The organism is Actinomadura madurae, assembly GCF_047130825.1.
GTDB classification, from domain to species: domain Bacteria; phylum Actinomycetota; class Actinomycetes; order Streptosporangiales; family Streptosporangiaceae; genus Spirillospora; species Spirillospora madurae.
This window is the reverse complement of the sequence record NZ_CP083237.1, coordinates 2376990-2434290: the sequence shown is the minus strand read 5'-3', so window position 1 is coordinate 2434290 and position 57301 is coordinate 2376990. Positions and strand designations below refer to the sequence as shown.

The following is a 57301-nucleotide window of genomic DNA, read 5'->3' as shown; positions in this document are numbered from 1 at the left end:
GCCGCCGCGTTCCACGCGTTGTGCGGGCCGCCGTGCACGTCGAGAAGCACCGGCCGCGGGCCGCGGCGCGTGGGATCGTGCATCAGCCATGCCTGCACCGCGGTTCCGTCGGAGACGGTGAACCAGCGCTCCTCGCGGGGGTACAGGTCGACGTCGGCGAGTGCGGCACCATGGTCGGTCAGCACGGTCTCGCTACCGGTCGCCAGGTCCACGACCGCGATCTCACCGAATGACGTGGGGGTGGTGAGTGCGAACGCCGCGCGGCCGCCACCGGTCGACAGTCCCGAGACGACCCGGCCGGCCCCGGCGACGACCGGGCGTGCGTCATCGCCCCAGGTCGTGACCGACCACAGGTGGGCGCAGCCGTGGTCGCGCAGGCAGAACACGACCCGGCCCTCGTGTTCCTGCGGCAGACCGCCGGGATAGGCGGGAGCGCCGGGCATCACGTTGCGGTCGAGCGCGCCCGACAGGTCGGTCGCCTCGCCGCCGACCGCGTCGACGCGGTACAGGCGGGCGTGCCCGGCCGGGTCGCCGGGCCAGCCGACCACGAGCAGTGCCGAGCCGTCGGCGACCCAGCCGACGGTGGCGGCGACCCCGTCGGCGAAGGCGAGCACGCGTGGCCGTGCGTGCGGTGCGTCCACTTCCAGCAGGTGGACCGGCGTGCGGTGGCGCAGGTCGCTGTCGGCGCCGGCCCCGCGGGTGAAGGCGAGGACGGCGCCGTCCGGCGACCAGGCCAGGGCGCCGGCGCTCTCCGGTCCGTCGGTGACCTGACGGATCTCGCCGCCGTCCAGGTCCAGGACGTGCAGTTGCCGGCGTACCGGGCCGCGCATCCCCTCCCCGTCGGCCTGGTAGTCGAGGCCGTCGGAGACCATCGGCGTCCGCGCGCCGCCGGTCGGGTCGACCGGCGCGGTGAAGGCGAGCCGGCGGCCGTCCGGGCTCCAGTGCGGAGCCCCGGCTCCGAGCGGCAGGCCGGTCAGCCGTTCGGGCTCGCCTCCTCCGGCGTCGAGCACGGCCACCTGACCGTCGCGGAGGAACGCGATCCGGCTTCCGTCCGGCGACCAGGCCGGCGCGGTGTCGGCCGGACCGGAGGTGAGGCGCCGGGGTGCGGCGCCGTCCGTGCCGGCCAGCCACAGCCGATCGATGGCGCGGTCGGCGGCCGCGTCCAGCGTCCGGAGCACGTACGCGATCCGGCTCCCGTCCGGCGACAGCACCGGATGCGATGGGACGGCCAGGTCGGTGAGGTCCTCGACGCGCAGCCGGCGGCTCATGGGTCCTCCTTCGTCGGTGGAGTGACCAGGGGCACTGTGTTCATCGATGCGCTCGCTTCGCTCGCTCATGGCCTGTTCCTTCGTGTCGTTCGCCCGGGTACCGCGGCGAGCAGTTCGCGGGTGAAGTCGTGGTCGGGATCGGTGAGCACGCGGCTCGTCGGCCCCTGTTCGACGAGCCGGCCGTGCCGCATGACCGCGACGTGCGAGGCGACATAGCGGACGACCGCGAGGTTGTGGGAGATGAACAGCATCGCCAGGCCGAGCTCGCGCTGGAGCTCGCGGACGAGATTGAGCACGGCCCCCTGGACCGAGACGTCCAGGGCGGAGGTGATCTCGTCAGCGATGATCACGCGGGGGCGTGCCGCGAGCGCCCGCGCCAGCGCGACACGCTGCCGCTGGCCGCCGGACAGCCGCGACGGGACGGCGCCGGCGCAGTCCGGGTTCAGATGGACCAGATCGAGCAGCCGCTCGACCTCGGCTCTCCGCTCGGCGCGTGAGCCGCCCGGCGGGATCGCCTCGGCCACGCCTCGGCCGACCGTCATCCGCGGGTCGAGTGACGAGTAGGGGTCCTGGAAGACCATCTGCAGCGGACGCGGCCTGCCTCGGGTGGGGACCGGGTCGCCGCCGAGAGTGATCCGGCCGCCGGTGAGCGGGGCCAGGCCGACGGCGGCCCGCGCCAGCGTGGTCTTGCCGGAGCCGGACTCGCCGACGAGCCCGACCACCTCACCCTCTGGCACGGTCAGGCTGACCCCGTCGACGGCGGTCGTCCGGCCGTAGCGGACCGTGACATCCTCGAAGCGAAGTTCGGTTCGCTCGGCTCGCTCGCTCATGGCGACTCCACCAGGTGGTCGATGGTCTGGTCGTCCGGTAGGGCCGGCGGATCCGGCAGCGGCTCACCCGCGTGCCAGCACGCCACCCGGTGGCCGGGCGAGTCGGCCTGGTCGGCCTCCAGCGGCGGGTCCTCGGCCCGGCAGCGGGCGTCGGCGAGCGGGCACCGGTCGGCGTAGGCACAGCCGGACGGCACGTCGGCCGGGTCGACCGGGCGGCCCGGGATGGTCGCGAGCGGCTCGGCCGGATCGGTGGTCATGTCGGGCACCGCGTCGACCAGCGCCCGGGTGTAGGGGTGCCGGGCGGCGGTGGCCAGGCCGCCGGCCGGCAGGTCCTCGACGATCCTGCCGGCGTACATCACCAGGATCCGGTCGCAGACCTCGCGGACCACGGTGACGTCGTGGCTGATCAGGATCAGCGCGACGCCGTCCGCCTCGCGGATCGCGGCGAGCAGGTCCAGTACCTGCTGCTGCACGGTGACGTCGAGCGCGGTCGTCGGTTCGTCCGCGACGATCAGCGCCGGGCTGCCCATCAGCCCCATGCCGATCATCGCCCGCTGGCGCATTCCGCCGGAGAACTCGTGGGGGTACTGGCGGACACGCGTGTCCGCGCCCGAGATCCGGACCGAGGTCAGCCGGTCGACGGCGCGGGCCATCGCGTCCCGGCGGCTCATGCCCTGGTGATGCGTCGCCACCTCCGCCAGCTGGGCGCCGATCCGGCGGGTGGGGTTGAACGCGGTCATCGGGTCCTGGAAGACCATGGCCAGCGTGGTGCCCAGCATCCGCCGCCGCACCGCGGTGTCCGGCGCCAGGAGGTCCTTCCCGAGGAATTCGAGCCGGGACGCGTCGACGTGTCCCTGGTCGGCGAGCAGCCGGGTGACCGCCAGGGCGGTCATGGACTTGCCGGAGCCCGACTCGCCGACGATGCCGACCGCCTCGCCGCGGCGTACGTCGAAGGACACCCCACGGACCGGCCGTACGGGACCCGACGGCCCCGAGACGGTGACCTTGAGGTCGCGGACGTCGAGCACCATGTCGGAGGACCGGTCTCCGGCGTCGCCGCCGCGGTCCGCGGGCTCCGGCCTGCTCGCCGACCCGGCACGTGCGGGTACCTCCGCACGCAGGCCGATGCCGATGGGGATGCCGAGCCCCTTGGCGACCGACTCGCCGAAGAGATTGAACGCCAGCCCGGCCAGCAGCACCGCCGCACCGGGTGCGAGTGCCGCGGCGGCGTTCACGTAGAGGTTGCCGATGCCCTCGTAAAGCAGACGGCCCCAGTCGTAGGAGGGGGACTGGACGCCGAGGCCGAGGAACGACAGCCCGGCGAAGGACAGCAGCGCGTTACCGGCGCCGATGGCGGAGTTGACGACCAGCGGTTCGGCGATGTTGGGCAGCACATGACGGACCAGGATGCGGAACCGGCCGACCCCCATCGTGCGGGCGGCCGCGACGTAGTCTCGTGCCGCCACCCCGGCGACGAGTGTCTGGGTGAGACGCGCGAACGCGGGGGCACCCGCGAGCCCGATGGCCAGGACCGCACCGGTCGCGCCGACGCCGAACACGACCGCGAAGAACAGCGCCAGCAGCAGTCCGGGGAACGCGACGGCGATGTTCACCCCCGCCGCCACCAGCCGGCCGGACCGGCCACCGAACACGAACGGCGCCGAGCCGAGCAGCAGCCCGGCGACGACCGCGATGACGATGGCGAGCAGGGCGAGCGTGATCGACAACCGGGCGGCGACGAGGACCCGCAGGAGGATGTCCCGGCCGAGGTTGTCCGTTCCCGCCCAGTGTTCGGCGGACGGCCGGGCCAGGATGGCGTCGGTGTCGACGGCGTCGGCGCCGGATCCCCACAGGACCGGCCCGAGGACGGCCAGGGCGGCCATGGCGACCACCAGCACGGTCGCCGTGAGGCCCAGCGGCGTACGGACGACCCGCCTCCAGCGTCCTTGCATCGGTCAGTCCTCCCGGATCTTCGAGCGGGGATCGAGCACGGCCAGGGCGGCGTCGACGACGAGGTTGCTGATCAGCACGCCCACGCCGTACACGAGGACGATCGCCTGCACCACCGGATAGTCCTTGGTGAGGATGGACCTGACGATCGTGCTGCCGAGGCCCGGCCAGGCGAAGACGTTCTCGACCAGCACGGTGCCGGCGACCAGCGCGCTCAGCAGGAGCCCGCCCACCGTCAGCGCGGACGTGACGGCGTTGGGCAGGGCATGGCCCATGTAGATCGTCCGGGCGGGAAGGCGCTTGGCCCGCGCGGTGCGGACGAAGTCCGCCTCCAGCACCGCGACCATCTCGACGCGGACGATGCGGGCCAGGATCGCGGCCGGCCCGATCGCCAGCGAGAACACCGGCAGGACGTACGCCGACGCGGTGTCGTCACCGGCGACCGGCAGCCACCCGAGCCGGATCCCGAAGACGTAGACCAGCGCGACGCCGATCAGGAAGTCCGGGATGGTCGCCATGATGATGCCGGTCGTGGTGAAGGCGAGCTCGGTCCGCCGCCCGTGGCCGCGCCGGGTCAGCACACCCATGGCGACGCCCAGCGGGATCGCCAGGACCACGGCCGTCAGGAAGGCGAGCACGGCCAGGGCGAGCGTGGCGGGCAGCCGCTGGGCGACCACGTCGGTGACCGGCAGCTGCGAGGCGAGCGAGGTGCCGAGGTCCCCGGTGACCAGCCCCTTCAGGTAGTGGAGGTACTGGACGATGAGCGGATCGTCCAAGCCCAGGGCGTGCCGGCGTGCCTCGACCAGCTCCGCCGGCGCGGTGGGGCCGAGCGCTCCCCGGACCGGGTCCCCCGGGATGAGGTGGATCATCGCGAAGGACGCCGTCACCAGGACCCACAGCGAGACCAGCAGCCGCCTCAGGCGCCGGACGCCGAACCGTACCCACGGACGCTCCCGGAGCCGTGGTCGCGTGCTGCCCGGGACGGTCAACGCCACCGGCATGTCCGCTGCCATCCTTCGCTACCTGGCCAGCATGCGGATGCTGGTCGGAACGAGCTGCCCGGGTGTCTGGAATTCGGCGCCCTTGCCGAAGGTGTGCACGACCTTGCTGGCGAACGGCACGATGTCCGCCTTGGAGATCAGGCCGGACTCCGCGGAGAGCCAGGCGCGGCACCCGGCTTCGCCCGGGATCGCCATCGCCGACTTCACCGCGCTGTCGTACGCCGGGTCGGAGATCGCGGCGAAGTTGTTCCCCTCCGGCGCCGCCGGCCCCGAGAGGAAGGGCACGAGCTGGTCCGGCGTGTTGAGGTTGACCGAGACCCAGGCGACGTCCCAGTTCCCGGCACTGAAAATCGTGTTGGTCAACGTCGTCTCGTTCTGGCTGTGCGCGGTGGCCTCCACGCCGATCGCCTTCCACTGCTTCACCGCGAGCTCGGCGGCGGCGTCACCGCTGCTGCCGTTGTTGTTCTGGTAGAGGAAGGTCAGCTTCAGCGGCTTGCCGCCCTTGGTGCGCCTGCCGTCGCCGCCCCTGGTCCAGCCCGCCTGGTCGAGCAGGGTGGCCGCCGCCTGCGGGTCGAAGGCCGGCAAGGCGCGGGAGACCGAGTCGCCGCGGCAGGCGACCGGCTCGTTCGTGGCCAGCGTGGTGGCCGCGGCGCCGCGGCCGGACGTGAGCACCTTCCGCAACTGGCCGAGGTCGAGCGCCTGCGTCAGCGCCTTCCGTACCTTGGGGTCGGCGGTGGCCCGGCCGGCGTGCTGGTTGTACCACTGTTCCCCGACGAGAACCGGGGTCTTGGCCGCGTACAGGCCCGCCTTCTCCAGCCGCACGGCATCGGGCCCGTTGATCTGAGCTCCGTTCAGCCCGCCCGAGAGCAGCAGGTTCGCCGCCGTGGTCTCGTTCTCGACGCTCTTGAACACGATCGTCTTCGGCAGCCCCTTGGTCGCGGTCGTCGCACCGTTCGGGCCCCACGTGTAGCCGTCCCGGATCGCGTACGTGTAGTGGTCGCCCGGAGCGGCCTCGATCAGCTTGTAGGGCCCGGTGCCGGCCGTCCCCGTCTTCAGCGAGGACCGGTCGGCCATTCCACCGGGGCAGACGATCGGCAGCCCGGCCAGTCCGTTGAGCACGAACGGGGCCGGCCCGGCCAGCGTGAGCGTCACGACCCGGGTGGCGTCATCGCCCTTCGCCTTGGCGCCGGCGGGGAGGAAGGCCCCCAGGAAGGGACTCTTGCTCTTCGGGTCGGCCACGAAGTTGAGGTTCTCGGCCACGTGGGAGGCGGTGAGGCGAGTGCCGTCGGAACAGGTGATGCCGTCGGCCAGCGTCAGCGTGACCGTCTCGCCCCGGACCTGCCAGCTCCTGGCCAGCGCCGACTGGATCTTGCCGGTGCGGCCGTCGACGCTGACCAGCGGATCGTAGGCGAACTGGGTGACGGTGAACAGAGAGGTGCCCGCGCCCATCTGCGGGTCCAGGTTGCCCGGATCCGAGGAGAGCCCGAAGGAGAAGGTGCCGCCGTCGACGACGGCGTTCCCGCTGCTCTTCGAGTTGCCCCCGCAGCCGGCGAGCGCGGCTGCTGACAGGGCGAGGCAGAGGCCCAGAGCGGTTGGCTTCATCACGGTTCCTCGTGTTCGGTGATCAGGCGTCGGCGCGGCGGACCGCACGACCGAGGTGCAGATACAGCGCGTGGCCGCTGCCGTCGTCCCCCACGAACGCGTGCGGCATGTACATGCCCTGCTCGGCTTCGACCGGGATGAGCATGTCGTCGCGGTAGTGGACGAGTTCGGTCCGCTCGGGCCGCCCGCCCATCTCCTCGAAGACCCCCTTGGGCGTCTGCTCTAGCCAGATCCGCTGATCCTCGTCCTGGCTGACGGTGAGGTCGAAGACCTGAGCCGAGTAGGTGCCGACGTACCGCCCGGCGTCGATCCGCCGAGGCTCCGCGGGCGGTGCGGGCAGGGCGGGCAGCCGGACCTCGCTGAGCTCGGCGAGCACGTGGCCGACGATCTCCCGGTAGAGCGGGACGGCGTCGCCGCCGTTGGTCAGCAGCGCGACGGCCAGCCCGGCCTCGGGGACCATCCGCAGGAAGGCGTTCTGCCCGATGGTGCTGCCGTCGTGCCCGATGATGACGCCGTCCGGCGTGTCGAACCGTTCGAAACCGAGGCCCCATGACGTTCCCATGAGCCCCAGATCGGGCAGGCCGACCTCCCGGGCCTGCATCCATGCGGCGGTCCCCGGCGCCAGCACCCGGGTGCCGTCGGCCGCCACGCCGTCCTCCAGATGCATCCGCGCGAAGGCGACCAGATCCCGCGGCCGCATCGAGAGCATCGACCCGGCCGGGGCGTTCGACCTCGCCATGGCCCACATCGGCGCCGGCACGTACCCGGCGCCCGGTTCCGGCTCGACGTGCCCCACCGCGGCGCGGAACATGATCGCCTCATAGGGACCTGTGGCGGTGTGGGTGAGCCCCAGCGGCGCGATCAGGTGATCACGCAGGCACTGGTCGTACGGCTTCTTCCGCAGCACCTCGACGAGCCGGCCGAGCACGCAGTAGCCGGCGTTGTTGTATGAGAACTGCTCGCCGGGCGGGAACAGCTGCGGCACCGTGTCCAGTGTCGCGACGTACTTCTCCAGGCAGTCGTCGCCCACCCCGGTGTCGGTGAAGATGTCACCCTCGAACCCGGCGGTGTGGTTGAGCAACTGCCGTACGGTGATTCGTTCGGTCGCCAAGTCGTCGGCGATGCGGAACTCCGGCAGGTAGCCGCGTACCGGCCGGTCGAGGTCGACCGTGCCCTCATCGACCAGTTGCATGACCAGAGTGCTGGTCCAGAGCTTGGTCACCGACCCGATCTGAAAGACCGAATCCGCGGTCGCCTCGACCCCGGTCGCCTTGCTGATCAACCCGGCTGCTCCGTCGGCCACCTGGTCGCCCTGGAGAACAGCCCACCCCGCGCCCGGAACACCGTGCTCCTCAAGCAGCCGGGGAAGCCGCTCATCGAGCCACGCCTGAATGTCGTCTAGGTCACCCATGGCTGGTGATGCTAGGCACAACGCCACGGGAAAAGTTCGTCGTCGCCGACGATATGCCGGGCACCAAATGGTCCGATCCGACCAGCTTTGTAGCCTCCCCGAACCGGACACCCGCGACCACGCAAGACCCGCCTCGCAGCCTGCGAAAAGCGGCGAGGCCACCGTCGGATCATGACGCAGCCGGAGCACCTCCGCGGGCTCTCGGGTTCGTCGCTGACCTGATCTCAGGCTTCATCGGAGGGCGGGACGGTGGCGACCGCCGTCATGGCTTGGTTCGGCCCAGGGCCAGGTCGAGATTGCGGCCCTCCCACCGGCCCTCGGCGCGCCAGATGACGGACATGCCGAACGCCTCATTGAGGACCTCGGGTGCCCACGTCTCCGCGGGCGCCTCGGGAAGAACCAGGAACCGGTGCTCCGCTGGTTCGCCTTCGGCGTGCTGGACCTCCAGGATGCGCAGAACGGCGTCCCGCATCCGCCGGTAGGTGTTGCCTCCCTCGCCCAGAACCTCGTAGAGAATCCTGCCGCCGTTTCCATCGCAGATCACGTCCGCGGTGGGGGAGTTCACGGTGGGGACGAGCCCCGCCGTGTACAGCTCGGAGATCAGAGCGTGCCTGACGCCTTCGTGCACGGTGCTCCGGCGCTCTTCCCGGACGGTCGACTCGAGGTCCGCGATGAACGCCTCGAAGCCGGTCCCGGATCCGGTCTCCTGGAGTGCGGCTGCGGGCGTGGGTGCGTCGATCACGTAGTCGCCTTCCTCTGCGTTGACGGTGGCCGGAAGCAGAACACGTGGAACCGGAGCAGCGTGCACGATCACCAGTGACCTTGTGCACCGGGTGATCGCCACGTAGAGCCGGCCGAGACCGCCGGGTGCCCCGGCGGCGATCTCGGCCGGCTCGATCAGGACCACATGGTCGAACTCCAGGCCCTTGACCTCCGCCGCGGTCAGCACGGTCGCGCGGCCATCGTCCGGGAGTTCTGCGCGGATCGCCGCGATGTCCTCCCGCCGGGCCGCAGGGACGATCACCGCGATGGAGCGGTCGTCGTCCGGTGAGAGGAGGGACCGGGCTCGCTCGACGGCCTCGCACCGGAGGGCGGACGCGTCCGCCGGAACCACCGTGATCGCGTCCGGGCCGACCGGCCGGATCGAGCGGGGGAACGCCGCACCGGGGGAGACGGTGCGGCCGAGAACCTCCGCGAACTCCATGACCTCCCGCGGCACCCGGTAGCCGATGGCCAGCTCCTCCAGATACCAGCCGTCCCCGGTCGCGAGGGCCTCGCCGAGCACGGACCAGTCCTGGTAAGCGTGCTCTCCGGTCGCCTGCGCGAGGTCGCCGAGCACGGTCATGGACCCGCTCGGGCAGCGCCGTGCCAGCGACCGGGCCTGCATGGGGGTCAGGTCCTGCGCCTCGTCGACCATGATGTGCCGGTAGCGGGGCGGGCCCTCGCCGCTCAGCAGGACGCGCAGCTCCTCCAAGCAGACGCGGTCCTCGCGCGACCAGGGCTCCTCGCCGACGCGCGCGGCCGGCGGGCGCCCGATCGCCGCCTGCTCCTCCGAGGTGAGCACACCGTCGGCCGCGGCCCGGAGCACTGCCGGGTCGCCGAGCAGCCCGCGCAGGACGCTCTCGGCGGTGACGTTGGGCCAGACGGTGTTCACCAGCCCGACGACCCGCGGATCCCGGGCGATCCTGCGGCGGACGTCCGCGTCGGTGCGGCCCGGCACCGCCTCCGCGTACGACCGCATCAGGTGATCGATCAGGTGATTCGCGAAGCCGCGCTTGCGGACCGCGAAGGGCGCGGCTTCGTTCCCTTCGGTGAACTCGCGCAGAACCGCGCCGTCCACGGCAAGCCGGACACCGTCCACCTGGACGTCGAATACGCCGTCGCGCAGTCGGCCGAGCGCGTCGGCGCGCGGGATCCCCACCACGGCACGCCGCAACACCTCGGCCATCCGGGCGTCCGACTTGACCATCCGCGCGGCGTGCGGGTCGGTGCCGCGCGGGGAGTCCCAGAGCTTGTTCAGCTCGACCGCCGTCACGTCGCGCGTCCCGAGGCGCGGCAGGACGCCGCGCACGTAACGCAGGAAGCCGGGGTGCGGCCCGACCACCAGTACCTCGCCGGTCTTGAAATGCCGGTTGTAGAGGAGCCACGAGATTCGGTGCAGCCCCACGGCCGTCTTACCGGTGCCCGGCCCGCCCTGCACGATGAGGACGCCCTTGCGCTCGTCCGCCACCAGCAGGAGCTGCTCGCGTTGGATCGTCTCGACGATGTCGCGCATGTGCCCGTCGCGGGCCCGCTCCAGGTCTTGGAGAAGGAAGTCCTTCAGCCCTTCGGCGGGTGGGACCGCGTGTTCCGGGGCGGGCGCGGTCTCCTCGCCCGGCTCGGCGGGCGAGGAGACCTGGGCCTGATCAAGGGGCAGGGTCCGCGGAGGGGCCGCGGCGGTCACCCTGATCTCGTCCCGGAAGTCCTTGACCGTGTCGCGTTCGCAGCGAAGCTGGCGACGCAGCCGTATCCCGCCGGGGGCGTCCGGCCGCCGCAGCATCCACTCGGTCGCCTTTCGCGTCTGCCAGTTGACGACGAACGTGTCGCCGGTCTCGTCGCGGACGTTGCGGCGCCCGATGTACCAGGTCCCTGACTCCCCGTCCTCGCTGACGTCCACCCGAGCGATGACCAGGGCCTCACCGTGGAGGTCGCCCTCGAAGCGCACCTCGGGTGCCACGTCCGGAATGAACGCCGTACCCGCATGGGAGTCGGTGACCTCCGAAGGGCGGAACGTCTCGCGATTGGTCCGGAACCTTTGCTCGTAGCACGCGTATGCGCGATCGACGGCGCGCTGCTCCTCCGCGACGGTGGAATTGCGATCAGTCAAGCCGTGACTCCTGTCATCCCGCCCGCCGATGACGGTGAATTTGCCTGATGTGATGGGAGAAGCCCTTGTGTCTGGTGGGACGCTCAGGCCGGGTGACCGGTTGCCGTGGTGCGCCCCGTCATTTTCCGCCGAGGGGGACGGTGACGCCGCCGGAGAACATCGAGTCGTGCAGGTCGATGGCCTTGAGCCTCGTGCCGCGCGGGACGTCGTAGATGAGGATGCCCTTGACCGAGTTTCCCGGGTTGATCTGCTGAAGGAACGACTTGGAGTCCTTGTCGGTCCACAGCGACGCCTCTGGGTCGGCCTCGAATTTGCGGCTCTTCGTGTCGATGAGGGTTTGGTTGTGATGGGTGAAGGTCCGGGCCTTGTTCCCGATGTTCTTCACGGTCACGTAGATGAAGACGAACTGGCCCTGCGCGGTGTCGCCGACGTATTCGTCACCGACCTTCTTCACGCCCTTCTTGACCTTGGTGACGGTGAAGGCGAACTTGCCGTCCCGGTACTCGCGGCCGATCCCGTTGGTGACCGGCTTCGTCGACGCCTTCTTCTCCCCGCCCTTCGTCTGCGCGGCCGGTGTGGAGGACGACGAGGACGTCGTGGACGGCGAGCCGGACGAGGAGGCCACGACCGCGACGCAGGATCCCATCAGGACCAGTCCCGCGATGCCGCCGAAGACCGCATAGAGGCAGCCCTTTCCGCGCTTCCTGGGCGGAGGCCCGTAGCCCGGCATGGCCGGCGGAACGGGGCGCTGTCCGTAAGTCATGTTCTTCTCCGTTGTCTTCAGGCGGCGATATCGCCGCGGTCGCTGTCGTGCCAGGCGCGGAGGAACGCCTCGACGAGGCCCTCCGCGCGGGAACGGGAATCGAAGTTCTCGGTGACGCGGCGCCGGGCGATGGACGCCAGGGAGTCCGCGGTCTCGTTGAGCGGGTGGCCGGAATGGCCGCGGACGTGTTCCAGGCGCAGGCCGGGACGGCCCGCGACCCCCTTCGCCAGCCGGACGAGGGCGGGTGGGCCGGAGCGGCGGGGACGCAGGTCGTAGCCGTCCGGCATCCGGGCGGTCTCGCCGCGCCGCCACGCCCGCAGGAGGCGCAGCGCGGACAGGCTGTCGACGAGCAGCGTCAGCTCGGGACCGTCCCCGACGCGGTCGAGCAGGAGGGCCACCGCGCGCAGCTCGCTGACCAGGACCTTCCGGGGCCCGGTCGGGTCCTGCGGCCCGAACGTCCAGCCGCGCATGCCCCACCGGCCGTCGCTGACGACATAGCCGAGCCCGCAGGTGCCGCGCTTCCAGCTCGCGTCGGTCGCGGCGACGAGGGCGCCCGGGTACCCGTCCCAGCCGGATACCCGCCCCTGTACCGGCGTCCGGACGCCGCGCGCGGCGGGTCGCGGCACCTGCGGGCAGTTCGGGTGGTGCGCCCCGGTGTCGATGTAGTGCTCGGCCTCGGTGAGGAGCATCTCCGCGATGGCGGCGTCGCCGTGCCGGACGGCGGCGAAGCACAGCCGCAGCAGCCGGCGCGCGACTCCGCAGCAGGCGCACATCCCGGCCCGGGTCGCGCACGCCCGCAAGCGCTGGATCCGCGGGCCGAGGCCGTTGGGGGGCATCGCGTCTCGGGCGTCGTCGAACTCGTGCAGCGCCATCGTCGGGACATGCATGGCCATCGACCCGCTCTCATCCGGGGGAGGTTCGATACACAGGGAACCACAGAGAATACTGTGAACGCAATCAACCTACAAATCTCGGATCATAGTGAGTTGTGCGGTGGTCTGGGCGTGGCGTAGCGTGAATCAGATCAACCGGCACTGCAGGCGCTAGGGTGTGGTCAGCGTGCTCGTCGGCTGATGGGAGTGAAGGGTGCCGAACGATGCGACGGTGACCGCGGCGGACATCGCCCGCCTGGCCGCGGTGGGACGTGCCGCCGTGAGCAACTGGCGCCGCCGTCACGACGACTTCCCCCAGCCGGTCGGCGGGACGGCCGCCAGCCCGACGTTCTCCCTCGCCGAGGTGGAGGACTGGCTGCGCGGCCAGGGGAAACTGGCCGACTCGCCCGTCCGCGAGCGCGTCTGGCAGACCCTCCGGTCGGCGGCCGGCGAGGACGCCGACCTCGCCGACGTGCTCACCTTCGCCGGCGCCTGCCTCGTCCGGCTGCGCGACGAACCTGGACGTGACCTGAGCGACGCCGCGGACGGCGAACTGCCCGACGGCCCGAAGGGCCTACCCCGCGCCTCGATCGCGCGCGCCCTTTCCCAGCTGGTGGACGAACTGGGCGTCGCGGAGACGTTCGAGTTCCTCCGCACCCGCTACCTGGAGCACCACAGCCGCCGCGTGTACCTGACACCGGAGCCGGTCGCGCGGCTGATGCTCGAACTCGGCGGCCCTGCCCGGACCGTCCTCGACCCTGCCTGCGGGACGGGCACCTACCTGAACCTGGCCGCCGAGCTGTTCGGTGACGCCGAGCAGCTCCTCGGACAGGAGATCGACGAGACAACCGCGCGCATGTCCGGCATCCAGTTGGCGCTGCGCGGCGCCCCTGCGGAGGTCTCCGCGGGCGATTCACTGCTCGCGGACGCCTTCCCCGGCCGGACGGTCGATCTGGTCGTCTGCAATCCGCCCTTCAACGACCGTGGCTGGGGCTACGAGGAACTGACCGGCGACCCCCGCTGGGAGTACGGGCTTCCACCGCGCATGGAATCGGAGCTGGCGTGGCTGCAACACGGTCTCGCCCATGTCCGTCCTGGGGGGCACGTCGTCCTGCTCATGCCCCCGGCCGTCGCCAACCGCCGTTCTGGACGGCGCGTCCGTGCGGAACTCCTTCGCCGGGGAGCGCTGCGCGCCGTTATAGGGCTGCCCTCCGGTGCCGTGCCGAACATGGCCGTCGCACTGACCGTGTGGGTTCTTCGCCGTCCCTCCCATGGGGACCAGCCCGCGGACGATGTGCTGATGGTCGACACGTCGTCCGACCCGGAGAACTACCGGAAAACGGCGCTGGACGCTTGGCGCCGCTACACGAAGGGCAAGTCCGACCGGACGGAATCAAGCGTCGTCGTGCGCATCATCGATCTGCTGGACGACGAGGTCGATCTCATCCCTGCCCGCTACCTCCCCCAGCGGAGCACGCCCACATCGGAAGATTCGTTCGCAGCAGTCCGCGAGCAACTAGAGCAGAAAGCCGCGGACCTGCCTCGGACGGTCGCGTCCCTATCGGCCCTGAGGAACGTTCAGGCACCGGGGGAAATCCCCATGACGACGGTGGGGGAGCTGGCCAAAGGCGGAGTACTGCAGATCTTCCGCCCGCCGTCCAAGGCACGCGTGGGTGAAGGCACCGAACCGATCCTGACGCTAGAGGACGTCGCCGAAGGCAGGTCCGCCACGGGAAGGACCGCTCCCGACCCTGAGCACGTCCGGACATCGCCCGGCGACATCGTCGTCTCCCTCGCCGCGCGCCATCCGGTCGCCCGGGTCCTGGAGGAAGGGGGCGCCGCCCTCGGCCCCGGCCTGGCCCTGGTAAAGGTCGACACCACGCGCGCCGATCCCCATTTCGTCGGCGGCTGGCTGCTGCTCGGCGCACAGGGCGCCCGGCTCCGCAGCTCCACCTCCTCGGCCCGCTTCGACGTCCGCCGCGCCCGGCTGCCCCGCCTCACCCTGGACGAACAGGCCGAACTCGGACAGGCGTTCCGCACGCTCACCGACCTGGAGGACGCCCTCCGCACGACCCGCGACCTGGGCGCCGAGGTGCTGCGCCTCGGCCTCGAAGGGCTCGGCGCGGGGACGCTCCGGCCGTTCGGCTGACGGCGGTACGCTGCGGTCACACCGGGCAGCGGAGGTGGGAGTTGCGGCGCGGCGATCTCCTCGGGGAGCGCGATCGGTACGAGCTCGATCAAGCGATCGGGCGCGGCGGCATGGGAGAAGTGTGGCGCGCCTACGACCGGTTCCTGGACCGGCGCCTCGCGGTGAAGTTCACCCGCGTCACGGACGAGTCGCTCGTCGGGCGGTTCGAGCAGGAGGCCCGTAGCACGGCCTGGTTCGAGCACCCCGGCGTCCCGACCGTCTACGACTTCGGAAGCCACAACGGCTGCTTCTACCTGGTGATGCAGTACGTCGAGGGCACGACGATCGACCACGTCCTCGACGCGGAGGACAACCTGTCCATCTCGTGGGCCGCGCTGATAGCCGCCCAGGTGTGCGCAGTACTGAACGTCGCGCATCGCCGCCCGCTGGTGCACCGCGACCTCAAGCCCAGCAACCTGATGCTGTGCCCAGACGGAGCGGTCAAGGTCCTCGATTTCGGCGCCGCGGTGGGTCTCGGGCCCGGTGACGTACGGCGAACCACAACCGGCCTCGGCGCGCCCTACACGCCGGGCTACACGGCCATGGAGCAGGTGTACGGCAGTCCAGGCCCCCAGAGCGACCTGTACTCGCTCGGTTGTGTGCTCTACGAGATGCTCACCGGCTGCCTAGTATTCCCAGGTGCCACGCCCTACGAGGTACTGCGCCGCCATGAGGACGAGCCCCCGACCCCGCCACGCGTGCTGCGTCCAGACATCCCGCTCGGTTTGGACGCGCTCGTCCTGCAGCTTCTCGCCAAGCAGCCCGGGGAACGTCCCGCAAACGCAGACGAGGTGTACCAACGTCTGCTGCAGTTCGTATCCTCCCTCGCACCTCTGCCAGGAATCGTCGACACCATCGCCCCGCAGCACCACTACGCAGCGGCCATCAGCCGAATCCGCCTAACGGGCAAGGCCTCCTCGGCCCGCGTAGAGGCCCATGGGGAGCTGCCTACACCGGACGAGGTCGTCCAAGCGCGCGCGGAAGCCGCCGACCTGGCCGGCGAAGGCCGGTACACCCAGGCGGCGGAAATCCTCTCCGACCTGACCGAACCGACCCGCCTCGCCCTGGGGGAGGAGGACGCCGAGTACATGGGGCTGCGCCTCGACCTGGCCGATGTGCTTTTCAAAGGCGGCGACTACCGGCGAGCCGTCCACGCCTACCGCGCCGCCGCCGTGACCCTGGCCGAGTGGTACGGCCCGGACGACAAGCACGTCCTCGACTGCCGCGAACAGGAGGCCGCCTCCCTCGCCCACCTCGGCGACACCGCCACGGCCCTCGCCCACCTGCGGGAACTCCTCGAGGAACTCCACACCGACAACCCCTATGACGCGCTCACCCTGCGCATCCGCGAACGAATAGGCCGCCTCGACCTGGCCGCGGGCGAAACGGATCAGGCCCGCAAAGAACTCACCGAACTCCTGGCCGACCTAACAGGCCTCTACGGCGACGACCATCCGCAGATCCCCGGCCTCCGCACACTGCTCGACGACCTCAATCAGGCAGGAACGGGCTAGGCGCACCCGCATAAGACACGTACAGGTGGTCGCGCGCCCGCGTGCACGCGACGAACAACAGGCACCGCTCCTTCTGGACGTCCTGCGCATGTGCCTTGGCGTCCTCGCCCTCCGGAGTGATGGCCTTCGCCGACGGCAGCGACTTCTCATCGGCCCCGATGACGGCGATGCAACGGAATTCCAGCCCCTTCATCTTGTGCATCGTCCCGACCTGGACGCCCGCGGACTTGTTGGGCACCTGGAACGCCGAAATGCCCTCCTCCTTCAGCCGCCGCGCGGCCTTCCGCATCACCCACACGTACCGAGTCGCGACCCCGATCGCGCCGGGCTCCACACCGGCGTCGACCCACATCCGCACCTGCGCGACGAGACCGTCCAATTCGGCGTCCGAATCCGGATAGTCCTTGACGACCGGCCGCCGCCCATGCATCGGCGACCGATATCCGTCCAACGTGTCGGCCGAGTCATCGAGGCCTTGAGCCGGCGTGAGCCCAAGCAACGGCACCGCCCAGGCCAGGATCTCCTGCGTGGTCCGGTAATTGACCTTCAGCTTCGTGCTGCGCCCCCGCACATTGATGCCCAAGCTCGCCAGCGAAACATGACTGTCGTAAATCCGCTGATGCGGGTCCCCGACGATGAACAGATCATCCGGCCCTTCCGCGACGAGCCGCCGCAGAAGCCGCCACTGCGCCGTGTAAATGTCCTGCGCCTCGTCGATGATCACATGGTCGTACTCCGGACCGTCCACCAGATCGGCGGCCTCGTTGGCGAGTTGATGGAACGTCGACTTCCCCTCGGCCGCCAGCCCGTCCACCACATGCCGGATGGCACGCCACACCACCGACCGCTGCGCCTTCCCGAGCGGAACCCCGCGCCCCCTCCGCGTACACGCGAGATAGTCCTCCTCACTCTCCAGCCCTTGAGCGAGGATAATCTGCTCCCATTCCCGCTCCAGGAACGCCGGCGAGAACGGCGTCCCCTCCGCCGCCTCCTCCCACAGCGGATTGAGAACGTCTGCCCCCGCGATCCCCGGCCGGTGGTGCCGCCCCACGATTCCATACGAGACCGAATCGACGTTCTTCACCTGAATCCTGCCGCGGATCTCGGCATCGTCCACGAGCAATGCGAGTTGCTTCTCCAACGCCTCCGCCAGATTCCGGGTGAACGTCGTCAGCAGAACCCGCCCGCCCTTGGCCGCGAGGACCTTCGCCCGATGCAGCGCCGTGACGGTCTTCCCCGTCCCGGCCCCGCCCGTCACCTGGGCAGGCCCGCTGTAGGACGGCCGCAGCGCCACCCGGCTCTGCGCCGGATGCAGGAAGATCCGCCAGGTGTCGAAGGGATGCGCCAGAATATCCCGCAACTCCTCCGGCCCATTGACGAAGACGACCTGACCAGGCGTCCGCCGCATCGCCGTCACCAGGTCATCAGGATCGACGGTCGCGGGCTTCTCCTCCACAACCGAGTATTTCGCGACCTCCTCCCACGCCTGCTGCACGCTCATCCCGTCCGAGAGCGCGAGCAACGCGGTGTACTGCGGCTCCGGGAGGAACTTCTCCAGGGCCTGCAGATGCGCGTCCTCGGTCAGCAGCCGGACAAGCGGAATGATGTCCTTGTCGATTCCGAGCCGCACCAAATCCTTCTCGAAGACATGCCCGAGCAGCCGAAAGACCGTCCCCTCCGCAGCCTTCTCCAACGCGGGCGAGATTTCGTCCAACGCCGCCTGGTCCCGGACCTCCAGCACACCGATCGCCTGGTTGACCGAGAACTTCCTGCTCCGCGCCCACGCAATGGCATCATCGTGTGCCATCACAGCGAGCAAGCAGTACACATCGCCTTTCTCCGGTGCCAGCACCACCCCACGCCAGAACTGGTCGATTCGAACCGTCCGGATCCGAGAGTCCTTGGCATTGTTCAGCTTCTCCAGATGCAACCCGGCATGCGTATGCTCGCCGAACTTCGCGATCGCCGCCTCGACACCCTTGCGCACCTTCGGCTCCAGCTTGGCGTACTGCGGCATGAACGAGTTCGCAATAGCCAGCTGAGCCACCCCGCACCACCCTTTCACCGAGCCTGACACCCCGTCAGGCTCGAACATCATAAGAGCGTCCCGCCCCCAAGAATGATTGAACACCCCCAAACCGGCGTCCGCCTCCGGACAACCACGGGATCAGCACGGGATCCGCTCTACCTCTCTCGCGAAATGCTGGTTACCCAGCGCCTCCGGAACGCGTCAACTGAGGGGACGGAGGATGGACGTCTTCGGCGCGACGCGGGTCCTGCACTGAGCCTTTTTCAGCGGCAGTTCCGTGTGTGCTGATCACAGCATGATCGCGGACGGCGTGGGCGGTGCCGAACGTCAAGAAGCCCCTGGTAGGACGGTTGATCTCTCACAACCCCCGTCCCCACCAGAGGCTCTACATGCTTTTGTACCGTGCTTCGCTGCCGTTGTCGCGCCGGACCCTGGCCTACGCCACCGGAGTGGTCCGCCGCCACCGCCAGGCCATCGGCAGCAAAGGCCGCGTCCTGCCACCGGGCATGCAGGCCTTGATGACCTTGGTCTACCTGCGCAAAGGCGAGACCTACGCCGAACTGGGCGCCGGATTCGCCGTCTCCACCACTACCGCGTGGCGCTACGTCAACGAGACCGTCGACATGTTGGCCGCCCGCGCGCCCAAACTCGGCCCTGCGCTGGCCGGAGCGGTTAATACCGGCCTGCCGTACCTGGTGCTGGATGGAACCTTGATCTCGATCGACCGGGTCGCCGCCGACCGGCCGTATTACTCGGGAAAGCATCGCCGCCATGGCATGAACCTCCAGGTCATTGCCGCACCGGACGGGGCTCTGGTGTGGGTGTCGGGACCGCTGCGCGGCTCGGTCCACGACTTGGCGGCGGCCCGGATCTGGGGTGTCATCCGGGCGCTGGCGGCCACCGGGCTGCTGGTGCTGGCCGATAAGGCGTACCAGGGCGCCGGCGCGCACATCCTCACGCCCTACAAGGGACGCGACAAGCCCGAGCCGCAAAAGGACGCCAACCGCGCACACGCCAAGCTCCGCGGGCCCGGCGAACGCGCGAACGCCCAGCTCAAGTCATGGAGAATCTTGCGGCAGCTGCGCTGCTGCCCCCACCGCGCCGGGCGCCTCGCCAAAGCCATCCACACTCTGCAACTCCGCGAGACCACATCACGCTGAAAAGGGTTCACTGCCTCGTACTGGACGAACCGCACACCCACCGGAACCGGCAGGGTGCGTGGCGATGTCCCTCCGCCGCCTCAAGGACACCTGCGCCGCCACGACCTCAAGTGCGTCTGGACGCCAATGACGACCTCGACCAGCGCGACCATCGCGGAGGCCCAGGAGAAGATGGCCAAGATGGCGACCCACCTACTGGGCACGAAGGTGAAGCCGGAGCGGCTGATCGGCGAGACAACCTCCACCGTGCTGCGCGCGACGGCGATCCGAGCCCGGAGGTCCTCCGCGAGGGCACCAAGGCCGCGCTCACCAGGACGCCCTGCGGCTGTGCGGCCCTGTCCGGCGACCCTCTGGTCCGGCTGGATCGAAACGGCCTTCGGCCTCGCCCGGGTGAACGCGGAGACCGCCTAATCTGCCGCCGGCCCCGCACGCTAACAAGCGCCGCCGAGGAACGCGCCGCGCTCACCGGCGAGTCGAGCGCCCGCTGCGAGAAGGCAACCTCCCACGCCCTCCAGCAGGCATCGCGTGAACGAGACCCCAAGACCGGCTGGCCGCTGTTCGCGTTCCGCCTGCACCAGCTCCTCACCAGTGACGACACCGTCTACGTCGTCGGGAGAACGAGGCCGAGCGCCGTCTCACCAGCCAGTACCAGGTGAGCGTGCCCGGCCGCCGGGACAAGCCTGCTCCCACTCACGTTCTGCCGCGAGTGCGGGCAGGAGACCCTAGTCGTCACCCGCACTAGGAGGTCGACGCCGCGCCAGGATCAGGATGCCGCCGATGGCGACAACGCCAACGGCTACTTCTACGTCAGCGCCACCCACCCCCTGGCCCGTCGAGGACCCCATGGAAGCGGGCCGCTTCCCCAACGCCTGGTTCGACACCGACGAGGGCGGCGCCCCTACGTCTTGCCGCGGCTGCGCGACCCGTCCCCAGTGAGGTCTGGCTCGGCGCGGACGGCGGCGAACGCGCGCCCGGCGAAGCACTCCGCGCCGCCCACATCGGCAGCCCGTTCCGCTTCTACCTGCGCTGCCGCGCGTCCTACGCGCAGACGCGCGGCAGCGACTTCGCCAAGCCTGCCTCCTACGCCTTCCAGGGACGCAGTGCCACCGTTTCCGTGATCAGCCCCAGCATCGTCCGGAGCCCGAAGAGAGTCGGCAGGCTGGAGCCAATCGCTTCCTGGATCGTGTAGGTACCCCATTGACGGGCGCAGACCGGGTAAATACCTATCCGGTGTTCGCTGAAGCGACGAGAACCGATTTGGATGCCGCGTACTTCCACCTGTACGGCGTCGGCCGAAATAGTGTCGGCTACGTCATGGACAGCTTCGGAGCGTTCCAGCGCAACGATCCCGAACGGCTTGCCCGGCCGAGGGTACTGATCCTGGACGTCTACGACGCGATGGCGGGGGCCGTGGAGACAGGGGAGCCGTACAGGACGATCCTCGATTCGCCTCCAAGAGAAGGATCGCGTCACCCGGAATGAGTGTGGACGCTCTCAGGACGCCACCAGCCCAGAAACGCGAAGGTTCGCTCCCAAGCCCAATGGCGTGTGGGTGGTCAGTGCTTCTGCGTCCGAATCTCGTGGAGGAGGGTTCGCCACTCTGCCCTAGTGAATTCCAGGACCGGACTGTTGCCGTGAAGCTTGGTGTCACGGACGGCGATCGTGCCCTCGGGCGCTTGGCCTACTTCAACGCAGTGGCCATTGGGCTCGCTGTGACGAGACTTCCGCCAGTTGTGGAACTGTTTGGTCATATTCTCGATCCTGCCTGGTCGGTGAGCCGGTTGGCCACCTGGGTCAGGAAGGCGATGCTGTCCTGCGTTGACAGGGCGGCCTCCCGGAGGCGGTCATATATCCCGGTATACCGTGCCACCTCGCCGCGCTGCGTAAGAACTAGGTCAGTGGTGACGGTGTCGACGATCGCGATGGGTTGGTCGCCTGGTTCGTCGAAGGTGTAGAGATAGAACGACGACTTCGGGAGGAAGCCTCCCGGGACACGGGCGTTGTGCATCAGTACACGGACTGTGATCCGCTCAGCCTCTGAGGCTGTTGTGACCAGGTGCCGGAGTTGGGCGGCCATCGCCTCGGGTGGTACCGCCAGCCGGTGAATCACGCACTCGTCCAGGATGGTCTCGTAGGTCGGTCCTTCCGGCCTGAGTAGTTCCTCCTGTCGACGTTCGCGGGCTTCGGCCATCCGGTCTGGTTGGTAGTCGAGCGTCCCTTGGCTGTCATCGAGACTGACGAGAGCTTGGATGAACGAGCGGCACTGTAGAGCGCCTGGCATCGCCGTCTGGTCGTAGTTGCGGACGGTCGCAGCGTTGTACTCAAGGTCGGCCGCTACCTTCTGACGGGGGCCCACGGTCATGCCGTACCGGTCCCACCAGCCCTTCTGTGCGGCTTCGCGGGCGAGCTGGCAAACCCGGTCGTACTGGCTGCCGGTGATTTCGAGCGCGTCGAGGATGTCCATGATCTCCGTCAGGTCCGGGCGGCGCTGGGCGTTCTCCAGCCGGGAGATCTTCGCGCGGTTGTAGAACATGAGGCCGGCTAGACCATCGGCCGTGAGACCACGACTCTCACGAAGCTTGCGGATCTCGGCCGCCAACTGACGACGGCGCACGTAGGGGCTCGGCATGACCGTCCTCTCGATATCGCGTCGGACACGATCTGCATTGATCGCTAACGCAGTGTTATCAACAATCTCTGGGTAAGCGTACGGTCACCCTCGGACAAGAGTGCGACTCGCACATCGAAAACCAGTACGCTCCCGACATTCGCACATACAAATTCCGCACGTGCAACTTCCATATGCTTAATTTGTCTAAAAAGTCAGGATTCAAAGCCTGCAATTGGCGGCCTTCCGGACTTGTCGTGCAAGCTATCGATATCGACAGATGTCCACACCTCATCCGCAGACGCCGGGATGTTGGATCCGGAAGACGCACTCAGCGCCCTCCGAATGACGTCGGCCGACTTTTCTAAGAAGGAGTCTGCATTCCACAGATCAACCATTGCGAGGCGACACCTTTCATACTCGGTCGCGCGGTGCCGCTCGCACGTCCGGAGATTCGTCTAATATCGATCCATAGGCGGGTGAAGCTGTCTAGGTGGCGTGGGCTTGCTGCCGCACACTTCGGGTGAACCCACGACCGGCCGGGCGATAAACCCTGGACTCACACCCCTAGCCCGAACCCGCCCACGCGGTTTCACAAGAAAGAGATGGTGTGGAGCTTCGGCGGTTTCCCATCCTGCCGGTTCCTTGTGACACCGGAAGCGGCAACGGACTCCCGGAAACACCGTGGCAATGCGCACGGCCACGGTCCATGGGAAGCCTGTAACGGACTTCGTTCGGCGTGCCGGCGATGAGCAGACGCAATGACCGCACCCGGCCACTGGATTTGTGTAATAGGCGCTTCGCCCGCCAGGAGGATCAGCGATATTTGCCCCGGTCCACTGGTTACCGCGGCGGACCTTGAGGCGGCCCGCATTTTCCGCGGGCCCAAGGAAGCACGTGGCCTATCCGGTCTTCCGGCTAGCGCGACCACAGGGGTGCCAGCGTCGATGAGTAAGCCACCATGAGCCGTCCGAACGGTCCCGCAGACGGGACCAGTTCGCCAGGTTTCGAGAACCGCTCGTTACGCGGATGACGTGCTCTGCCGCATGGCAAGCCATTGCTCTGTGTAGGCGGTGGCATCTTCGATGAACTGCTCTAGACCGGCCCGGTCGAAGTCGGCTTCAGCGACGAGGTGCAACAAGATATAGATTTCGGCATCCAGAACGGCCGTCAAGTCGCTCGGCACATCGCCCTTGAGAAGGGGAGCGTCAACGGCTCGCCGAACCAGGTCTTCAGCGACGAGGGGGTTGATCAGATCCGCATCGTCTTCAGCATTAATCCGCAGATCGGCAACGAAGCGAACGATCCCACCGACGGTGTAGGTCGGAGAAAATATCCGGCGCACCGCAAGGCTGAAAGCTCCGTAGAGCAGCGCCATGTAACCGGCAGCGGTCTCGTCGTCCTTCTGCATCCTGGCCTGTAGGGGCGCCCATGCTTTCGGACCCTTCAACAGGAATGCCCGCAGCGCCAGTATGTGCTCCTCGCCGACCTTAATTCGAGAGTAATCCATCAATCGATCAACTCGTCAGCATCTGTTCGGATCTTTCTCAGAAAACCGTCCAGCTCCAAGTCGTTCAACTTTGCGTCGCCGATTAGAGCTGCCAGCAAGATAATTTGATGTTGGATGACAGTGTCTGTAGCGATGTCGGAAATCGACGCGCCTTGGTCGAGTGCATGGAAGATCATACGTTCGGCAATGTCCGGTCTTACCGCGTCAGGTGTTTCGTCTGTCCTCTCTCGTATGGAAGCGACGAAGTCGATAACCCTGTCCGGGTTCGTCACGTGGTTATCAACGATAAAGCGCCGCTCGACTGCTTCGAAGAAGCCTGCAGCGAGAAGCGCCGAATATCCGACGTTGGCCTGTGAGCGGTCAAGTTGATCTAGAAGCTCTCGATGCTTTTCGCCCTCACCCTTGAGTAGTGCGCGAAGGGCGGCTACCTGATCGTCAGTTACTGGCACTATCTCTTCCTCGCCTCTCGTTTATCTTTTGAGTTGTCCAGTGTGTGGCTCGCCCGGCCAAAATCGCTGCGCCGAGTATGCCAATAGCTGCACTTCCAACTTTCACTGGGGCCTGTGGGGAAGGTCCCATTGTAATGTCGGTATCGCGGACAGTGCTTGGATGACCTGTCGGCGGTTTGGCATTGAGAGCGTCTATTGCTGGACCAACGGCCTTCTTGCCAACATTGACGATGTCGTCGGATTTCCTCATTCCCTCCTTGAGGAGCTCTCTCCTGCGAGATGGACGCTCCGGTTCACTCGGATTTTCGTCAGCGGGGTCGGTTTCGGGGCTGCCAACCTCGCCGCGTCCTCGGGTGCCGATATCGTCGCGCGTCGGCCCGTTGTGAGGAGTGAGCGGCTCGGACTGCCAGCGGGGAACCTCCGAGTTGGGCTCGTCAGTCTCGCGTGGTCGATTGGATCCGTTGTTGATCCCTCTTGCTTCTTCAAGTGTGAGGAGGCGGTTTCCGTTCGGGTTGTATGGACCAAAATGGGTGAGTGAGTTGAAGTTTGGGGTGGTGGCCTCGGCGGTTTCTATGCTCTCGGTATTACTACCACGCTCGGCGTCTTGTTCGCCCTGTCGTTCCGACGTCTCCTGTTCGCGGTCTGCCGCTTCTTGAGGGCGAGCGGCGTTGTCGGTGGTGCGCTGCTCGCCGAGTTGCTCCGGAGGTCGCTCGGTCTCTTGAGGCTGGGACGTCCGGCCGTCGGTGGTCCTTTCTCCATCCGGGATCTGCGGGGTCTGTTCGGAGTCACCGGCCGGTTTGGCGGCACGCTCATGGGCTTGGGGTTCACCGGGCGTGACTTCTTGTCCGCCTTCCTTCGAGCCGAAGGGCTGTTCGGTGTTCTCCCCTGTCCGTTCGTGGTAGAGCTGGGGGCCTTCAGCGTCGGGCTTTCCGGGGGCCTGCGGGTCCTGCTCGGCGGTCCGCGGTGCCTCTGAGACCGGGGACTCGGGAGGATTCTGGTCCGCCACCGGGCCGCCCGCGTCCTGCTGCTCTTGACCGGTGCTTTGAGCCTGCCGCGTGTCGGACTCCTGCTGGAACGGTTCGCGGGCTCGGGCCAGGCTTTCCAAGCGGGACGGCTGGTCGGGGGAGCCGGGGTTGTCGGCCGGCAGGGTGTACTGACGCTCGGACGGCGTCCGATTTTCGGCGGTCTCGCCGTGGACGTCGGTCTGCCCTTGCGAAGTGCCGTCTGTGGGTCGGCCTGGATCGCCAGACTCGGGTGTGCCCTGACTAGTGACAGTTCTCCCCGCGTCCTGTTCCTGCACGGTCTCGGGCCTGCCGTTCACGCCGTTAGCCGTGCCGTCGCTCGTGGTCTGGGCTGTGGCGGGTTGGACGTCACGCTCCTGGGTCGGCCGGTCAGTGGTGCTGGAGGTCTCGCTCTGCTGCGTGCCGTTCCATTGGGCGGGTTCGCGGGCGCGGGCGAGGCTTTCGATGCGGGACGGCTGGTTCGGGGAGCCGGGGTTGTCGGCGGGCAGGGTGTACTGGCGCCTGGCCGAGTCGGGTCTGTCGGCGGTTTCGGCACGGCTGTCGGTCCGCTGTTCGGGGGACTGGCCGACGGGTTGCCCGCGGTCGTCGGATCCCCCAATTTCCGGCTTGTCCTCGGCCGTGGTGCCCTTGCTCTCGGAACGTGGGTCCTCGTCGCGGCGTCCCTGCGATCCGGCCTCGCCGGTCTCGGAGGCACCCTTGCCCTTGTCCCGCTCGTCCGTGCCCTGGCCGGTGCTCTCGGCCTCGTTCTGGCCGGGTGGTCCCGTTTCCTGGCTGTCGTTGCCGTTCTGGGACGACTCAGTCGTCTCGCCGTCACGTTGATCGGCGGGTTGGCCGACGCTTTCCTTCACCTCGTTTTGCTGCGCGCCGTTCTGTTGGGCAGGTTCGCGGGCGCGGGCGAGGCTTTCGGCGCGGGACGGCTGGCCGGGGGAGCCGGGTTTGTCGGCGGGCAGGCTGTTCTGCTGTTCGGACGGGCCGGGTTTGTCGGTGGTCTCTGTGCGGGTGTCGGTCCCGCCGGTGTGGTCCACGCCCACGCTCGCAGCCCTTCCTCTGGGGGAGACGGGCCGTTCGGTCAGGGCAACGCTCGGACGGCACGCCGGGCATGGACCTTGACGCGCGGGGCTGACGTCGCGGTCACGCCGGGTCCCTATGTAATCGCGCACGCGCGAACTTTGCACGTGCCGACATTGGAATTCCAGCGCCTGACATGCGTCTCACATAGAACAGCGGCCATGGAGTCGTTACTTCGCCCAGACTCGGACACTATTGCTTGTCAATCAATGGAGCCTCCATCGATGATTCAAGCGATACGAAATTGCCCCGTTTATCCGTATCTCACATCAGGTGAGCTATTCGGGCTGTGCTCGACCGTCCGGCGGCAACTCGCTCCCTGACTCGTGGCGCCGCACGCCACGGCCGACCGTTCTCCGGCTCACGCAGGCGGTGCAGCCGACGCCGGTCGCTGCGCCTTCCGAACGGCGGGACAACAGACGGTGACTCAAGACCACCGTGCGGCGCTGCTGCGAGACCTGTGCGACCACGGTCACGCCAGCGACTACGGGACCGCTGCGAGCATGCCGGACGGAACGGCGACCGCATCGAGAACACAGCCCACCATCCCCTCGTCTGCTGGCGTCGACCCGGGCGCCGTGTTCCTCCGACGGGCTCCGGCCGCCCCGCCCACGAACGGTGGGGGGACGTCGACGTTGCTCCTGGAATCCGCCGGATGCGCTGCAGGGGGCAGGTGTTGGACGACGTACAGCCAGCGGCTCGTCGACCGAGCCGGTGAGCGGGCTTAGCGGGGCCGCCTCCGCACCACTTTGCCCGGTACCGGGCTGGAAGCGGCGAAGTACTTGGTGTGCCCGATACGGACGGGCCTGCGTACCTTTGATGACTCACCGGACCGACGCAGTCGCGGAGAGGGCGTTCGCCGCCGTGCCGATGCTGGCGAGCCGCGATCCGTTGGCCGACCATGTGGGGCTCCGCTACGGCGAGTTCTCCGACTGGATCTTCGTCGCCGTCCCGGATCTGGAAGCCCGCTGGCGGGAGATTTCCGGCGCTGGGCGCATGCCGCCGGGAGGCAGTTCCGGTGGGTGAGCATCAGCTGCAGAAGGGCAGGATGGCTGAACAAGCGCGACCGCAAATTGTGGCCGACAGGACTGGGCCGCGCCGCCCTGGACGAGTGCCCGGACCCCGTCTTCTTTTACGACGTGGCGCTCAAGGCGTGCCTGTACTGGAGCCGGAACAAGGACCGGTTCGAGCCCGCCTCCGAGTATGCCGAAGCCCTCCCAGGAGTGCAGTGGGCGCCGGTGGCGGACGTGGCGTCCGAAGCCGGCGTCGATCCCACGGCACTCGTCCGGCCGCTCCAAGGCCACCGGCCGGAAGGATGGCACCGGCTGCTCGCTGATGACGGCGCCCTGCCGCGCAAAGCGCATCGCACCGAGCTGGAACGCGCGGAGTGGCTCCGCCTCCTGGACGACGACTCCGTTCCGTACCGGATAGCGGTCGCCGACCCGCGGCTCCTGGTCGTCCCAGGCGACGAAGAGGATGTGTGGTCGCGGCGCGCGTGGTTAATCCGCGCGTCGGACGTCCTCGCGGGCGACCTGATTCGCAACCTGTGGCTCCCCGAGGGCCGGTGTCCCCTGGCCGTGTCCAGGCTGCGCGACCTACCGCCCGGCGCGCCGGGCGGTAGGTCGCAGTCGCACGTTCGGCGGGCACTCGCTCGTCGTGAACATCGGGCTCGGGACGCCGAGTCACACCGGCCGGGAGGACGACGGCACCGGGCGGGACGGTCACGACCGGCGCAGGCGCTCCATGAGCTCGGGCGGGACGGGGACCGGCAGCGCGTCCACGTCGAACTCGCGCCCGTCGACGACCTGCGCGGCCTCGGCGATCAGCGAGTCCACGCCGTCCTCGTCCAGGCCGGCCTCGTCCACGAGGTGGAAGAGGACGGCGTACAGAGCGGCCACCATGTCTTCCGGGGGCGCACCGAAAGGTGGCGCCTCCCCGAGCGCTGGGTCCTCAAGGAGCATGCGGATGGTCTTCTCGATGACGAGCGCGCCGAGCGCCTTCGGGTCGTCGAGCGCCACCCGCACGCGGGCCACGAACCGGATCACGTCCGCGAGCGTGTAGGCGGGCGCGAACCGGCGGTGAAGCATGGTCGCAGTCGCGAACGTCAGGAGCGCAGAAAAACCCATCGGATTGGGGTCGGCGTCCAGGGATTCGCCATGGTCGCGCTCGAAGTCGTCCGCGCTGTCCAGGAGCAGCCCGCGCACGGCATCCCGGTGGATGTCATCGATGGTGATCTTCAACTTACCGGTCATCCGGTCACCATTCCTCGGCGTCGCGGCGGGCTGTGGCGAGAAGGCGGTCGAGGGCGCCGCCCGGCGGGAGGTCCCCAGCCAGGTGCATGAGAATCGCGATCAGATGGCTGTTCTTGGTGGCGCCGTCGATGTCGCCGATCTCGCCGCGTCCGAGCGTGTACGCGATCATCTGCTCTGCCACGGACGGGTCGATGTCGTCGAGGAGGTGGAGGTTCTCCGCGCGCATGTCCGCGACGAACTCGATGATGGCGGCGTCACCTTCCCGGGCAAAGTGCCGGTCGACGGCCTCGAAGAAGGCGCTGAACAGCAGGCGGGCGAATCCCTCGATGTCGTCCTCCGACTCGATCTGCTTCGACAGCTCCCGGTAGTCCTCGTTGCGGCGGGTCAGCAGCGCACGCACCGCGGCGACGTGGAGACCCGTTATCGGAATTCTATGCTCGCTGGCATCAGGGGACCCCAAGGTGCACCTCAGATCGTTTTCCGGATCGAATTCGCGACTTTTATACCACGGCTGCTTTCTGTTCGACCCGGCTTTGAGAATGGCGCTCGAATTAAATTCGGCCGCCCGATAATTGTTCGTCCGGCTGACCGGCGTGTGAATCTTGCACGTGCGAGATTCGGGTCTGTGAGCACCGTGCGTGCCGATCCGCTTCCCAAGTCCCTGAACCGCGGATTCGTTGTGACCGAGTGGCGACTTCCTGTGACGATTGACGTGCGGACCAGGAGTGACCCGAGTGATCCGCAACGTCTGTCCGTCCACGACCGTGAGGTGTCACCGATGTCCCCGACCGTGCTACCGGCAGTCCCGCCCGCGCCGCTGCGGTGGCGGCGCTCCTTCCCCGGCGGGCCCGAGCAGGCCCGCAACGTCCGGCGGTTCGTCGGCTGCCTCCTGGACGGCTGCCCGTTCCTCGACGACGTCCTGCTCGCCGCCGACGAACTGGTCGTCAACGCCCTGCGGCACACCAAGTCCGGTCAGGACGGCGGCTTCTTCACGGTCGAGGTCGCGCATGACGGCGCCCTGGTCGCCGTCACCGTCGCCGACCAGGGCGGCCCCGGTGAGCCCACCGTCACCGACGCCGGCGAGTTGGCCGAGTCCGGACGAGGGCTGCGCACCGTCTCCCTCACCGCCGCGAGCTGGGGCTGGCACGGCAACGGCGAGGGCCGCACCGTCACCGCCGTGTTCGCGGGGGAGTGGGCCGCATGACCGCGCCGGCCTCCTGGACGCACGACCAGGTCCATCGGCGCGTCCACGCCGCGATGACCGCCGCCATGCGCGCCGACGTCCACGCCATCGACGCGGCACTCGTCCAGAACGGAGTCCTTGACCCCTACAGCCGCGATTTCGTCGCCGAGTCGCGTCGCCTGGTACTCGCCTGCACGGCCGCGCTCACCTGCGTGCTCTCCGCGCACCGCCCTGGCGAGGACCCGCACGGCCGCGAGATCTGCCGAGGCTGCGGCACCCGCGGCTGCCGCACCTTGCGCGGCGTCGCCGACGTCCTCACCGCCTACACGGTCCGCCCTTGCGGCGTCGACCGCGCCGAGGCGTGGCGCCGCGCCGACGCCCACTTCACCCGCGGCGCCCGCCCCGTCCCGGTCATCGTCGAGGAGTTCCCGGACGGCTTCATCACCCGCGCCGCCGACGCCCCCGCCGACGACCCGGCTCCACTGCTGATCGTCGACCGCCACACCGGCGCCCTCAGCCGCTGGTCCCGCATGCCCCACCCCACCCTCATCCGCGAATACACCGCCTACCGCGCCGCCCATTGAGAGCGTCCAGCTCCCTCCGGTGGCAGAGAGCGTTGCCAGCAACGGTGGTCATCGCGGAACACTGACCAGACTCGACCTACGGAGATAGGTATGGGGTGTCAGGACCGTTGACCAGACGAGTCGACGGACTCGCTCTGCCGGGCGTCCAGCCACATCTTGGTGTATGCCGTGGTCTCGTCGATGAACTGCTCTAGGCCTGCACGGTCGAATTCGGCCTCGGCGATGAGGTACAGCAGGATGATGACCTGGGCGTGCAGTACGGTCGACGGGTCGTCCGGTACATCGCCCTTCAGCGGTGCCGCGTCGACGGCGCGGCGGATCATGTCCTCGGCGACGAGCGTGTTGATCAAGTGAGCGTCTTCTTCGGCCTTGATCCGCAGGTCGGCGACGAAGCGAACGATGTCACCCACGGTGTAGGTCGGTGAGAACCTCCGCCGCACCGCGACTTCAAATGCCCCCAAAAGCAATGACATGTACCCGGCCGCAGTCTCGTCGTCCACTTGCATCTTGTCCTGCAAGGGGATCCATGCTTCCGGGCCATCCAGTAGAAAGGACCGCAGGGCAAGGATGTTCTCTTCTCGAATTTCGACCGCAGAATAGTCCATTATTCAAGCAATTCGTCGGCGAGGGAACGTGCGTCGGCCAAAAAGGAGTCTAGCTCTGCTTCGGTGAACTGACTTTCGCTCACCAGGGTTGCGATGATTACGATCTGATGCCCGAGTTTGAGGTCCTCCGAGGCCTCCACCATCTCGCCTTTGCCGAGCAGATGAAGGATCATGCTTTCGGCGATTTGCGGGTCAATGATGTCGGGCATTTCGTCGTCCGTTTCTCGCACCTGTGCGACAAAATCGACAACTTCGCCCTTGTCGGCGACCTTACCGTCCCGTATGAAACGGCGCTCTGCGGCTTCGATAAAAGCCGCAGCGATCAGGGCTGAGTAGCCCACATTTGCTTCTGCTGGATCTAGCTCCCTCAGCAGTCTGCGATGCTCTTCCAGCTTGCCTTGAAGCTGCGCACGCAGTGTGGCAACTTGCTCGTCAGTTACGGGCATCGCTTCTTCCCTTCATGCGTCGTACCGCCTTGATTCCAAGGCGAGCCATCTCCGTGGTGAATACTACTGTGCCCAGGACTCCTATGGTCGCATCTCCAACCTTTGCGGGCTGGTCAAGCGACTTTATGTGATCGTCGATGACGCGGACCCCGCAAAGTTGTCCGGTCGGTTTTACGCGTTCGAGCTTCTTATGGGCAGGATCGGTGAACTTTTCTGCGATGTCCTTCGTGTCATCTGTTTTAGTGATCAACGTGCGGTACAGTTCACGCGGACGCGATTGCCGTTCGGGGTCGGATTCCTGGTAGTCGCGGAGTTCGGGGTCGTCTTCGGGGTTGCGAGGCTCGGCGCGGCTCGGCGCGTCGTCTTCGATGTCGAAGCGTCTCTCCTGGACGAAGTTGCCATCGCTGTCGCGCTGCAGGGTGATTCTTGCGCGATATGGGTTTGGCTCCGGTTCCGGCAGATTCTCTTCATGGGTACCTAGTTCTCTGCCAGGTTCTTCTGTTTCGCCGGTTTGGGGCGGGTCGCGGTCGGGAGGATTGTTGCCTGTGAAGGGGGCGGGAAGGTCTGGCTCCTCGGCTTTCTTATCATGGTCGCGGGTTTCGGTGGGTGAGGATGGGGCATCGTGTGCAGGGCGTTGGTCTGCTGGGGCGTCCCGAGTCTCGTCTTCTGTAAAAGAGATCGGTTCCGGCTGCTGCTCCTGTGGCCTGGTCCCATGCTCCGGGGACTCTGCGGGGATGGTGGCCGTCTCGGGAGTTGTTGGTTGCGGGGCCGCGTCGGTGGTTACTGCGGTGAGCTTGTCTGTGCCTGGGAGTTGCTCAGCCTGTGGTGGTGTTTCGGGGGTCTCCGGCTTTGGGTCCTTCTCCTGCGAAGGCTTGGTCTCCGAGTTGCTGGTGCCGTCCTGGTCTTTGGGTATCTGTCCAGTGGCCCGGTCGGTGTCGCTCGGGGAGTTAGTGGTGGGCTGCTCGCTGGCCGGGATGTCGTCGTCCCGTTGGTTTGCTTGTCCGTCCTGCTCGGCCTGTGGTCGTGTCTCGCCGAACTCAGGTTCTGGTTTTTCCCCTGCGTTGCCTGTGTTCTGGTCGTCTGTGAGGGCGCGCAGATTGCCGGTTTCGCTGGTCTTGGTGTTGTCGCTTTCGGGCACTGATGGGGCGGGCTTGTCCTGCGGTTTGGTCTCGTCGGCCTGGAGCCCGCCTGCGTCGGTCGCCGGCTTGCCGTCTCGGGGTTCTGGTGGCGCAGCGTTTTCGTCCGTCTTCTTGGACGATGATTGATCGGTGCTGGGCGCCGGTGGGTCGCGCAAGTCCCAGCCGGCGTTCTGGAGGCTTTCGCGGCGGGTCATCGGCTTGGACGGCTCAGGGGCCTCGGTGGGCGGCTTGCCGGAGTCGTCTGCGCGGGGCTTGTCGCCGAACTCGGTGCGGCTGTCCTTGTCGCCGAGAGGCTCTGTGTTCTTGGCCGCTTCGCCGTTCCGCTCGCTGGTCGACTGCGGTTCGGCGTTGGCCTTCGGGTGTCGCTCCCCAGGCTCGGTCGTCCGAGGTTCCCCCTTGCCCTCGTCCCGTGGCGCTGCCTCGCCGGTTTCGGGCTTCGGGCGGCCGGGCTCGCTCTTGCCGTCACCAGGCTGGGAGCCAGTCTCCGATCCGGTCCCCTTCTCGGTCTTGGGGGCGGCGGAGGCGCTCTCTTCGCTCGATCCGGTCGAGGAGGACTCGTTGCTTTTCTGTCCGCGTTCGCTGCTGCTTTCCTGCTGGCCGTTGACGTTCCAGCCTGCGGCCTTGAGGCTCTCGATGCGGGACTGCTGCCCGGGTGATCCGGGATTGTCGGGCGGTGGTCCACTGGCGCTATCAGGCTTTGTGGGCTTGTCCCCGGTTTCGGGACCCTTGTCTGATCCGCCGTGTTCCACGCCCACGCTCGCTGCCCTTTCGTCGAGGGGAAGCGGACCACCATCAGGGCATCGGTCGGACGGGCCGCCAGGCGTGGCCCCTGACGTGCGGGGCTGACATCGGGAGCACGCCGATCCCCTATGAAATCGCGCACGTCCGAACTTTGCACGTGCGGGCGTCGAGTGCTCGACGCCTGGTCTGCGTATCGCGCGAGTCTGCCGCTTAAAGGACGTGGATTCGTATACTGAGCGTCCTATGACGTGCTGATCCATGCTTTGGGCGCGAGAAGTTGAGGAATATGGAAATGTCTACTTTGTCTGAGTATGTAATTGGAGTCGCTGGTCGAGCGGTGCACGAGCGCTCTTCGGCAACTTCCCTTTCTGACTCCAGACGGATCGTCGTGGGCCCAGCCAGGTAGTTAGAAGCAGGGCCCGCGTCCCGGTGACCTCGGCGCATCCGCGGTGTGTAACTCACGCTGTCCACGTACACTCCGCCGGGCATTGCCAGCAGATCCCGCGGTCCTGGCGGCTCTGCTTCCGCACTCGCGGGCACGTGGCCCGCGTGTGTCTCCATAAGTCCGCTTTCGTGGTGTTTGGCCGTCAGGTCACCAGGGTTTCAAGGCTGGGCGTTCGTCCTCCGGCGACCGGGCAATGTCTCGGGCCCGTCCAGTACCTCTTCACGGACGGCTTGCACCCGGCATCGTCGTTCTCCCTCCCCGCGCGTCCATGCATGGAAGGCTCGGGAGCGATTGCCAGGTGCCCGCGCGCCTCAGGGCCTCCGTCGATGCAGACCGCTCACAGCCGAGTATCGGTGTCAGATCGGCTGGTAGTGGAGGATGATCACGCCTGAGTCGTAGCGGCTTACGTCGGTGAGGTGGAACTTGGCCTCGGGTGCGTGGTGTGCGATGAGGTCGCTTGGCGCGGGGCTGCCGCAGAAGAGTGGGTGCAGCCACAGTTGCATCTCGTCGAGCAGGCCCTCGCGGAGCAGAACTCCCGTCAGGGGGCCGAATCCGTACTGGACGACGTCCTGCCCCGGCTGCTCCTTCAGGCCCCGGAGCATGCCGGGGAAGTCGCCGACCTTGCTGACCGTGGTGTTGTTCCAGCTCGGGTCGGTCAGCGTGTCGGACGCGACGTACTTCGGCAGGGTGTTCATGCGGTCGGCCATGCCGGTCTCGTCGCTCATCTTCGGCCAGGAGTCGGCGAAGACCTCGTAGGTCCGCCGGCCCATGATGATCGCGTCGGCGCCGAACAGCAGGTCGTGCGCGTGCTGGGCGGCGTCCTCGCTGCGGTAGCCGAACGTCCAGTTCTGGGGCTCGTGGACGACGCCGTCGAGCGATATGTAGGTCGAGTTGATGACACGTCGCATGGTGGTCTCCTCCGGTCGGTGTATCGGAACACTCGCGTTGTTCCGATCGTGTTCCAGCGGGACGGCCGGGGGCATCCGTGCCGCCACCGATGTACCACTGATCCACCACGGACATGCGCGTCCGGCACCGGCCGGTGAGCAGGCCGGTGCCGGACAGCGGTCAGAACTGGTCGTCGTCCACGTCGTAGCGGCGCGCGGACGAACTGAGGGTCTGCCGTGTGTCCTGTTGGTCGACCACCGTGATTCCTGGACGTCCCGCCTCGACCTGGAAGCGCGCGGCCGTGGTCACCGTCGTTCCGCTCGTGGACCAGACGGTGCTGACGGTGCGGAGCGAGGCCAGCAGCCGGGACGGGCTGACGTCGCAGACGACGTATCCGCGCTGGTTGCCGATGTACTTCCAATGCGGGCTCTCGGCCATGATCGGGTCGTAGGTCCGGTGGAAGGCGGCGGGGTCGGAGTCGCCGCCGGAGCTGATCGACGTCCCGGTGATCTCCGCGCCGACGACGGGGGACGCGGGGTCGCCGAACTCGGGTTTCAGGTCGCAGACCCAGGTGGCGTGCCGGTCACCGGTGAGCACGACCGGGTTCGCCGTCCGGCCGGAGCCGAAGAACTCCAGCATGCGCCGGCGCTGCGCGCGGTAGCCGTCCCAGTTGTCGAAGTCGTAGACCTCTTCGGGGCCGGCCATGCGGTCGTTGGACGCCCACATCACCTGGTTGGCCAGCAGGTTCCAGCGCGTGCCGGATCGGGACATGCCGTCCACCAGCCACTTCTCCTGGGCGGCGCCGGTCATGGTGCGGGCGGGGTCCTCGGCCTCGGCGAGCGTGGCGGGCTGGTCGCTGCGGTACTGGCGGGTGTCGAGGACGTGGACGGTGGCGAGCCGGCCGAAGGCGAGCCTGCGGTGCAGCCGCAAGTCGATGCCGCGCGGGCGGGTGGACCGGCGGAGGGGCATGTGCTCGTAGTACGCCTGGAACGCGGCGGTGCGGCGGGCCAGGAACGCGGTGTGCGTCTGCTGGTCCGGGTCCTGGGGGATCTCGTCGGCCCAGTTGTTGTCGAGCTCGTGGTCGTCCCACGTCGTGATCCAGGGGAAGGCGGCGTGCGCGGCCTGCAGGTTCGTGTCGGTTTTGTACTGCGCGTGCCGGTTGCGGTAATCGGTGAGCGTGTAGGGCTCGTCGGTGCCCTCGTGGGCGCGGACGGTCGTGGTCCGCGGGACGGATTCGTAGATGTAGTCGCCGAGGAAGGCGACGAACGCCAGGTCCTCCTGCGCCAAATGGTGGTAGGCGGTGAAATAGCCGTCCTGCCAGTTCTGGCAGGACGCGAAGGCGAACTTCAGCCGCCGGTTGACGGCCCCGTGCGATGGCGCCGTGCGGCTGCGGCCGGTGGGCGACAGCTCGCCGCCGGCCCGGAACCGGTAGAAGTACTCGCGGTCGGGGCGCAGGTCGCCGACCTCCGCGTGCACCGCGTGTCCCTGGCCGGGACGCGCCGTCTCGGTGCCGCTCGCGCGGATCCGGCGGAAGCGCTCGTCCTCGGCGACCTGCCACGCCACCGGGACGGGACGGTCGGGCATGCCGCCGCCGTCGACGGGACGCGGCGCCAGCCGCGTCCACAACACGAAGCCGTCGGGCGACGGGTCACCGGACGCCACCCCGAGTGTGAACAGGCCACGCGGCAACGGGACGCCGCCGTACGAGCGGACCGCGGCGAGCGCTCCGTCCTGCTCCAGCAGCGCGGGGCCCAGCAGGACGTGGCCGGCGGCCAGCGCTGATGCCGCTCCACCGGTGGCGAGGAACCGGCGGCGAGGAAACTGCTCCGACATACACCCTCCCTTTGATCGACACAGGAGGATGGCTCGGCGGTGGTTAACGGAGGCAGGCGCGCATGCCGACGCGGAAGCGACAACAGCGCGAACAATGACCGGCGATGCGTAATTCGCCCAGAGTGGTGCTATCGCCCTGGACGGGCGCCGCCGCGCGTGAAGACGGGGAACGGCCGGCGCACGCCGCGAGCCGCGGTGTTCGTCCTCGCATGCACCGTTATCCGGACGCCGCCGGTCCTGGTCGTCGGGAACCGGCCCTGTGGTGCGCAGCGCGACAGATATGCCAGCCCTTGCTCCAGGTGTGTGCGCGGACCCGGGTCGAGGTGGCGGGCCCACGAGGGCTCCGTTTCCTCGCGCAGCCAGGCGTAGCAGGCCATCGCGTACCCGAACTCGGGTTCGGTGAGATATCCGACCCGTGAATAGCCGTCGCTGCAGGCGGCGTTCAGCGCGCGTTCATCGAGATAACCGAGAGGCCGCACGGAGAAACCCGGTGTGCCGTCCGCGAATCGCAACGCGGCGTTCGTGCTGAAGATCCCGAACCCGAAATAGACGGTGAGGAGATCGGTCAGCCGCTCGTGGTCCTTGCGCTCGGTCGTGATGCGCCCTTCCCCGAGGAGCCGGACGTGGCAGAGTTCGTGGGCGATGATCGCCGTGAGGTACTCGGCGTCGGACGCCTCGCTGACGTCCAGCCCGATGACCGGCCGGCCGTACCGGACGGAGTAGTGCCCGACCGCGCGCCTGCCCTCCTTGTCCTCGTTGTCCCGCAGGTCGAAGAACTCCACGACCAGGTCGGACGGCTCCAGCGACATGACCGTGCACACGCCGGCGATCAGGCGGTTGATCTGCCGCGGCGTCCCCTCGTAGCCGGACGCGAGGCTCGGTCCCGGAAGGACGATGCCGCCGAGCAGCGGCTCCCGGCCGAACTCGCTCGCGAACCATGTCATCGACGCCTCGATCCAGGCCTGCTGCGGCGCGCCGACCGGGCACTCCTCCTTCATCACCCGCAGCCAAGGACGGGTTTCCTCCGCGTTCTCGTTCATCGCTCTCCCGATGATCATGCCGGATGGCGCCCGCGCGGCGGACCGGCGTCGGTTGAAAGAAATGCACGAGCTCCGCGGGGTGCGCCCGGGGAAGAGGGGCGGTGCTCGGCTTCGCCGGATTCTGATGGCTGCTCGACTCACCTGTCAACATCCGTGAAAGAAATGCATGGGTGGTGGAGCTGAAAATGAGAGGAGGCGGATTCGCCCGCGGTTCGAATAGCTGGTCGATCGGGGAGGGCGGCAGGGCCGGGGTTCGCGCCCGGCACCGTTGTGCCTCCGCTCGCCGCGCCCTCGCCACGTGGCCGGATGCGGGTGATCGCTGGACAATACGGCGCGTGGATGGCATGTATTCAGCAGATCCGCCGACGAACCGAGATGAGGGGTCCATGCCCGACGTCACCTTCTCGGTGCTCGGGTCGGTCGAGGCTAACGTCGGTGACCGGGCGGCGGCCCTCGGCGGCGGGAGGCAGCGGGCGCTCCTCGCGGCGCTGCTGCTGAGCCCCGGCCGTGTCGTGTCCGTGGACCGGCTCGTGGACGAGTTGTGGGGGAGCGCCCGCCGTCCTCCGCCCGTACCCAGGTGCACACGCTGGTGCACCGGGTCCGGCGGGCGCTCGGTGAGGCCGCGGAGTTGCTGGAGACGCGTCCGCCCGGATATCTGCTGCGCACCCGGGCGGCGCAGGTGGACCTCGCCGTGTTCGTCGAACTCGTCGACCGGGCCAGGACGCACGCCGGGGCGAGCCGCCTGGCGGAGGCGGCCGGTGCCTTCCGGGAGGCGCTCGGCGTCTGGTGGGGTCCCGCTCTGGACGGGGCGGACGGGGGCGTTCGTCCCTCGTGAGGCCGCGCGGCTCGAAGAGATGCGCCTCGCGGCGGTGGAGCAGTGCCTCGCCGTCGAGCTGGACCTCGGACGGCATGGCGCGATCGTGGCGGAGCTGGCCTCGCTCGTCGATGAGCACCCCTCCGTGAGGAGCTGCGGGCCGGGTTGATGCTGGCCCTCTACCGCTGCGGCAGGCGTTCGGAAGCGCTCCAGGCCTACCGCGACGGCCGGACGCTGCTGATCGAGGAGACGGGCCTGGAACCGGGCGAACGGCTCCGCGATCTTCATGAGGCGATTCTCAGAGACGAGGTGGCGCCCTGGCGCGCCGAACCGGAACCGCCGCCGAACCCGCCTGAGCCCGAGCCGACCGTGGAGACGACAAGGGCCCTGAAGTCAGCGCCTGTGCGTGGCGCGGCGGCCGTCCGCGGCCCGGCCACCGCAGAGCCTTCCGGTCCCGTCCGAGCAGAGGCGCCCGCCCCGGTTCCAGGCAACACCGTCGACGCCTATCCGGCCTGGGTACGTGGTCCCGTCGTGCCTCGACTCGGTGTCGGAGTCGTGCTCCTGCTGGTGGCCCTGGTCTGCCTGGGCGGGGCGACGGCCGAGCCGTCCTCCCAGGCACTTGGCGAGGCGTCGTCGCAGGGGCGGCAGCTGGTGCCTGGTCCCGCCTGGGTGAACGGCCCGCCCCGTCCCGTTCCACGGGCGTTCTTCGGCGCGACGATCGGGACGAACAGTGGCGCGATGCCCGGGTTCAGGATCGGGTCAGTCCGGTGGGCGAGACGCGCTGGTCGAACGTCCAGCCGGGCCGGGACCGGTTCGATTGGACCCCGCTCGACCGCATGGTGGCGGGCGCCGGACGAGCTGGGCTTCCGATGCTCCACACGATGGGGGTGACCCCGGCGTGGGCGGCGCCCGACGGCCCCCCGCAGCCCCTATCTGGACGACTCCAGGACGGCGCCGCCGCGCGACCTCGCCGACTGGGACCGCTACGTCCGCGCCCTCGTCACCCGGTACCGCGGCCGGATCGAGGCGCATGAGCTGTGGGACTTCGCCAACACGCACTACCACTACACAGGCGACGTGAAGACGATGGTCGAGATGACCCGCCGGGCGGCCGCGATCATCAGGGCCGAGGACCCGCGCGCCACGGTCGTCTGCCCGTCGATCGGTGACCTGTGGGGCGGCGAGGGACGACGGTGGCTCGCCCGCTTCGCCGCGCTGGACGGTTTCCGGCCGTGCGACGCCGTCGCCGTCAAGTTCCATCCCCGCGAAGGGGACGGCCCTCCCGAGGAGATGACGGAACTGGGCGGGCCTCATCTACAACACGCTGCACAACGAGGGCGTGCACCTGCCGATGTGGGCGACGGGTCCGGCTCACAGCATCCCGACCGTCCGCTTCCTGGGAGAAGAAGAGGCGAACAACCACGCCGTCCGCTTCTACCTGGCGGGCCTCTACTCCCGGTTCAGCCGGATGTACTTCTACTCGTGGGGCGTCCGCAACCTGCCGCTCGTCCTGCAGGTGGAGGGCAGCCCGCCGACCCGCGCGGCACGGTTCGTCGACCGGCTCCAGCTGTGGCTGGACGGGGCGCGGATCCGCTCGTGCGGGCGGGGGCGGGCCGATGGTCTCCCGGAAGGCGCCTGGCAGTGCCGGTTCCAGATGGGCGGGGACGGCCGGGAGGTTGTTGTGCGGTGGGTGGCGTCGGGCACGGCCGTCATGCCCGCCGTGCCCAGCGCCTACCGGATCGACCACCTCGACGGCCGGACGGTGCTCGTCCGCGCGGGTGCGGCGGTGCGGCTCGGCGAGCGTCCGGTCCTCGTCCGTTTCCGCCCCGGCCGAAACGGGCTGACCTGCGCTGACAGGACGCCGACCGCGGACCTCATGCGGACCACGCTGATCGCGGTCCACGACTTCGGTGCACCACAGCAGATCACCGCCCCACAGAACTGACGCCCATCTGGGCGCGCCAGAGGCGTCCTTCTACGCGGGACCGTCCTGCCCGGAGAACGGGGGCAGGGCGCGTTGTTTGGCGTGCAGGACCGCGGCCATCGTGAACGAGTCGGTTATCTCGCCTTGCCCGAGCATGAGGTCGAGCCGTTGTGGCGAGACCAGCTCGATATGGTCGATGCCCTCCCCGCGGGTCGAGAAGTCCGGCCGGCCGACGGCGGCCCAGAAGAGACCGACCTTGCTTCCCGCGACGCCGGTGTCGGCGTAGACGTCCCCGAGGAACTCGACCGATTCGGCCGGGACGCCGATCTCCTCCTCCAGCTCCCTGCGCGCGGTCTTCTCCGCGGGCTCGCCCGGCTCGGGGAATCCCCGCGGGATCTCCCAATGCCATTGGCGCGTCGCGTGCCGGAAATGCCGCAGCAGGACGATCCGGCCGTCATGGACGGGGAGGACGGCCGCCCCGGCGTGGCCGCCGGAATGCAGAGCCCTGAGGTAACCGCCGGTCCGGCCGTCCGGGAACGCGACCGGATCCCGTAGCAGGGTGAGGTACTGGTCCCGATAGCAGATCCCGTACGGGCCGCCTTCGGGCGGGAACTCGTCCAGGATCACGCTCCCGGCGCCGGGCGGATTGGCGAACAGATCCGGCCGGCTTCGGCGCAGCAGTTCGTACTCCTCGAAAGGCGTGGTCATTCACCCTCATTCGACAGGTCGGCGCCGTCGTCGCCGGAACCTCGCCCGACCGCCTGTCCGGACAGGAAACCGATCAGCTTCCTGGCCTCCCGGTACGGGTCTTCCATCCGCATGTCCAGCAGCTGTGCCGTGGTCTCGATCCGGTGACGCGCTCTGCTCGCCAGGAACCTGCCCAGGCCGAGGCGCAGCGTAACCCGGGCCACGCGGGTCCCCGCGAGGCTGCCGAGTTCTCCGGCCACCTCATAGGCGACGGTGTCGCCCGGCATGTACAGGACGTTGAGGGTCACGGCCCCGATGTCGATGGCGATTTCCGTCAGCCCGCCGAACCGCCCGCCGGAACGGTCGTCGCGAACCTCCTCCGCCTTCCGGAGCATCGCGAGATAGGCCCGGCTGATCTCGACGACACCGGTGCCCGGATCGGCCAGGGCCTCGATGGAAGGCGCGTTGATGACCCCGGCGAGCGCCGTCTTGTACGCGTGCCACTCCGGTTCGTTGCGGACTCGCCAGGTGTCGGCCAGGGAAAGGCGGTCGAGGGTCGGCACCGCTTCCAGAAGGCCCTGCACGTCCTCGAAGCTCAGGTTTCGCAGCAGCCTGATGAGTTCGTCGGCGTCCGTCGATTCGGTCGGGCCGTCCCGCCGCCGGCGAATCTGCGCCAGCCCTTCCTGTAAGGCGGTGCGACGCGGTGAATTGCTCGGCGTCAAGGCGAAGACGTCGACCGCGTCGGCGAGGTTCGTGGCGTATTTCAGGTCGACCAGCTGCTTCACGATGGGCATGTGCGGGAGCCCGGCGTCGTATTGCCGCTGTGCGACGTTCCCGCCGTCTCCGACGACGAATCTCTCGTAGAGCGTCTGCCGCACCACGGGCCGCCCGGCGTCCAGCTCATCGAAAGCCCATCGCGCGACCTCCTTGAGACGTCCGAGGGCGCTCCTGGCCTCTTCCTCGTCCAAGCCGAAATCGCGCTGCAGCGCCGGCACCTTGAAATGGAGGAAGCCCGTCAGGAACTCGCCGAACGTCCGGTTCATCTCCTCCGCCAGCAGGGCGTTCTCGGTGTCGTCCCAGGACAGCCGCAGGCACGACATGGGCGTGCTCTCCGCCGTCCGCCGCCACGCCTCGATGCCCTCGGTGACCTGGAATCGCGGGCCGTCCGCGGGGAGCGGCCCGTCCTCCGACAGCAGCATCGGAATGATCACGCCGCTCGCCAGCATCTCGCGGAACGCCTTCTGGTCCGGGCCCTTCTTCGCGTAGTCCTGGTAGACCTGCCGGTTGTTGTAGAGAAAGGCGCGGTTGATGAGCACCTTCTCGGCGTTCAGCAGGGCCCGCAGGTACTCTCGCCGGGATCTTCGCGCCTGCTTCTCCAGCACATCCCGGCCGACCCGGCCCGCCCTGAGCGCCTCGCCCAGAAGATCGCGATCGAACCACTGATTGTCCAGGGACTGCGGTACCGCGGTGATGGTCTGGCGCAAGTCCGCGGAGATCAACCGGTTGAAGCTGACGTCCCCGACGTTGCCGACCGGCATAGGAACCCCCTTGGCTGCGGAAACAGCTCACACCATAGGGCGGGCCGGCCGCCGGTGCCCGGGGAAAATCGGGCACCGACCGGCCGTGGCCAAGTGTGACGGCGGACGCCTAATAGATGTATGGCGCCGCGGAGTGGTTCCTTTGCCGAATTCCTCACCGGTGTGCGGCGCGGCTAGTCGATGACGCGTTTGATCATTCCGTCGGTGTCCGGGTCGAGGCCCCAGGCGAAGACGGTGCGCGGGTGGATGCGGATGACGTCGGCGGTGACATGAGCCTCCTGGCCCGCGTCCTCCACCGCGGTCTCGGCACGTCCGCGGATCTCGATGCCGCGCACGCGCCACGGCGTGATCGAGGCCAGATCGTCGACGACGAACGCCACCTGGTCGTTGCCGCGAAGGTTGCGGTACTTGCGGCTCTGGGCGAGGTTGTATCCGCGGATGTCGATGGTGCCCCGCTCGGCGTTGTACCTGAACCCGACGGGATTGTTCTGCGGGTCGCCCTTCGGGCCCACCGTGGCCAGCCGGCCGAGCCGCTGCCCGGCGAGGTACTCGCGTTCAAGATCGGTAAGGCTCATGGTGCCCAGCCTGTAACCTCAACCTCCCTTGAGGTCAAGCGCGCCGATCAGGGCGCGCAGGCGCGGGGACATCGCGTCCGGCAGCGCGTCGAGCGGGTACCAGCGCGCCTCCAGGATCTCCGCCGCGTCCAGCTCGAGCCGCCCGCCCACGATCCGCGCCTCGTAGTACGCCTCGACCCGGTGCCGGAAGCCGCCGGCGAGGCCGAGCGGCCGCGGAACGACCTCGACCTCCAGCGACGTCTCCTCGCGCACCTCGCGCCTGACCCCGTCCTCAAGCCGCTCGCCGGCGTTGACGTACCCGCCCGGCAGGCCCCACGCCCGGTACTCGGGCCACAGCCGATGCCGGAGCAGCAGGATCCTGCCCTCGTCGTCCTGGACGATCCCGCCCGCGTACACCAGGAACGTGTCGTGCCGGAGCCGCGCGAGCCGCCACTGCATCCGCCCGCCCAGCCGCCTCCAGACCCGCGCGGCGAGCCGGCCGAGGCGCCCGCGCAGCCGGCGCGGCACGCCGACCGGGATCCTCATGATCGAATGCTAGCCCCCGCCGCCCCCGCGGCCGGACGAACGCCCGCGGGCGGCATCGCGCGGGACGTGGTCCTCGTCACACTCCCCGCGATCGGGATCCACCGGCGGGCCCCGACTCGTCCCACAAGGGAAAGCCAGACAAGCCAGGAGGATCTGTGACCACGACCGCGATGGAACCGACGGCCGACACCGCATCGGCTCCCGAGAGCCGCTCGCCCGTCCGGCTCCTCCGGAAGGTCGGCGTCGCGATCGCCGGCGTGGCCCTGATCGTCGCCGGCTGCGTCATGCTCGTCATACCGGGACCCGGCATCGTCGCGATCCTCGCCGGCCTGGGCCTCCTCGGCACCGAGTTCCCCACGGCCCGCCGCCTCAGCACCCGCCTGAACGCCTACGCCCGCACCGCCTGGAACAAACTCCGCCGCAAGAACCCCTGACCCAAGACCGACGCAGTCAGTACGCACGCGTTATCGTGCCGCTCGCTCCCCAATCGCGGTAGCCGACGGAGTAGAGCGAATGGTAGACGAGGTCCGGCGCGACCCTGCTCCAGATGTCGATGTCCAGACGTTTCGGCAAGTTCTCGCGGTCGGTGACGAGCGTGTAGGTGACCTTGCTCATCCTGCTGCCGAACATCTTGTAAAAGGACGCTATCGGCCCACTGGCCGCGAGGTCTCCACCCTGCGCCGTGCCGCGGTAGGTGATCGTGCCGCTGTCGGCCGAGCGTCTGAGTGCCGGGGATTTCCGGAGAAGTTCCAGAACGTTGTATGGAGAGGTGACCCACCTCACCTCGCTCGCCGTCCAGATGAAGACATCGCTGATCTCCGACTGCGATGTGGCGCCGGTGGGATGGCAGGTCGTGGGGTCGTTGCGGTAGTAGCCGCAATTTCCGATCACGATGATGCGTTGGCGGTCCGGCGCTCCATACGAGGAGCCCAGATCGGTGCGCACCGTGAGGTCGTAGTTGGTGCTTTGGCCGGACTGGTAGTGCAGCCTGCCTTGCGCTTCGAAACTGTCGGCGCTTTGGGTCATGCCTCCCTCGGCGGTGAAGGCGGCCGTTTGCTGTCGCGCAACGGCTTTCTCCACGGCGGTGGCCACGGCGGCGGGAGTTGTCAAAGGGCCGGTCCTGGGCGCCGCAACTGGTGATTTCCTGCTGAGCGGGGTGTGGGTGGTTCGGGGAGTCGCAGCAGCGCTAGGGGTGGTCGTAGCCATGCGGGAAGGGGCGGAGGTTCTCGCCTTGACGGCCATCGCGATGGTGCCGACAAGTAACACGACCGCGATGAGAAGGCCGGCCACGAGAGGGACGCGCTGTAAGGCGGCGCGCTTCGCCGGGTTGCCCTCCACGGGGAGTCTGACGGTGGCCCAGCGGGTGGTGCGCTCGTTCGCGAGGGTGGCGTCGTCGGCTCTGGCCAGGGCGTGGCCTTGGGACAGGGCTTCGGGGGCACTGATCGGGCCCTGGGAATGCTCCAGCAGCTGCAGCAGGACGTCGCGGCTGCGGGGCCGCTTGGCGGGTTCCTTGTGAAGGGTCTGGGCCACGAGAACGCGTAGCGGGCCGGACAGCCCGCCGAGATCCGGTTTGCCCTTCATGATGCGGTTCATGACGGCCGGGATGGTGTCCTGGCCGTAGGGCGGACGGCCGATCGCGGCGTAGGCGATGGTCGCACCCCAGGCGAACACGTCGGCGGCCGGGCCGACCGGCTCACCTGCGAGTTGCTCCGGGGCCATATAGGACGGGGTGCCGATGACCGTGCTGGTAGCGGTCACCGTGGCGTCCAAGGACCGGGCCACGCCGAAATCGATGACACGGGGGCCGTCGGAGCCGACCAGGACGTTGCCGGGCTTGAAGTCGCGGTGGACGACACCCGCTTCGTGAATCGCCGCGAGCGCCGTGGCCGTTCCGATGGCCAGACGGTAGAGCGAGGGGCCGTCCTGCGTGCCGTTCTCCAGCACGAGATCGCGCAGGGAGGGGCCGTCGATGAGTTCCGTGGCGACGTAGGAGAGGTCGTCGTCTTCCCCCACGTCGAGGATTTCGGCGGTACAGAAGGACGCCACCTTGCGCGCCGCCGAGATTTCCTTGAGGAAGGCATCGCGTGAACCGCCGCGGTCATGAAGGACCTTCAAGGCGACCTGACGACCGTCCTCGTCCTCGGCGAGGTAAACGACGCCCTGACCGCCTTCCCCAAGGCGTCCTGTCAGGCGGTAGCGTCCGAGGCTTTCCGGGTCCCGGGACGTCAAGGGTCTGCTCGCCGTCATGCCGGGCCTGCACGGTGGGACGCTGAAGAGGGATGCACGTGTGGCTCGACCTTCCTTCGTGCCGCAAACTGCGGAAGCGCTGGGAGCCGTGGCGCGCCCGACCTTCGTCAAGTTGCTGGACGGCCAACGGGCCCAGGGCGTTTACCGACGTTCGGGAACGGTGACGGCTCGTGAAGTCGATCAACGCGAACCTGATGAGGGCCCTCCTGGACCTCGGTGGAACGGGTGTCGTCAACGGGCCACGCCCATCGGGGACATCGGAGGCGGTGAGTGGCATGCCAGCTGGCGGACGCGGCGCCGGCGATGATCAATGTTGAGGATCCCGGAAGGTACCCCGAGTCGGGGTCGCCCGAGGCTGGACGGGGTGGTGCGAGGTCCCGGGGCGGGGTTCTTGATCTTCGGACAAAGGTGGGAGTTTCACGATTTCTGATCGTGGACGGGAGATTTCTATCTCGGTCTGTGTGCGCGGGTGTGATGGGGCTCTCTGGCGTGCGGACCGGACTTCTCCATGGGGTCGCGGTGCGAGAGGTGATGCTCGCGTACTGAATCTCCGGGCGGTGTGCATGGTTGGTGAGATTCTCTGTCTGGGCCGACTGGCGTGTACCTGGCAAAACCCAGGTGGTCTGCGGGGATTAATGGGGCGGATGTGATCAATGGGGCCGTCGGGATCTGTTTTTGAATGGTTGTTGCCTCTTGTGGCTTGACGGCCCGGGATTCCCTGATATTTCGGATTACAATGGCGAATAGTGACGAAGCGGGTTGATCAGTTGGTGGCTTGGGAGAATGGCGGCGCGGGTATGAGTCGGGCAACCGAATTCCGCTCGTCGCTCCGGAGTGCAGATGCGTCCATCCCGCCCCTGTCTGTCCGCTTTCGGTGCGGTGACCATCGCCGCCGCCTCCCTGCTGTGGTCCGGGTCCGCCTCGGCGGCCGCCACCAGCTACGTCGCACTGGGGGACTCCTACTCGTCCGGCACGGGGGCCGGGAACTACGACCCCGGCAGCGGGTCGTGCAACCGCAGCGCCAACGCCTACCCGAACCTGTGGGCGGCGGCGCATGCCACCGATTCGTTCAAGTTCGTGGCGTGCTCGGGGGCGACGACCACGAGCGTCGCGAGCGGCCAGCTCGGGGCGCTGACCTCCTCGACGACGCTCGTGAGCCTCACCGCCGGCGGCAATGACGCCGGCTTCGCCAACGTCATGCAGACGTGCGTGCTGGAGTCGACCTCCAGCTGCCAGAGCAGGGTCGCGCAGGCCGAGAGCTACATGCGGAACACCCTTCCCGGCCGGCTCGACTCCCTGTACTCGCAGATCCGCGCCAAGGCCCCGTCCGCGCGCGTGGTGGTGCTCGGCTACCCGCGCCTCTACAAGATCGTCGACGTGTGCGTGGGGCTGAGCAACGCCAAGCGCACCGCCCTGAACGGCGCCGCCGACACCCTCGACGGCGTCATCGCCTCGGCGGTGGGCCGCGCCGGGTTCGCCTGGTCGGACGTCCGGGACGAGTTCGCCGGGCACGAACTGTGCTCAGGGCACGACTGGCTCAACGCGGTGACGATCCCGATCGGGTCGTCCTACCACCCGACCGCGCTCGGCCACCGGTCCGGCTACCTGCCCGCCATGACCGGCTCCGCCCGCCTGGCCCTGAAGAAGCTGGCCTGACCGGCGAGCACCGCGATCGCGCCGGCCATCAGCAGCGCGCTCACCCAGACGGGGGAGCGGTAGCCGAGGCCGGCGCCGATCGCGGTGCCGCCGAGCCACGGGCCGATCGTGCCGCCCACGTTGAACGCGGCCGTCGCGAACCCGCCCGCCAGCGTCGGCGCGCCCGCTCCCTGGTCGAGGACGCGTGCGATCAGCGCGGGGCCCGTGCCGAACGCCAGCATCCCCTGGACGAAGACGAGCGCGACCGCCGGCACGGGGTGCGCCGCCGCCAGGGCGAGCGCGGCCCATCCGACGGTCAGTGACGCCATCCCGCCCGCGATGAGCACTGTGGGACGGCGGTCGGCGAAGCGCCCGCCGAGGGTCACGCCCGCGAGGGACCCGGCGCCGAACAGCGCCAGCAGTGCCGGCACCCATGCGGAGCCGAGGCCGGTGACGTTGGTCGCGAGCGGCGCCAGGTAGGTGAAGGTGCAGAACGTCGCGCCCTGGAACAGCGCGTTCACCGTGAGGGTGAGCAGGAGCCGGCCGTCGGCCAGCGCACGCAGTTCCTGACGAGCGCCGCCCGCGGACGGGCGTTCCTCCGGGATCGCCCTGGCGATCGCGGCGACGGCGGGAAGCGAGACCAGCGCGACCGCCCAGAAGGCCGCGCGCCAGCCCCACGCCTCGCCGAGCAGCGCGCCGGCCGGGACGCCCGCGACGCAGGCGACGGTGACGCCGCCGACCACGACCGAGGTGGCGCGGGCGCGGGCGGCGGGGGGTGCGAGCGCGGTCGCGGTGGTGAGCGCGACGGCCCAGAACCCGGCGTTGGCCAGCGCCGCGACGACGCGGGTGACCAGCAGCAGGGCGTAGCCGGTGGTGAGCGCGCCGATCACGTGCACGGCGACGAAGACGCACAGGAACGCCAGCAGCGCCCGGCGGCGCGGCCACCGCCGGGCGAGCAGCGTCATCGACGGCGCGCCGATCACCATGCCGATGGCGAAGGCCGAGGTGAGCAGGCCGGCGGCGGGGATGGACACGTGCAGGTCGGCGGCGATGCCGGGGACGAGCCCGGACAGCATGAACTCCGAGGTGCCCTGGGCGAACACGGCCAGCCCGAGGACATAGACGGCGAAAGGCAAGGGAGACTCCCGAGACGGCGAACAGGTCGGCTGATCGGTGGGGGGCTGCGCCGGGATGGCCGTCCGGTGTCGTCACGGACGGCGGTGGCGAAAGGAGATCCCTCGCGTCAGAGGGCGAGGACAGCCCGCCTCGGGCGGCCCGCAGGGAGGGGGCCGCCGGGAGTCAGCGTCTATCCGACTCGGGGCTGGACATGGCCACCAGGCTAGCAGCGGCCGCGACCGGGTTGACAGAACATTGTTCTGGAGTGCCAGAATGATGTTCTATGACGGAGGCGGGGCGGGCCCGGGTGCTGCGGGCGGCGCTGGAGCTGTTCGGGCGGGACGGGGTCGCCGGCACGACGCTGAGCGGGCTCCGGACGGCGAGCGGGGTGAGCGTCGGGAGCTTCTACCACCATTTCGCCGGCAAGGAGCAGGTGGCGGAGGCGCTGTTCGTGGAGTGCGTCTCGATGTACCAGGACGCCTTCCTCGCCGAGCTGAAGGCGCATGACGGGGCGCGCGAGGCGGTGACCGGCGTCGTCGCCTTCCACGTCCGGTGGTGCAGGGAGAATCCCGGCCGGGCGCGGTTCATGTTCACCGAGCGTCCGGCGGGGAGCGAGGATCTGGCCGCGCGCAACAGGATGTTCTTCCGCGAGGTCCGCGGCTGGTGGCGGGTCCATGTGCGCCACGGCGCGCTGGCCGACGTGGACGCGGTGACCGCGTTCGTCCTCTGGCTCGGTCCCGCGCAGGAGCTGTGCCGGATGTGGCTGAACGGCCAGGCCCCGGAGCCGGACGGCGGGCAGGTCGAATGGCTGAGCGAGGCCGCGTGGCGGTCGGTGGGAGGCGATCATGCTGGTTGACGCGTGGATGCAGCACGGGACGGTCCGGTTCCTGCGGCACGAGATGCTGGACTCGCTGTGGCGGTGGACGGGGGAGCGTCCGCCGGAGGAGGAGATCCCGGTCGCGGCGACGGTCGCGGCGATGGACGCCGGGGGCGTGGACGTCGGCCTGATCAGTGCCTGGTACGGCCCGGAGGGCGACCTGGTGAGCAACGACGAGGTGGCGTCCTTCGTCCGGCAGGCCCCGGACCGGCTCGTCGGGATCGCGTCCGCCGACCTGCGCAAGCCCATGGAGGCGGTGAGGGAGCTCCGGCGGTGCGTGCGCGATCTGGGGTTCAAGGGCCTGCGCGTGGTGCCGTGGCTGTGGGAGCTGCCGCCGACGGACCGCCGCTACTACCCGCTGTTCGCCGAGTGCGTGGAGCTGGGCGTCCCCTTCTGCACGCAGGTCGGCCACACGGGCCCGCTCCGTCCGAGCGAGACGGGACGGCCGATCCCGTACATCGACCAGGTGGCGCTCGACTTCCCTGAGCTGGTCATCGTCGGCGGCCACATCGGCTATCCGTGGACGGAGGAGATGGTCGCGGTGTGCCGCAAGCATCCGAACGTGTACATCGACACGTCCGCCTACACGGTGCGCAGGTATCCGCCGGAACTCGTCCGGTACATGACCCAGGACCGGCACCACAAGGTCATGTTCGGGACGAACTACCCGATGATGACCGCTGAGCGGGCCCTCAAGGGGCTGGGCGACCTCGGCCTCGGCGCGACCGCGAAGGAGGCGTTCCTCGCGGGCAACGCCCAGAAGGTCTTCGGTCTTTAATGATCTACAACGTAAAGGTCAGTGCCGGAGCGTCCGGCACGCCAGGATCCCCAGGGGGACCGGCGCCCAGAAGGTGATCGCGCGGAACAGCAGGACGGCGTGCAGGGCGGCGCCGGTGTCGATGTCCAGGGCGGCGAGCGCGGCGACGAGCGCGGCCTCGGTGGAGCCGACGCCGCCGGGCGTCGGGATGGCCGAGCCCGCCGCGGCGCCCACCAGGTAGGCGGCGACGAGGGCCAGGGTGTCGGCCGGCCCCACCGCCGTGCCGGGGATGGCGAGGACGCTGAGCGTGAAGGCGAGGCCGAGGGCGAGCGTCGTCCCGGCGGACGCGCCGAGGACGACCGCGAGGTCGCGCGGGCGGCGGCACAGGTCGGCGAACCCGGCGGCGGCCCGGCGGGCGGGCCCGGAGCGGAGCGCGCGGCGGCCCCACAGCACCGCGGCGGGCAGCAGTACCCCGACGGCGACGAGCAGCGGGAGGGGCGGGACGAGTTCGGCGGCCTGGGCGGCGTGGTGGCCGAGCGCGTCCAGCATCCGGTCGTTCGCGGCGCCGGGCAGGAGCACGGTGCCGAGCCCGAGGACGGCGCCCATCAGCAGCAGGTCCGCGGGCAGGCCGGCCACCTGCAGGACGGCCACGGCCACGGCGGCGCGGGGGAGTGGCAGGCCGCGGCAGACGAGGTAGCGGGTGTTCACGGCGACGGCGCCGAGGCCTCCCGGGGTGACCCGGTTGGCGGCGGACGCGGTGAACTGCGTCATCGTCGTCGCGACCAGCGGGAGCGGCCGGCCCGCCGCCCCGCGCAGCGCGATCGCCGAGAAGACGTAGTGCAGCAGGGACAGCAGGACCAGCGGCGCGAGGAACCCCCACCGCATGTGGCCGACCGCCGCGGCGGCCGGCCGTAGTGGGCCGGCCGCCACGAGCGCGGCCGCGGTGAGGGCGGCCGCCAGGATTCCGAGGACGGCCCAGCGGGCCCCGCGGGACCGCGGGACGGAGGGGAGGGCGGGGGCGTCGACGCCAATTCCGGTGACCTTGGCGGACGCCGCGGTTTCAGCGGGGGCGGCGATCGTCTCCACACCTCAGTGGTCGGCTACTCGATTGAAGAGTATGCGACCCCCGGCATCCCTGGACGCGAACGTTGGGTGACCTGTGATCCACGAGGCCCGCAGGTCACGTGCGGATCAGGCCGTCCAGCCGGGCTCGCGGCCGAGGTGGCGCAGGAGGGCGGCGACGTCGTCCTGACCGGTGTGGGGGAGGGCCGCGGCGTAGGCGCCGTACTGGCGCAGCGGCTCCACGATCTCCCGGGCGACGCCGAGCAGCGTCCGGGAGATCTCGGGGGTGAGCGGGGACGGCCGGCCGGTGGCGACGGCGATGTCCCAGGCGTGGACGGCGGCGTCGAGCGCGGCGGCCCCGGCGCCGGTGTCCGGCGTGAGGGAGCCGGGCGGCACGGGGACGGGGACCGCGGCGGCGTCGCGGCCGACGGTCGCCCAGGCGGCGGCGCAGGCGGTCAGGGACGGCTCCAGCAGGTCCATCGGCGTGCCGTCGAGCGTGCCGGACGGCTGGAAGGGGTCGTAGCCGGGGCCTGGCTCGCCGGTGATGGCGGCGGCGAAGGCGAGCTGGTCGCCCGCGGCGTGCTGGACGACCTGGGCGACGTCCCATCGGCTGCACGGGGTCGGGCGGCCGAGGTCCCGGTCGGAGAGGCCGTGGACGGCGGTGCGCAGCATGTCGTGGGCGGTGTCGAGGACGGTCCAGCCGGAGGTCTTGTTCATGCCTCCGATTCTATCAGAACGGAATGATTCGTTCCACTTGAACTTTTCCCGCGCCACGACGCCTTGGTCCGCTCCCGAGATTCTTTTCACACTATGATTAGGGGCCGCTACAGGACGTGACCTAGGTTTGACGGGGGAGAGTGACGACCATGACCAGCGCTCACCAGCGGCTGGGCGAACGCATCAGGGTGTTCCGGGGCACCCGCGGCGGGCGGCGGCCGGCCACCGCGAAGGCCCCCGGCGACCGGGCGATCATGCTGACCTGTAGCGACTATCTGGGCCTGGCCGAGCATCCGGCGATCACCGAGGCCATGATCGCCTGCCTGCGCGCGTCGGAGGGCGCCGCGCAGGCACCCGGCCCCTGCCTGCCCGAGGACCACCCGCAGGTCGTCCTCGGCGAGCACGTCGCACGGCACATGGGCGCGCGGGCCGGGGTGCTGTGCCCGTCGGGGTGGGCCGCCAACACCGGGCTCCTCCAGGTGGTCGCCGGGCCGGACGTCCCGGTCTACCTGGACGTCCTCGCGCACATGTCGCTGTGGGAGGGGGCGCGGGCGGCGGGCGCCGAGCTGGCCTACTTCCGCCACAACGACCTCGACCACCTGCGGCGGCGGATCGAGGTGGGCGGCTCGGGGGTGATCGCCGTGGACGCCGTCTACAGCACCGACGGCTCGGTGTGCCCGCTGGCCGGCCTCGTGGAGGTGGCCGAGGAGTACGACTGCCTGCTGGTGGTGGACGAGTCGCATTCGCTCGGCACGCACGGGGAGCGCGGCGCGGGGCTGGTCGCCGCGACGGGGCTCACCGGGCGCGTCGACTTCCGCACCGCGAGCCTGGCGAAGGCGCTGCCGGGCCGGGCGGGGCTGATCACCTGCGACCGTCCCGGCTTCGCCGACTACTTCGCGCACACCGCGCTCCCCGCGGTGTTCAGCTCGACGCTGCTGCCGCACGACGTGGCGGGGCTCGCGGCGGCGCTGAGGGTCGTCCGCAAGGAGGGCTGGCGCCGGGACCGCCTGCGCGCCGTCACCGCCCGGCTGCGGGACGGCCTGGCGGGCCTCGGCTACCGCCTCGTCGCGTCGGACTCGCAGATCATCGCCCTGGAGACCGGCTCGGAGGCCGACGCGACCATGCTGCGGGACGCGCTGGTCCGCCGCGACATCTTCAGCGCGGCGCTGTTCCCGCCGTCGGCGTCGGTGGGCCGCACGCTGGTGCGCCTCTCCGCCCATGCCGCGCTGAGCGACGACGACGTCTCGCGGATCCTCGCGGCCTGTGCGGAACTCCACCCCCGGCTGGCCGTCCCCGCGTCGGCCCCCGCGGGCTAGGCGGCGGGCTGGTAGCGGCTCTGGCGGGTCTGGGCGCCGATGTAGCGGAGCATGCTGCGCAGGGCCCAGTGGTTGAGGCCGGCGGGCATCATGCGGTAGCCCTGCCGGTTGGCCAGGGCGAGGGCGGCGAACCGGGCCTGGTCGAGCGGCGACCAGGGGATGTCGAACCGCTCCCGGACGAGCGGGGGCAGGCAGCCGAAGGTGATCAGGCGCAGCGGCCGCTCGATGACGAGGCGGCCGGCGCGGTCGAGGCGGGGGCCGCCGACGGGCAGCAGCGTGACGGTGTCCGAGCCGTGCTTGGCGATCTCCAGCGCGCGGGCGGCGGCCGGGGTGAGTTCGAGCGTCTTGGCGCAGATGTGCCAGAACTTGGACTGGAAGGCGGCGTAGTCGGCGGGGACGGGGCGCATGCTGACGCCGTAGCGGGAGTACCAGGTGACGGTCTCGGCGTACATCTGCTCGTGGTCCTCGGCGGTGAGGGTGCCGGGGTGGAAGGTCTCGGCCGCCTTGAAGATCTCCCAGGTGAAGGTGGCGTGCGCCCACCAGAACGTCTCGGGTTCGAGGGCGTGGTACCGGCGGGCGTGCTCGTCGACGCCGCCGATGGCGCGGTGCAGGTCGCGGATGCCGCGGGCGCGGGCGGCGCCGTCCGGGGTGAGGATCGTCGCCCAGATCTGCGGGACGGACCGGTGGATCCGGTCGAAGGGGGCGTCGAAGAACGCGGAATGCTCGCTGACCCCGGCGCCGATGCCGGGATGCATGAGCTGCATGAGCCCGGCGGCGGCGCCGGGAAGCAGCGAACGCATGTCGGCGGCGTGCCGCCACAGCAGCGTGCCGGGGACGAGCGGGGCGTGCGCCGCGGTGCGGCGAGCCGCGGCGGTGACGACCGACGGGGGCGAGGACGGGGCGGGCATCGCACCTCCAGGCAAGCGATCACTCAGACCCAGAGTAACCCGGATGAGACAAGAGTCAAAGATTGTCGCACGTCCGAACCCGCCCCGAACGCACCGAGCCGGCTAGCTCCTCTTGTACACCGCCACCGCGCAGGCGCTGCCCAGGCCGATGTTGTGCTGGAGGGCGACGCGGGCGCCGTCGACCTGGCGGTCGCCGGCCTTGCCGCGGAGCTGCCAGGTGAGTTCGGCGCACTGGGCGAGGCCGGTGGCGCCGAGGGGGTGGCCCTTGGAGATGAGGCCGCCGGACGGGTTGACGACCCACTTCCCGCCGTAGGTGGTGGCCTGGTCGTCGACGAGTTTGTGGCCTTCGCCGACGCCGGCCATGCCGAGGGCCTCGTAGGTGATGAGCTCGTTGGCGCTGAAGCAGTCGTGGAGCTCGATGACGTCGACGTCGTCGATGGTGACCCGCGCCTCGTCCATGGCCTTCCCGGCGGCGCGCCGGGAGACGCCGAAGCCGACGACCTGGATGGAGGAGTTGTCCTCGAAGCTCTCGGGGGTGTCGGTGGCGATGTGGTGGCCGGCGATCTCGACGGCCTGGTCCCAGAGGTCGTGCCGGTCGAGGAACCGCTCGCTGACGACGAGCGCGGCGGCGGCGCCGTCGGAGGTGGGGGAGCACTGCAGCTTGGTGAGCGGGTCGAAGATCATCGTGGCGTTCTTGACGTCGTCGAGGCTGTACTCGGTCTGGAACTGCGCGTAGGGGTTGTTGACCGAGTGCTTGTGGTTCTTCCAGCCGATCCAGGCGTAGTGGTCGGGGGTGGAGCCGTACTTCTCCATGTGCTCGCGGCCGGCGTTGCCGAACATCTGCGGCATGGGCGCCTTGTCGAGCTCCCATTCGCGGCCGGCGGTCATGGAGCGCAGGTGGTGGTCGATGATGGTGACCTTGGACTCGCCCATGCCGGCGCCGAGGGAGCCCTTCTTCATCTTCTCCATGCCGAGGGCGAGGGCGCAGTCGGCGAGTCCGCCGCGGACGGCCTGGCGGGCGAGGAACAGGGCGCTGGAGCCGGTCGCGCAGGCGTTCATGACGGTCATCACGGGGATGCCGGTCATGCCGGTCTCGTAGAGGGCGCGCTGGCCCATCGACCCGTACATCGAGCCGGCGTAGGCCATCTCGATGGTGTCGTAGCCGACGCCGGCGTCCGCCAGGGCGTTGCCGACGGCCTCCTTGGCCATGTCGGGGTACTCCCAGTCGCGGGAGCCGGGCTTCTCGAACTTGGTCATGCCCACGCCGACGACGAAGGTGCGGTTGGCCATGGGGCTCGCCTCCTGTAACCGAATCCTGTTCGGTACACGATAACGCGCCGGGCCATGCCGCGGGCGGGCGGTCTCCCGATCATCGGGACGCCCGTGCCGGTTCAGGCGGACGCCTCCTCGGCGAGCGCGGCGGCGAACGCGTCCACGTCGTCGGGGGTGGTGTCGAAGGAGCAGACCCAGCGGACCTCGCCGGTCGACTCGTCCCAGGTGTAGAAGGGGAACCGCTTGCGCAGCCGCCCGGCCACGTCCCCGGGCAGGATCGCGAACACCGTGTTGGCCTGCACGGCCTGCGTGATCCGCACGCCGGGGACGGCGCGGGCGGCGGCCTCCAGGCGGCGGGCCATCGCGTTGGCGTGCTCGGCGTTGCGCAGCCACAGGTCGCCGTCCAGCAGCGCGACGAGCTGCGCGGACACGTACCGCATCTTGGACGCCAGCTGCATGCTCGACTTGCGCAGGTAGGCCATGCCGCGCACGGCGTCCGGGTTCAGGACGACGACGGCCTCCCCGAGCAGGAGCCCGTTCTTGGTGCCGCCGAAGGACAGCACGTCCACGCCCGCGTCCGTGGTGAGGGCGCGCAGCGGCAGGCCCAGGGACGAGGCGGCGTTGGCGATGCGGGCGCCGTCCATGTGCACGGTCAGGCCGCGCTCGTGCGCCGCCGCGGCGACGGCCGCGGTCTCCCGCGCGGTGTAGACGGTGCCGAGCTCGGTGCTCTGGGTGATCGACACGACGGCGGGCTCGCGCCGCTGGACGTTGCCGAACCCCGTGGCGTGCCGTTCGACCATCTCCGGTGTCAGCTTGCCGTCCGGCGTCGGCACGGTCGCCAGCTTCAGCCCGGCGATCTTCTCGGCGGCGCCGCACTCGTCGGTGTTGATGTGCGAGGACTCCGGGCAGACCACCGAGCTCCACCGCTCCGACAGCGCCTGCAGCGACACCACGTTCGCGCCCGTCCCGTTGAACACCGGGAAGACCTCGGCCCGCGTCCCGAAATGCCGCCGGACGACCTCGCGGAGCCGCGCGGTGACGACGTCATCGCCGTAGGCGGGCTGGTGCCCGTCGTTGACCTCGGCGAGGGCGGCGAGGACGTCCGGGTGGACGCTCGCCTGGTTGTCGCTGGCGAAACCGCGTGTCGCGGGCGGGCGGGATTCGGGCGGCAGAGTCATGCGTCCATTGTCCAGGACGCCCGGTTTCCGCCCTGCCGGGGAGGGCCGCGCTCAGGCCGGGCGGTCGGTGATGTTCTGCACGGGGGCGGGCGCGGCCTCGGCCGGCGGCGGCTCGGCGGCGCGCAGCGCCATCCGGGCGCGCATCGCGTCGAGGTCGTCGCCGAACCTGGCCACGGTGGACTGCAGGTCGCGCCACAGCCCGGTGCGCTGCTCCAGCTGGGCGAGCTTGGTGCGCAGCTCGCCGATCCGCCGCTCGGCCGACTCCAACCGGGCGTCGTGGCCGGCGGTCTCGCGGCCGGTGCGGATCAGGCTGGTCGCGACGGCCGCCAGGTCGCGCTCGGTGTCGTCCATCCGCTCGTCGATGCGCGGCAGCAGCCGGTCGTTGAGCTGGCCGACGAGGGAGTCGAGCTCGATGCGGATCGCGCGCACCTCGGTGCCCTGGTCGCGGACCTCCCGCTCCAGGACCGCCACGCGCTCGATATAGTCCGGCAGCAGCCGGGCGAGCCGCGCCGACCGTTCCAGATCCCGCCCCGCTCTGACGAGAAGGCCGGCGCCTTCGCGCAGATGGCGCTCCGCCTCGGCGGCGGCGCGGCGGACGAGACCCGGGATCACGGTCATGGCGCTCCCTCCACGGGATGAGCGGATGGAATCTCCTTAAACTGTAGGCGAACCGACCGTGAACCTTTTGTGAACTCAGGAGTTTATTCAGGGGAGCGGACGTGCTTTTCGGACGGGCCCGGGACGCGGGCCCGGGGCGGCCGGCGCGGCCGGCGCGGCGCAGGCGCACAGGCCCCGCCGGACGATGAGCCAGGCGCGTTCGGCGGTGTAGTCCGTCCGGCTCAGGGCCGGGCGGACGCGGTGGCAGGTCAGGCAGAGCATGCGTTCC

50 protein-coding genes and 1 pseudogene (1 of these 51 running past the window's edge) are annotated in these 57301 nt (G+C 69.3%); 15 read left to right on the top strand and 36 right to left on the bottom strand.

Features of this window, described 5'->3' with window-relative positions:
* From K8Z49_RS11105 to K8Z49_RS11065, 9 genes are all read right to left on the bottom strand, one after another.
* Positions 1–1268, bottom strand: partial view of a serine hydrolase gene (locus K8Z49_RS11105; RefSeq protein WP_412518560.1) — the 5' end (the start) only. It extends 2029 nt beyond the left edge of the window; the window shows 1268 of its 3297 coding nt (coding positions 1–1268); the start codon lies at positions 1266–1268; its stop codon lies beyond the left edge, outside the window.
* A 65-nt stretch (positions 1269–1333) separates the two neighbouring features.
* Positions 1334–2098, bottom strand: a complete 765-nt coding sequence (locus K8Z49_RS11100; protein WP_021592503.1) for an ABC transporter ATP-binding protein — start codon at positions 2096–2098, stop codon at positions 1334–1336.
* The gene (locus K8Z49_RS11095) at positions 2095–4050 is read right to left on the bottom strand and encodes a dipeptide/oligopeptide/nickel ABC transporter permease/ATP-binding protein (protein WP_412518557.1); all 1956 of its coding nucleotides are present in this window, start codon (positions 4048–4050) and stop codon (positions 2095–2097) included. Before K8Z49_RS11095 ends, K8Z49_RS11100 begins: the two co-directional genes overlap by 4 nt.
* 3 nt (positions 4051–4053) lie before the next feature.
* Positions 4054–5049, bottom strand: coding sequence for an ABC transporter permease (locus K8Z49_RS11090; RefSeq protein ID WP_412518555.1), 996 nt, complete (start codon positions 5047–5049; stop codon positions 4054–4056).
* A gap of 18 nt (positions 5050–5067) precedes the next feature.
* The gene (locus K8Z49_RS11085; protein ID WP_412518553.1) at positions 5068–6651 is read right to left on the bottom strand and encodes an ABC transporter substrate-binding protein; all 1584 of its coding nucleotides are present in this window, start codon (positions 6649–6651) and stop codon (positions 5068–5070) included.
* 22 nt (positions 6652–6673) lie between these two features.
* Positions 6674–8062, bottom strand: coding sequence for a serine hydrolase domain-containing protein (locus tag K8Z49_RS11080; protein WP_412518551.1), 1389 nt, complete (start codon positions 8060–8062; stop codon positions 6674–6676).
* 262 nt (positions 8063–8324) lie between these two features.
* A complete protein-coding gene (locus tag K8Z49_RS11075) occupies positions 8325–10928 on the bottom strand; it encodes a HelD family protein (protein ID WP_412518549.1) in 2604 nt (867 codons plus the stop codon).
* Between the two features lie 118 nt (positions 10929–11046).
* A complete protein-coding gene (locus K8Z49_RS11070; RefSeq protein WP_024934748.1) occupies positions 11047–11691 on the bottom strand; it encodes a DUF4352 domain-containing protein in 645 nt (214 codons plus the stop codon).
* A gap of 17 nt (positions 11692–11708) precedes the next feature.
* Complete coding sequence (locus tag K8Z49_RS11065; RefSeq protein ID WP_021592510.1) at positions 11709–12584, bottom strand: RNase H family protein; 876 nt, start codon at positions 12582–12584, stop codon at positions 11709–11711.
* A 193-nt stretch (positions 12585–12777) separates the two neighbouring features.
* Between K8Z49_RS11065 and K8Z49_RS11060 the strand changes: the two genes are divergently transcribed.
* Together K8Z49_RS11060 and K8Z49_RS11055 are read left to right on the top strand one after the other, a co-directional pair.
* The gene (locus tag K8Z49_RS11060) at positions 12778–14712 is read left to right on the top strand and encodes an N-6 DNA methylase (protein ID WP_412518546.1); all 1935 of its coding nucleotides are present in this window, start codon (positions 12778–12780) and stop codon (positions 14710–14712) included.
* A 41-nt stretch (positions 14713–14753) separates the two neighbouring features.
* Positions 14754–16265: a protein kinase domain-containing protein gene (locus tag K8Z49_RS11055; RefSeq protein WP_412518544.1), complete on the top strand. Its 1512-nt coding sequence runs from the start codon at positions 14754–14756 to the stop codon at positions 16263–16265.
* Here the strand turns inward: K8Z49_RS11055 and K8Z49_RS11050 are convergent.
* Positions 16243–18312: a UvrD-helicase domain-containing protein gene (locus K8Z49_RS11050; RefSeq protein ID WP_412518542.1), complete on the bottom strand. Its 2070-nt coding sequence runs from the start codon at positions 18310–18312 to the stop codon at positions 16243–16245. The genes K8Z49_RS11055 and K8Z49_RS11050 overlap by 23 nt on opposite strands.
* 371 nt (positions 18313–18683) lie before the next feature.
* Between K8Z49_RS11050 and K8Z49_RS11045 the strand changes: the two genes are divergently transcribed.
* Positions 18684–19454, top strand: a complete 771-nt coding sequence (locus tag K8Z49_RS11045; protein ID WP_412518540.1) for a transposase family protein — start codon at positions 18684–18686, stop codon at positions 19452–19454.
* Positions 19455–20651: 1197 nt separating this feature from the next.
* On the top strand, positions 20652–20936 hold the full coding sequence (locus K8Z49_RS11040; protein ID WP_412518538.1) for a hypothetical protein: 285 nt from the start codon (positions 20652–20654) through the stop codon (positions 20934–20936).
* A 74-nt stretch (positions 20937–21010) separates the two neighbouring features.
* On the opposite strand, the gene K8Z49_RS11035 is transcribed toward K8Z49_RS11040, so the two are convergent.
* The 5 genes from K8Z49_RS11035 to K8Z49_RS11015 form a co-directional block, all read right to left on the bottom strand.
* The gene (locus K8Z49_RS11035) at positions 21011–21205 is read right to left on the bottom strand and encodes a DUF397 domain-containing protein (RefSeq protein WP_081842417.1); all 195 of its coding nucleotides are present in this window, start codon (positions 21203–21205) and stop codon (positions 21011–21013) included.
* Positions 21202–22083, bottom strand: a complete 882-nt coding sequence (locus K8Z49_RS11030) for a helix-turn-helix domain-containing protein (protein WP_412518536.1) — start codon at positions 22081–22083, stop codon at positions 21202–21204. Before K8Z49_RS11030 ends, K8Z49_RS11035 begins: the two co-directional genes overlap by 4 nt.
* Before the next feature lie 1000 nt (positions 22084–23083).
* A complete protein-coding gene (locus K8Z49_RS11025; protein WP_412518534.1) occupies positions 23084–23572 on the bottom strand; it encodes a hypothetical protein in 489 nt (162 codons plus the stop codon).
* The gene (locus K8Z49_RS11020; protein ID WP_152563911.1) at positions 23572–24021 is read right to left on the bottom strand and encodes a hypothetical protein; all 450 of its coding nucleotides are present in this window, start codon (positions 24019–24021) and stop codon (positions 23572–23574) included. Before K8Z49_RS11020 ends, K8Z49_RS11025 begins: the two co-directional genes overlap by 1 nt.
* The gene (locus K8Z49_RS11015) at positions 24008–26074 is read right to left on the bottom strand and encodes a hypothetical protein (RefSeq protein WP_412518532.1); all 2067 of its coding nucleotides are present in this window, start codon (positions 26072–26074) and stop codon (positions 24008–24010) included. The genes K8Z49_RS11020 and K8Z49_RS11015 overlap by 14 nt, the downstream gene beginning before the upstream one ends.
* Before the next feature lie 856 nt (positions 26075–26930).
* On the opposite strand from K8Z49_RS11015, the gene K8Z49_RS11010 reads away from it, so the two are divergent.
* Complete coding sequence (locus K8Z49_RS11010) at positions 26931–27137, top strand: hypothetical protein (protein WP_412518530.1); 207 nt, start codon at positions 26931–26933, stop codon at positions 27135–27137.
* 695 nt (positions 27138–27832) lie between these two features.
* Here the strand turns inward: K8Z49_RS11010 and K8Z49_RS11005 are convergent.
* Together K8Z49_RS11005 and K8Z49_RS11000 are read right to left on the bottom strand one after the other, a co-directional pair.
* Positions 27833–28363, bottom strand: a complete 531-nt coding sequence (locus tag K8Z49_RS11005; RefSeq protein ID WP_021592521.1) for a hypothetical protein — start codon at positions 28361–28363, stop codon at positions 27833–27835.
* A 4-nt stretch (positions 28364–28367) separates the two neighbouring features.
* Positions 28368–28763, bottom strand: coding sequence for a hypothetical protein (locus tag K8Z49_RS11000; protein ID WP_021592522.1), 396 nt, complete (start codon positions 28761–28763; stop codon positions 28368–28370).
* A gap of 378 nt (positions 28764–29141) precedes the next feature.
* Here K8Z49_RS11000 and K8Z49_RS10995 point away from each other — a divergent pair, with 378 nt between their 5' ends.
* Both K8Z49_RS10995 and K8Z49_RS10990 read left to right on the top strand, forming a co-directional pair.
* Positions 29142–29567 (top strand): ATP-binding protein, encoded by a 426-nt coding sequence (locus tag K8Z49_RS10995; RefSeq protein WP_412518527.1) that lies wholly within the window; start codon positions 29142–29144, stop codon positions 29565–29567.
* Positions 29564–30130, top strand: coding sequence for a hypothetical protein (locus K8Z49_RS10990; protein ID WP_412518525.1), 567 nt, complete (start codon positions 29564–29566; stop codon positions 30128–30130). The genes K8Z49_RS10995 and K8Z49_RS10990 overlap by 4 nt, the downstream gene beginning before the upstream one ends.
* A 98-nt stretch (positions 30131–30228) precedes the next feature.
* Here K8Z49_RS10990 and K8Z49_RS10985 read toward each other — a convergent pair whose 3' ends face one another.
* From K8Z49_RS10985 to K8Z49_RS10960, 6 genes are all read right to left on the bottom strand, one after another.
* Positions 30229–30735 carry a hypothetical protein gene (locus K8Z49_RS10985; RefSeq protein WP_412518523.1) on the bottom strand — a complete coding sequence of 169 codons (507 nt, stop codon included), beginning with the start codon at positions 30733–30735 and terminating at the stop codon, positions 30229–30231.
* Positions 30735–31181: a hypothetical protein gene (locus K8Z49_RS10980; RefSeq protein ID WP_412518521.1), complete on the bottom strand. Its 447-nt coding sequence runs from the start codon at positions 31179–31181 to the stop codon at positions 30735–30737. The genes K8Z49_RS10985 and K8Z49_RS10980 overlap by 1 nt, the downstream gene beginning before the upstream one ends.
* Positions 31168–33075 (bottom strand): hypothetical protein, encoded by a 1908-nt coding sequence (locus tag K8Z49_RS10975; protein WP_412518519.1) that lies wholly within the window; start codon positions 33073–33075, stop codon positions 31168–31170. Before K8Z49_RS10975 ends, K8Z49_RS10980 begins: the two co-directional genes overlap by 14 nt.
* A gap of 787 nt (positions 33076–33862) precedes the next feature.
* Positions 33863–34414, bottom strand: a complete 552-nt coding sequence (locus K8Z49_RS10970; protein WP_412518517.1) for a dihydrofolate reductase family protein — start codon at positions 34412–34414, stop codon at positions 33863–33865.
* Between the two features lie 160 nt (positions 34415–34574).
* On the bottom strand, positions 34575–36227 hold the full coding sequence (locus K8Z49_RS10965) for an alkaline phosphatase D family protein (RefSeq protein ID WP_412518515.1): 1653 nt from the start codon (positions 36225–36227) through the stop codon (positions 34575–34577).
* Between the two features lie 128 nt (positions 36228–36355).
* Positions 36356–37267: a hypothetical protein gene (locus tag K8Z49_RS10960; protein ID WP_412518513.1), complete on the bottom strand. Its 912-nt coding sequence runs from the start codon at positions 37265–37267 to the stop codon at positions 36356–36358.
* A 541-nt stretch (positions 37268–37808) separates the two neighbouring features.
* Here K8Z49_RS10960 and K8Z49_RS10955 point away from each other — a divergent pair.
* The 3 genes and pseudogenes from K8Z49_RS10955 to K8Z49_RS10945 all read left to right on the top strand — a co-directional run bounded on the left by K8Z49_RS10955 (position 37809) and on the right by K8Z49_RS10945 (position 40026).
* Entirely contained in the window at positions 37809–38102 is a 294-nt protein-coding gene (locus K8Z49_RS10955) for an AfsR/SARP family transcriptional regulator (protein WP_412518511.1), read from the top strand.
* 19 nt (positions 38103–38121) lie between these two features.
* A pseudogene (locus K8Z49_RS10950) lies at positions 38122–38972 on the top strand (AfsR/SARP family transcriptional regulator).
* Between the two features lie 448 nt (positions 38973–39420).
* Positions 39421–40026, top strand: a complete 606-nt coding sequence (locus K8Z49_RS10945) for a hypothetical protein (protein WP_412518509.1) — start codon at positions 39421–39423, stop codon at positions 40024–40026.
* A gap of 30 nt (positions 40027–40056) precedes the next feature.
* Here K8Z49_RS10945 and K8Z49_RS10940 read toward each other — a convergent pair whose 3' ends face one another.
* From K8Z49_RS10940 to K8Z49_RS10925, 4 genes are all read right to left on the bottom strand, one after another.
* Positions 40057–40713 carry an NUDIX hydrolase gene (locus tag K8Z49_RS10940; RefSeq protein ID WP_412518507.1) on the bottom strand — a complete coding sequence of 219 codons (657 nt, stop codon included), beginning with the start codon at positions 40711–40713 and terminating at the stop codon, positions 40057–40059.
* A complete protein-coding gene (locus K8Z49_RS10935; RefSeq protein ID WP_021592533.1) occupies positions 40710–42230 on the bottom strand; it encodes a hypothetical protein in 1521 nt (506 codons plus the stop codon). Before K8Z49_RS10935 ends, K8Z49_RS10940 begins: the two co-directional genes overlap by 4 nt.
* A 173-nt stretch (positions 42231–42403) precedes the next feature.
* The gene (locus K8Z49_RS10930) at positions 42404–42805 is read right to left on the bottom strand and encodes a PPOX class F420-dependent oxidoreductase (protein ID WP_021592534.1); all 402 of its coding nucleotides are present in this window, start codon (positions 42803–42805) and stop codon (positions 42404–42406) included.
* A gap of 18 nt (positions 42806–42823) precedes the next feature.
* A complete protein-coding gene (locus K8Z49_RS10925; protein ID WP_024934752.1) occupies positions 42824–43330 on the bottom strand; it encodes an NUDIX domain-containing protein in 507 nt (168 codons plus the stop codon).
* A gap of 155 nt (positions 43331–43485) precedes the next feature.
* Between K8Z49_RS10925 and K8Z49_RS10920 the strand changes: the two genes are divergently transcribed.
* Positions 43486–43764, top strand: a complete 279-nt coding sequence (locus K8Z49_RS10920) for a PGPGW domain-containing protein (RefSeq protein WP_021592536.1) — start codon at positions 43486–43488, stop codon at positions 43762–43764.
* Positions 43765–43780: 16 nt separating this feature from the next.
* Here K8Z49_RS10920 and K8Z49_RS10915 read toward each other — a convergent pair whose 3' ends face one another.
* The gene (locus K8Z49_RS10915; RefSeq protein ID WP_412518504.1) at positions 43781–45559 is read right to left on the bottom strand and encodes a serine/threonine-protein kinase; all 1779 of its coding nucleotides are present in this window, start codon (positions 45557–45559) and stop codon (positions 43781–43783) included.
* An 897-nt stretch (positions 45560–46456) separates the two neighbouring features.
* On the opposite strand from K8Z49_RS10915, the gene K8Z49_RS10910 reads away from it, so the two are divergent.
* On the top strand, positions 46457–47233 hold the full coding sequence (locus K8Z49_RS10910) for an SGNH/GDSL hydrolase family protein (RefSeq protein ID WP_412518502.1): 777 nt from the start codon (positions 46457–46459) through the stop codon (positions 47231–47233).
* Here the strand turns inward: K8Z49_RS10910 and K8Z49_RS10905 are convergent.
* On the bottom strand, positions 47179–48348 hold the full coding sequence (locus K8Z49_RS10905) for a Cmx/CmrA family chloramphenicol efflux MFS transporter (RefSeq protein WP_412518500.1): 1170 nt from the start codon (positions 48346–48348) through the stop codon (positions 47179–47181). The two genes, K8Z49_RS10910 and K8Z49_RS10905, sit on opposite strands and share 55 nt — an antisense overlap.
* A 263-nt stretch (positions 48349–48611) precedes the next feature.
* Here K8Z49_RS10905 and K8Z49_RS10900 point away from each other — a divergent pair, with 263 nt between their 5' ends.
* Together K8Z49_RS10900 and K8Z49_RS10895 are read left to right on the top strand one after the other, a co-directional pair.
* Positions 48612–49184, top strand: a complete 573-nt coding sequence (locus K8Z49_RS10900) for a TetR/AcrR family transcriptional regulator (protein ID WP_021592540.1) — start codon at positions 48612–48614, stop codon at positions 49182–49184.
* Complete coding sequence (locus K8Z49_RS10895) at positions 49174–49983, top strand: amidohydrolase family protein (protein WP_075020504.1); 810 nt, start codon at positions 49174–49176, stop codon at positions 49981–49983. The genes K8Z49_RS10900 and K8Z49_RS10895 overlap by 11 nt, the downstream gene beginning before the upstream one ends.
* Positions 49984–50001: 18 nt before the next feature.
* Here the strand turns inward: K8Z49_RS10895 and K8Z49_RS10890 are convergent, their stop codons facing one another.
* Together K8Z49_RS10890 and K8Z49_RS10885 are read right to left on the bottom strand one after the other, a co-directional pair.
* Positions 50002–51048, bottom strand: a complete 1047-nt coding sequence (locus tag K8Z49_RS10890) for a lysylphosphatidylglycerol synthase transmembrane domain-containing protein (RefSeq protein WP_412518497.1) — start codon at positions 51046–51048, stop codon at positions 50002–50004.
* Positions 51049–51153: 105 nt separating this feature from the next.
* A complete protein-coding gene (locus tag K8Z49_RS10885) occupies positions 51154–51741 on the bottom strand; it encodes a TIGR03086 family metal-binding protein (RefSeq protein ID WP_412518495.1) in 588 nt (195 codons plus the stop codon).
* Positions 51742–51890: 149 nt separating this feature from the next.
* Between K8Z49_RS10885 and cqsA the strand changes: the two genes are divergently transcribed.
* Entirely contained in the window at positions 51891–53057 is a 1167-nt protein-coding gene (gene cqsA / locus K8Z49_RS10880; protein WP_412518493.1) for an alpha-hydroxyketone-type quorum-sensing autoinducer synthase, read from the top strand.
* Here cqsA and K8Z49_RS10875 read toward each other — a convergent pair.
* The 5 genes from K8Z49_RS10875 to K8Z49_RS10855 all read right to left on the bottom strand — a co-directional run bounded on the left by K8Z49_RS10875 (position 53054) and on the right by K8Z49_RS10855 (position 57294).
* Positions 53054–53965 carry an oxygenase MpaB family protein gene (locus tag K8Z49_RS10875; RefSeq protein WP_021599436.1) on the bottom strand — a complete coding sequence of 304 codons (912 nt, stop codon included), beginning with the start codon at positions 53963–53965 and terminating at the stop codon, positions 53054–53056. The genes cqsA and K8Z49_RS10875 overlap by 4 nt on opposite strands.
* Positions 53966–54067: 102 nt before the next feature.
* On the bottom strand, positions 54068–55255 hold the full coding sequence (locus tag K8Z49_RS10870; protein ID WP_021599435.1) for a thiolase C-terminal domain-containing protein: 1188 nt from the start codon (positions 55253–55255) through the stop codon (positions 54068–54070).
* Positions 55256–55356: 101 nt separating this feature from the next.
* Positions 55357–56415 (bottom strand): threonine aldolase family protein, encoded by a 1059-nt coding sequence (locus K8Z49_RS10865; RefSeq protein WP_412518490.1) that lies wholly within the window; start codon positions 56413–56415, stop codon positions 55357–55359.
* A 51-nt stretch (positions 56416–56466) separates the two neighbouring features.
* The gene (locus K8Z49_RS10860) at positions 56467–57033 is read right to left on the bottom strand and encodes a hypothetical protein (RefSeq protein ID WP_021599433.1); all 567 of its coding nucleotides are present in this window, start codon (positions 57031–57033) and stop codon (positions 56467–56469) included.
* An 87-nt stretch (positions 57034–57120) separates the two neighbouring features.
* A complete protein-coding gene (locus K8Z49_RS10855; protein ID WP_021599432.1) occupies positions 57121–57294 on the bottom strand; it encodes a hypothetical protein in 174 nt (57 codons plus the stop codon).
* Positions 57295–57301 lie beyond the last annotated feature (7 nt).

Coding starts and splice junctions, on each gene's coding strand:
- K8Z49_RS11100 (WP_021592503.1), bottom strand. CDS start 2,098: ATGAGCGAGCGAGCCGAGCGAACCGAACTTCGCTTCGAGGATGTCACG.
- K8Z49_RS11095 (WP_412518557.1), bottom strand. CDS start 4,050: ATGCAAGGACGCTGGAGGCGGGTCGTCCGTACGCCGCTGGGCCTCACG.
- K8Z49_RS11090 (WP_412518555.1), bottom strand. CDS start 5,049: ATGCCGGTGGCGTTGACCGTCCCGGGCAGCACGCGACCACGGCTCCGG.
- K8Z49_RS11085 (WP_412518553.1), bottom strand. CDS start 6,651: ATGAAGCCAACCGCTCTGGGCCTCTGCCTCGCCCTGTCAGCAGCCGCG.
- K8Z49_RS11080 (WP_412518551.1), bottom strand. CDS start 8,062: ATGGGTGACCTAGACGACATTCAGGCGTGGCTCGATGAGCGGCTTCCC.
- K8Z49_RS11070 (WP_024934748.1), bottom strand. CDS start 11,691: ATGACTTACGGACAGCGCCCCGTTCCGCCGGCCATGCCGGGCTACGGG.
- K8Z49_RS11065 (WP_021592510.1), bottom strand. CDS start 12,584: ATGGCCATGCATGTCCCGACGATGGCGCTGCACGAGTTCGACGACGCC.
- K8Z49_RS11045 (WP_412518540.1), top strand. CDS start 18,684: ATGCTTTTGTACCGTGCTTCGCTGCCGTTGTCGCGCCGGACCCTGGCC.
- K8Z49_RS11035 (WP_081842417.1), bottom strand. CDS start 21,205: ATGACCAAACAGTTCCACAACTGGCGGAAGTCTCGTCACAGCGAGCCC.
- K8Z49_RS11030 (WP_412518536.1), bottom strand. CDS start 22,083: ATGCCGAGCCCCTACGTGCGCCGTCGTCAGTTGGCGGCCGAGATCCGC.
- K8Z49_RS11025 (WP_412518534.1), bottom strand. CDS start 23,572: ATGGATTACTCTCGAATTAAGGTCGGCGAGGAGCACATACTGGCGCTG.
- K8Z49_RS11010 (WP_412518530.1), top strand. CDS start 26,931: ATGACTCACCGGACCGACGCAGTCGCGGAGAGGGCGTTCGCCGCCGTG.
- K8Z49_RS11005 (WP_021592521.1), bottom strand. CDS start 28,363: ATGACCGGTAAGTTGAAGATCACCATCGATGACATCCACCGGGATGCC.
- K8Z49_RS10995 (WP_412518527.1), top strand. CDS start 29,142: ATGTCCCCGACCGTGCTACCGGCAGTCCCGCCCGCGCCGCTGCGGTGG.
- K8Z49_RS10990 (WP_412518525.1), top strand. CDS start 29,564: ATGACCGCGCCGGCCTCCTGGACGCACGACCAGGTCCATCGGCGCGTC.
- K8Z49_RS10985 (WP_412518523.1), bottom strand. CDS start 30,735: ATGGACTATTCTGCGGTCGAAATTCGAGAAGAGAACATCCTTGCCCTG.
- K8Z49_RS10980 (WP_412518521.1), bottom strand. CDS start 31,181: ATGCCCGTAACTGACGAGCAAGTTGCCACACTGCGTGCGCAGCTTCAA.
- K8Z49_RS10970 (WP_412518517.1), bottom strand. CDS start 34,414: ATGCGACGTGTCATCAACTCGACCTACATATCGCTCGACGGCGTCGTC.
- K8Z49_RS10965 (WP_412518515.1), bottom strand. CDS start 36,227: ATGTCGGAGCAGTTTCCTCGCCGCCGGTTCCTCGCCACCGGTGGAGCG.
- K8Z49_RS10960 (WP_412518513.1), bottom strand. CDS start 37,267: ATGAACGAGAACGCGGAGGAAACCCGTCCTTGGCTGCGGGTGATGAAG.
- K8Z49_RS10940 (WP_412518507.1), bottom strand. CDS start 40,713: ATGACCACGCCTTTCGAGGAGTACGAACTGCTGCGCCGAAGCCGGCCG.
- K8Z49_RS10935 (WP_021592533.1), bottom strand. CDS start 42,230: ATGCCGGTCGGCAACGTCGGGGACGTCAGCTTCAACCGGTTGATCTCC.
- K8Z49_RS10930 (WP_021592534.1), bottom strand. CDS start 42,805: ATGAGCCTTACCGATCTTGAACGCGAGTACCTCGCCGGGCAGCGGCTC.
- K8Z49_RS10925 (WP_024934752.1), bottom strand. CDS start 43,330: ATGAGGATCCCGGTCGGCGTGCCGCGCCGGCTGCGCGGGCGCCTCGGC.
- K8Z49_RS10900 (WP_021592540.1), top strand. CDS start 48,612: ATGACGGAGGCGGGGCGGGCCCGGGTGCTGCGGGCGGCGCTGGAGCTG.
- K8Z49_RS10895 (WP_075020504.1), top strand. CDS start 49,174: ATGCTGGTTGACGCGTGGATGCAGCACGGGACGGTCCGGTTCCTGCGG.
- K8Z49_RS10885 (WP_412518495.1), bottom strand. CDS start 51,741: ATGAACAAGACCTCCGGCTGGACCGTCCTCGACACCGCCCACGACATG.
- cqsA (WP_412518493.1), top strand. CDS start 51,891: ATGACCAGCGCTCACCAGCGGCTGGGCGAACGCATCAGGGTGTTCCGG.
- K8Z49_RS10875 (WP_021599436.1), bottom strand. CDS start 53,965: ATGCCCGCCCCGTCCTCGCCCCCGTCGGTCGTCACCGCCGCGGCTCGC.
- K8Z49_RS10870 (WP_021599435.1), bottom strand. CDS start 55,255: ATGGCCAACCGCACCTTCGTCGTCGGCGTGGGCATGACCAAGTTCGAG.
- K8Z49_RS10865 (WP_412518490.1), bottom strand. CDS start 56,415: ATGACTCTGCCGCCCGAATCCCGCCCGCCCGCGACACGCGGTTTCGCC.
- K8Z49_RS10860 (WP_021599433.1), bottom strand. CDS start 57,033: ATGACCGTGATCCCGGGTCTCGTCCGCCGCGCCGCCGCCGAGGCGGAG.
- K8Z49_RS10855 (WP_021599432.1), bottom strand. CDS start 57,294: ATGCTCTGCCTGACCTGCCACCGCGTCCGCCCGGCCCTGAGCCGGACG.